General features: G+C 32.2%; 54 protein-coding genes and 1 pseudogene (2 of these 55 cut by a window edge). 17 read left to right on the top strand and 38 right to left on the bottom strand.

Translation table 11 applies throughout. The annotated features are described in order from the left end of the window. From DY249_RS08080 to DY249_RS08050, 7 genes are all read right to left on the bottom strand, one after another. A protein-coding gene (locus DY249_RS08080) for a MurR/RpiR family transcriptional regulator (RefSeq protein WP_115595808.1) crosses the window boundary here: on the bottom strand, window positions 1-262 show its 5' portion. 566 nt of this gene lie to the left of the window's left edge; only the first 262 of its 828 coding nucleotides appear in the window; its start codon is at window positions 260-262; its stop codon lies beyond the left edge, outside the window. 9 nt (window positions 263-271) lie between these two features. After that, complete coding sequence (locus tag DY249_RS08075) at window positions 272-1,162, bottom strand: ROK family protein (RefSeq protein ID WP_115595807.1); 891 nt, start codon at window positions 1,160-1,162, stop codon at window positions 272-274. A gap of 66 nt (window positions 1,163-1,228) precedes the next feature. Beyond that, window positions 1,229-1,678 carry a NanQ anomerase/TabA/YiaL family protein gene (locus DY249_RS08070; protein ID WP_115595806.1) on the bottom strand — a complete coding sequence of 150 codons (450 nt, stop codon included), beginning with the start codon at window positions 1,676-1,678 and terminating at the stop codon, window positions 1,229-1,231. A gap of 9 nt (window positions 1,679-1,687) precedes the next feature. Next, complete coding sequence (locus tag DY249_RS08065; RefSeq protein WP_115595805.1) at window positions 1,688-3,202, bottom strand: sodium:solute symporter family protein; 1,515 nt, start codon at window positions 3,200-3,202, stop codon at window positions 1,688-1,690. Between the two features lie 13 nt (window positions 3,203-3,215). Beyond that, window positions 3,216-4,136 carry a dihydrodipicolinate synthase family protein gene (locus DY249_RS08060; protein WP_115595804.1) on the bottom strand — a complete coding sequence of 307 codons (921 nt, stop codon included), beginning with the start codon at window positions 4,134-4,136 and terminating at the stop codon, window positions 3,216-3,218. 36 nt (window positions 4,137-4,172) lie between these two features. After that, window positions 4,173-4,868 carry an N-acetylmannosamine-6-phosphate 2-epimerase gene (locus DY249_RS08055; RefSeq protein ID WP_172540084.1) on the bottom strand — a complete coding sequence of 232 codons (696 nt, stop codon included), beginning with the start codon at window positions 4,866-4,868 and terminating at the stop codon, window positions 4,173-4,175. 209 nt (window positions 4,869-5,077) lie between these two features. Beyond that, on the bottom strand, window positions 5,078-6,076 hold the full coding sequence (locus DY249_RS08050; protein ID WP_172540083.1) for a DUF4236 domain-containing protein: 999 nt from the start codon (window positions 6,074-6,076) through the stop codon (window positions 5,078-5,080). 140 nt (window positions 6,077-6,216) lie between these two features. Here DY249_RS08050 and DY249_RS08045 point away from each other — a divergent pair, with 140 nt between their 5' ends. After that, window positions 6,217-6,501 carry a YkvA family protein gene (locus DY249_RS08045; protein ID WP_115595802.1) on the top strand — a complete coding sequence of 95 codons (285 nt, stop codon included), beginning with the start codon at window positions 6,217-6,219 and terminating at the stop codon, window positions 6,499-6,501. Between the two features lie 40 nt (window positions 6,502-6,541). Here the strand turns inward: DY249_RS08045 and DY249_RS08040 are convergent, their stop codons facing one another. The 11 genes from DY249_RS08040 to DY249_RS07990 all read right to left on the bottom strand — a co-directional run bounded on the left by DY249_RS08040 (window position 6,542) and on the right by DY249_RS07990 (window position 19,409). Beyond that, window positions 6,542-6,835, bottom strand: a complete 294-nt coding sequence (locus DY249_RS08040; protein WP_115595801.1) for a hypothetical protein — start codon at window positions 6,833-6,835, stop codon at window positions 6,542-6,544. A 335-nt stretch (window positions 6,836-7,170) separates the two neighbouring features. Then, on the bottom strand, window positions 7,171-7,428 hold the full coding sequence (locus DY249_RS08035; RefSeq protein ID WP_115595800.1) for a glutaredoxin family protein: 258 nt from the start codon (window positions 7,426-7,428) through the stop codon (window positions 7,171-7,173). Between the two features lie 164 nt (window positions 7,429-7,592). After that, complete coding sequence (locus DY249_RS08030) at window positions 7,593-7,805, bottom strand: hypothetical protein (RefSeq protein ID WP_115595799.1); 213 nt, start codon at window positions 7,803-7,805, stop codon at window positions 7,593-7,595. 41 nt (window positions 7,806-7,846) lie between these two features. Continuing rightward, a complete protein-coding gene (locus DY249_RS08025; protein ID WP_101539762.1) occupies window positions 7,847-8,608 on the bottom strand; it encodes an AIM24 family protein in 762 nt (253 codons plus the stop codon). 86 nt (window positions 8,609-8,694) lie between these two features. After that, window positions 8,695-8,883: a hypothetical protein gene (locus DY249_RS08020; protein ID WP_101539761.1), complete on the bottom strand. Its 189-nt coding sequence runs from the start codon at window positions 8,881-8,883 to the stop codon at window positions 8,695-8,697. Further along, complete coding sequence (locus DY249_RS08015) at window positions 8,880-10,502, bottom strand: oligopeptide/dipeptide ABC transporter ATP-binding protein (protein ID WP_115595798.1); 1,623 nt, start codon at window positions 10,500-10,502, stop codon at window positions 8,880-8,882. The genes DY249_RS08020 and DY249_RS08015 overlap by 4 nt, the downstream gene beginning before the upstream one ends. Beyond that, window positions 10,486-11,490 (bottom strand): ABC transporter ATP-binding protein, encoded by a 1,005-nt coding sequence (locus tag DY249_RS08010; RefSeq protein WP_115595797.1) that lies wholly within the window; start codon window positions 11,488-11,490, stop codon window positions 10,486-10,488. Before DY249_RS08010 ends, DY249_RS08015 begins: the two co-directional genes overlap by 17 nt. Window positions 11,491-11,499: 9 nt before the next feature. Then, on the bottom strand, window positions 11,500-13,479 hold the full coding sequence (locus tag DY249_RS08005) for an ABC transporter permease subunit (RefSeq protein WP_115595796.1): 1,980 nt from the start codon (window positions 13,477-13,479) through the stop codon (window positions 11,500-11,502). 10 nt (window positions 13,480-13,489) lie between these two features. Beyond that, window positions 13,490-14,452, bottom strand: coding sequence for an ABC transporter permease (locus tag DY249_RS08000; RefSeq protein ID WP_115595795.1), 963 nt, complete (start codon window positions 14,450-14,452; stop codon window positions 13,490-13,492). Window positions 14,453-14,810: 358 nt separating this feature from the next. Continuing rightward, window positions 14,811-17,012, bottom strand: a complete 2,202-nt coding sequence (locus DY249_RS07995; RefSeq protein ID WP_342767206.1) for an ABC transporter substrate-binding protein — start codon at window positions 17,010-17,012, stop codon at window positions 14,811-14,813. Window positions 17,013-17,378: 366 nt separating this feature from the next. Then, window positions 17,379-19,409 (bottom strand): peptidoglycan amidohydrolase family protein, encoded by a 2,031-nt coding sequence (locus tag DY249_RS07990; RefSeq protein ID WP_172540082.1) that lies wholly within the window; start codon window positions 19,407-19,409, stop codon window positions 17,379-17,381. A gap of 227 nt (window positions 19,410-19,636) precedes the next feature. Between DY249_RS07990 and DY249_RS07985 the strand changes: the two genes are divergently transcribed. Together DY249_RS07985 and DY249_RS07980 are read left to right on the top strand one after the other, a co-directional pair. Further along, complete coding sequence (locus DY249_RS07985; RefSeq protein ID WP_115595792.1) at window positions 19,637-20,608, top strand: hypothetical protein; 972 nt, start codon at window positions 19,637-19,639, stop codon at window positions 20,606-20,608. Between the two features lie 489 nt (window positions 20,609-21,097). Then, window positions 21,098-21,582: pseudogene (locus tag DY249_RS07980) on the top strand (deoxynucleoside kinase). A 253-nt stretch (window positions 21,583-21,835) separates the two neighbouring features. Here DY249_RS07980 and DY249_RS09380 read toward each other — a convergent pair. From DY249_RS09380 to dnaA, 20 genes are all read right to left on the bottom strand, one after another. After that, window positions 21,836-22,006, bottom strand: coding sequence for a hypothetical protein (locus DY249_RS09380; RefSeq protein ID WP_245943561.1), 171 nt, complete (start codon window positions 22,004-22,006; stop codon window positions 21,836-21,838). Window positions 22,007-22,187: 181 nt separating this feature from the next. Then, window positions 22,188-22,526, bottom strand: coding sequence for an MBL fold metallo-hydrolase (locus DY249_RS09375; RefSeq protein ID WP_245943560.1), 339 nt, complete (start codon window positions 22,524-22,526; stop codon window positions 22,188-22,190). Beyond that, window positions 22,517-22,720 carry a hypothetical protein gene (locus tag DY249_RS09370; protein WP_245943559.1) on the bottom strand — a complete coding sequence of 68 codons (204 nt, stop codon included), beginning with the start codon at window positions 22,718-22,720 and terminating at the stop codon, window positions 22,517-22,519. Before DY249_RS09370 ends, DY249_RS09375 begins: the two co-directional genes overlap by 10 nt. Window positions 22,721-22,735: 15 nt before the next feature. Continuing rightward, the gene (locus tag DY249_RS09365; protein WP_245943558.1) at window positions 22,736-22,891 is read right to left on the bottom strand and encodes a cytidine/deoxycytidylate deaminase family protein; all 156 of its coding nucleotides are present in this window, start codon (window positions 22,889-22,891) and stop codon (window positions 22,736-22,738) included. Window positions 22,892-23,104: 213 nt separating this feature from the next. Next, the gene (locus tag DY249_RS07965) at window positions 23,105-24,577 is read right to left on the bottom strand and encodes an aldehyde dehydrogenase family protein (RefSeq protein ID WP_115595791.1); all 1,473 of its coding nucleotides are present in this window, start codon (window positions 24,575-24,577) and stop codon (window positions 23,105-23,107) included. Window positions 24,578-24,746: 169 nt separating this feature from the next. Continuing rightward, window positions 24,747-25,712, bottom strand: a complete 966-nt coding sequence (locus tag DY249_RS07960) for a CAMP factor family pore-forming toxin (protein ID WP_115595790.1) — start codon at window positions 25,710-25,712, stop codon at window positions 24,747-24,749. Between the two features lie 11 nt (window positions 25,713-25,723). Further along, a complete protein-coding gene (locus tag DY249_RS07955; protein ID WP_115595789.1) occupies window positions 25,724-27,487 on the bottom strand; it encodes a CAMP factor family pore-forming toxin in 1,764 nt (587 codons plus the stop codon). Window positions 27,488-27,538: 51 nt separating this feature from the next. Further along, complete coding sequence (locus tag DY249_RS07950) at window positions 27,539-30,367, bottom strand: lectin like domain-containing protein (protein WP_115595788.1); 2,829 nt, start codon at window positions 30,365-30,367, stop codon at window positions 27,539-27,541. Window positions 30,368-30,423: 56 nt separating this feature from the next. Next, a complete protein-coding gene (locus DY249_RS07945; protein ID WP_115595787.1) occupies window positions 30,424-33,465 on the bottom strand; it encodes a lectin like domain-containing protein in 3,042 nt (1,013 codons plus the stop codon). Between the two features lie 164 nt (window positions 33,466-33,629). Then, window positions 33,630-33,842 (bottom strand): hypothetical protein, encoded by a 213-nt coding sequence (locus DY249_RS07940; protein ID WP_147291906.1) that lies wholly within the window; start codon window positions 33,840-33,842, stop codon window positions 33,630-33,632. A 67-nt stretch (window positions 33,843-33,909) separates the two neighbouring features. Continuing rightward, window positions 33,910-34,809, bottom strand: coding sequence for a helix-turn-helix domain-containing protein (locus DY249_RS07935; protein WP_115595785.1), 900 nt, complete (start codon window positions 34,807-34,809; stop codon window positions 33,910-33,912). A 264-nt stretch (window positions 34,810-35,073) separates the two neighbouring features. Continuing rightward, the gene (locus DY249_RS07930) at window positions 35,074-35,862 is read right to left on the bottom strand and encodes a SigB/SigF/SigG family RNA polymerase sigma factor (RefSeq protein ID WP_115595784.1); all 789 of its coding nucleotides are present in this window, start codon (window positions 35,860-35,862) and stop codon (window positions 35,074-35,076) included. Beyond that, on the bottom strand, window positions 35,862-36,197 hold the full coding sequence (locus tag DY249_RS07925) for an ATP-binding protein (RefSeq protein ID WP_115595783.1): 336 nt from the start codon (window positions 36,195-36,197) through the stop codon (window positions 35,862-35,864). Before DY249_RS07925 ends, DY249_RS07930 begins: the two co-directional genes overlap by 1 nt. 3 nt (window positions 36,198-36,200) lie before the next feature. After that, complete coding sequence (locus tag DY249_RS07920; RefSeq protein WP_115595782.1) at window positions 36,201-36,503, bottom strand: STAS domain-containing protein; 303 nt, start codon at window positions 36,501-36,503, stop codon at window positions 36,201-36,203. Then, window positions 36,496-38,958 carry a DNA gyrase subunit A gene (gene gyrA / locus DY249_RS07915; RefSeq protein ID WP_115595781.1) on the bottom strand — a complete coding sequence of 821 codons (2,463 nt, stop codon included), beginning with the start codon at window positions 38,956-38,958 and terminating at the stop codon, window positions 36,496-36,498. Before gyrA ends, DY249_RS07920 begins: the two co-directional genes overlap by 8 nt. An 8-nt stretch (window positions 38,959-38,966) precedes the next feature. Continuing rightward, a complete protein-coding gene (gene gyrB, locus DY249_RS07910; protein WP_101539742.1) occupies window positions 38,967-40,868 on the bottom strand; it encodes a DNA topoisomerase (ATP-hydrolyzing) subunit B in 1,902 nt (633 codons plus the stop codon). Window positions 40,869-40,883: 15 nt separating this feature from the next. After that, entirely contained in the window at window positions 40,884-41,963 is a 1,080-nt protein-coding gene (gene recF / locus DY249_RS07905) for a DNA replication/repair protein RecF (protein ID WP_115595780.1), read from the bottom strand. Then, a complete protein-coding gene (locus tag DY249_RS07900) occupies window positions 41,963-42,169 on the bottom strand; it encodes an RNA-binding S4 domain-containing protein (RefSeq protein ID WP_101539740.1) in 207 nt (68 codons plus the stop codon). Before DY249_RS07900 ends, recF begins: the two co-directional genes overlap by 1 nt. A gap of 15 nt (window positions 42,170-42,184) precedes the next feature. Continuing rightward, entirely contained in the window at window positions 42,185-43,297 is a 1,113-nt protein-coding gene (gene dnaN, locus DY249_RS07895) for a DNA polymerase III subunit beta (RefSeq protein ID WP_115595779.1), read from the bottom strand. 223 nt (window positions 43,298-43,520) lie between these two features. After that, on the bottom strand, window positions 43,521-44,921 hold the full coding sequence (dnaA, locus tag DY249_RS07890; protein ID WP_172540081.1) for a chromosomal replication initiator protein DnaA: 1,401 nt from the start codon (window positions 44,919-44,921) through the stop codon (window positions 43,521-43,523). 692 nt (window positions 44,922-45,613) lie between these two features. Here dnaA and rpmH point away from each other — a divergent pair. The 14 genes from rpmH to DY249_RS07815 all read left to right on the top strand — a co-directional run. Then, the gene (rpmH, locus tag DY249_RS07885; RefSeq protein WP_019191371.1) at window positions 45,614-45,748 is read left to right on the top strand and encodes a 50S ribosomal protein L34; all 135 of its coding nucleotides are present in this window, start codon (window positions 45,614-45,616) and stop codon (window positions 45,746-45,748) included. Between the two features lie 58 nt (window positions 45,749-45,806). Further along, a complete protein-coding gene (gene rnpA / locus DY249_RS07880; RefSeq protein WP_115595778.1) occupies window positions 45,807-46,157 on the top strand; it encodes a ribonuclease P protein component in 351 nt (116 codons plus the stop codon). Then, window positions 46,147-46,362, top strand: coding sequence for a membrane protein insertion efficiency factor YidD (yidD, locus tag DY249_RS07875; protein WP_101539737.1), 216 nt, complete (start codon window positions 46,147-46,149; stop codon window positions 46,360-46,362). The genes rnpA and yidD overlap by 11 nt, the downstream gene beginning before the upstream one ends. Before the next feature lie 47 nt (window positions 46,363-46,409). Continuing rightward, on the top strand, window positions 46,410-47,168 hold the full coding sequence (locus DY249_RS07870; RefSeq protein WP_101539736.1) for a YidC/Oxa1 family membrane protein insertase: 759 nt from the start codon (window positions 46,410-46,412) through the stop codon (window positions 47,166-47,168). Further along, a complete protein-coding gene (gene jag / locus DY249_RS09360) occupies window positions 47,134-48,438 on the top strand; it encodes an RNA-binding cell elongation regulator Jag/EloR (protein WP_245943557.1) in 1,305 nt (434 codons plus the stop codon). Before DY249_RS07870 ends, jag begins: the two co-directional genes overlap by 35 nt. 179 nt (window positions 48,439-48,617) lie before the next feature. Then, window positions 48,618-49,748 carry an acyl-CoA dehydrogenase family protein gene (locus DY249_RS07855; protein ID WP_115595777.1) on the top strand — a complete coding sequence of 377 codons (1,131 nt, stop codon included), beginning with the start codon at window positions 48,618-48,620 and terminating at the stop codon, window positions 49,746-49,748. Window positions 49,749-49,785: 37 nt separating this feature from the next. Next, entirely contained in the window at window positions 49,786-50,613 is an 828-nt protein-coding gene (locus DY249_RS07850) for a phosphate/phosphite/phosphonate ABC transporter substrate-binding protein (RefSeq protein ID WP_115595776.1), read from the top strand. Then, window positions 50,603-51,778: a cobalamin-independent methionine synthase II family protein gene (locus tag DY249_RS07845; protein WP_115595775.1), complete on the top strand. Its 1,176-nt coding sequence runs from the start codon at window positions 50,603-50,605 to the stop codon at window positions 51,776-51,778. The genes DY249_RS07850 and DY249_RS07845 overlap by 11 nt, the downstream gene beginning before the upstream one ends. Further along, entirely contained in the window at window positions 51,771-52,223 is a 453-nt protein-coding gene (locus DY249_RS07840) for an OsmC family protein (protein ID WP_115595774.1), read from the top strand. The genes DY249_RS07845 and DY249_RS07840 overlap by 8 nt, the downstream gene beginning before the upstream one ends. A 162-nt stretch (window positions 52,224-52,385) precedes the next feature. Then, the gene (gene mnmE / locus DY249_RS07835; RefSeq protein ID WP_115595773.1) at window positions 52,386-53,753 is read left to right on the top strand and encodes a tRNA uridine-5-carboxymethylaminomethyl(34) synthesis GTPase MnmE; all 1,368 of its coding nucleotides are present in this window, start codon (window positions 52,386-52,388) and stop codon (window positions 53,751-53,753) included. Beyond that, entirely contained in the window at window positions 53,743-55,641 is a 1,899-nt protein-coding gene (gene mnmG / locus DY249_RS07830; RefSeq protein WP_115595772.1) for a tRNA uridine-5-carboxymethylaminomethyl(34) synthesis enzyme MnmG, read from the top strand. The genes mnmE and mnmG overlap by 11 nt, the downstream gene beginning before the upstream one ends. Beyond that, window positions 55,634-56,146 carry a 16S rRNA (guanine(527)-N(7))-methyltransferase RsmG gene (gene rsmG / locus DY249_RS07825; protein WP_245943556.1) on the top strand — a complete coding sequence of 171 codons (513 nt, stop codon included), beginning with the start codon at window positions 55,634-55,636 and terminating at the stop codon, window positions 56,144-56,146. The genes mnmG and rsmG overlap by 8 nt, the downstream gene beginning before the upstream one ends. A gap of 223 nt (window positions 56,147-56,369) precedes the next feature. Next, on the top strand, window positions 56,370-57,200 hold the full coding sequence (locus tag DY249_RS07820) for a CPBP family intramembrane glutamic endopeptidase (RefSeq protein ID WP_115595771.1): 831 nt from the start codon (window positions 56,370-56,372) through the stop codon (window positions 57,198-57,200). 14 nt (window positions 57,201-57,214) lie between these two features. Next, window positions 57,215-57,671 carry the 5' portion of a CinA family nicotinamide mononucleotide deamidase-related protein gene (locus DY249_RS07815; RefSeq protein ID WP_115595770.1) on the top strand. 764 nt of this gene lie beyond the right edge of the window, so 457 of the gene's 1,221 nt are visible here — the first part of the coding sequence; it begins with the start codon at window positions 57,215-57,217; its stop codon lies beyond the right edge, outside the window.

Here is a 57,671-nt window from a genome sequence, read left to right as displayed (position 1 = left end):
TATCGGTTATTTCATCTTGTTTTTCTATAAAACTTTGGCTATATTCGTAGATAAATTCTCTATAACCTCTAAAGCCACATTTTTGTGCAAATCTAGATAGGGAAGCTTCTGATACGAAAAGTTTATCGGATAATTTTTTGGCAGAAAAATCTCCTTTTTTATCATTATGGATAAAAAAATCCGCTATACTTTTTTCTGTTGGTGTAAAATTATCATAGTTAGATTCTATAGTTTCGATAACTGACTTTACATAATAACCCATAACACTTCCTTAGATATTCTCTTCTTTATTTTGGAAATTATAAAAGGCTCCCAACATACCAGCTGCATTTTGATTGCTGGCAAATTTTAGGGAAATTTCATCATAAAGAGGTTTTTCTAAATATATTTTAAGTTTTCTATCAATTCTTTCGTATAGATATTCTTCTTGTGCCATAATTCCTCCACCGAGGATAACTGTGTCTGGATTTAGGACGTAAGAAATATTTGCAATGCCCATAGCTAAAATATCACACATTTCATCTATTGCTTTTATACAAATTTCATCACCACTTTTAGCAAGGGCAAATACTTTTTTGCCATCCCAATTATCCACATTATCATTTTTTAAATTAGCAACTTTTTCTACAAGTGCTTTTGCTGATCCCAAAGTTTCAAATGTACTATCTTTTACTTTCATATAGCCTACTTCCATAGCAGATCCAGAAACTCCATGGTAAACTTCATCATTAATTACTACACAACCTCCTATACCTGTTCCTATGGTAAGGATTAGTGCAATTTTGCTATCTTTTCCTGCTCCTGCTTTATATTCTGCCAGTCCTGCACAGTTTACGTCGTTTTCTACCTGGCAAGGTAAATCAAATTTTTCTTTGATTGGTTCTTTAAATTGTATTCCTGTGTACTTTGGTATAAGTTCTGAAGCATAGCGTATAGATCCTTTTTTTGCATCTACCATTCCTGCTGTAGATATGGCTACTCCCTCTACCTTTTCTTTTTGCTTATAAATTCCTACTATTTTTAAAACTTTTTCTAATATTTGCTCACCACCTAGGCTTGCCTGTGTTTCTACTTGATTTTTTTCTAAAATGTGACCATTTTCATTTATTAATCCATATTTTATAAAGGTACCACCTATATCTATGCTGATGTATTTTTTCATTTTTTCTCCTAATTTTATGTTTACAAAAAGGCATAAGTTTTTTGACTTATGCCTTTTTAGATTAAATTAAATTTTGATTTTAAATATAGCTTTTTTTGTATATACCGGATCATCAATTTGTAAGGCTGTCATATGGACATCATTTGGATAGCATATTAAAAAATCTCCTACTTTTAAATCTACTGATGAATTTTTTTCTCCATTTGCTGCTTGAAAATCAGCTTCTGGATCGTAATCTAAAACTTTCATTTCTTTTAGAAAGTTTAAGTTTATTTTTTCCTCTCCTAAAAGCATTAGGTGTAGATCTAAGTATTCTTTATGAGCTTCCCAAAATCTATTTTCAGGAGTTGTTGTATCATATTCCACTATATTTACAAATAAATCATCTCCATCAATTTTGTGGATACCTATTTCCATATTTTCCATATCATTTTCTTTGTAGAAATCAAAGCAAGCTTTGATTTTATCTTCTAAGAAAGCATACTCTTCTAAATTTGTTGTACTTCCAAATATCATAATGTTCTCCTATATTTGATTGTAAATAGTTGAGTTAACAACTGGTTCTTCTTTTATACCCTTAGCTTTATTATAAGCTTTTGATGCTATGACTCCAACTACTAGAGAAACTAGTATTGAAATAATTGAGTATGACCAGAAAGAAACTTTTGCTGCATCTACGAAATATTTTATATAAATCATTACACATGATGCAACTATAAATGCTAATGTAGCTCCAAATTTATTTGCTACTTTTGTAAAGGCTCCGAGTATAAATATTCCAACTAATATTCCTAGAACTAGTCCCATAAATCCGTTAAACCATTCGTAGGCTGATTTTACTCCTCCATGGGCAAGTGCCATAGAAACAAGAATAGCAAAAACACCTACAACTAGAGAAACTCTTTGGCCGATTTTAGTTTGTTTTTCAAAAGTTATTTCTTTTTTGTTTACAGTTGATTGAATATCTAAAGCCCAGCTTGATGCAACTGAGTTAAGCCCAGTTGACAAGGTTGATTGAGCTGCAGCATAAATTGCAGCTAATAATATACCTGTAACTCCTACTGGCAGTTCATAGGCTATCCATGAAGCAAAAATTTGGTCTTGTTGGGCATTTGGTGGTAGTGGATTACCTTGGACTTGGTAGAAAACATATAGTCCTGTACCTATTAGGTAAAACACAGTAGCTATAAATATTGATAAACATCCATTGCCTATCATCATTTTTCTTAATTGTTTAGAATCATTTGTAGTAGTAAATCTTTGTACTATGTCTTGGCTTGATACATAAGAACCAATTGTATTTATTCCTGCACCAAATATTAGTAAAAATACACTATCTCTTAGAATGTTTGCATCAAATATTGGTTGATCTACCGCTAAAAATTTGTTATTTGTAAATAATTCGTGGTTAATAGCTCCCATGCCGCCATTTATATGGCTTACAAGGTAAATTAATCCAAAAGTAACACCTATTAGTAAAACTGATCCTTGGATAAAGTCAGTCCACAAAACAGATTTTAATCCGCCAGAGTAGGAATAAATAATTGCTATTATCCCCATGATAGCTATAAGGATATCTACATTTATCCCCATAAGCCTAGATAAAACCATACAAGGCAAATACATAATAATGGACATTCTACCAATTTGGTAAATGATAAACATTATTGCCCCAAGAACTCTTAGGCCCTTAGATTTGTATCTTATTTCTAGGTATTCATAGGCTGTATCTATATCAAGTTTGGCATAGATTGGTAAAAAATATTTTATGGTAAATGGTATAGCTATTAGCATACCTAATTGGGCAAACCACATTATCCATGTTCCTGCATAGGAGTTTCCTGCTAGTGATAGGAAGGAAATAGGACTAAGTAGGGTTGCAAAGATAGAAACAGATGTTACCCACCAAGGGATAGACCCATCCCCTCTAAAGTATTCCTTACCTTCCATTTTCTTTTTAGAAAATCTAAGCCCTGCAAAAAGCACTGCCCCTAGGTAAACTATAAGTATTATTAAGTCAATTGTCGTAAAACCCTGCATACTTTCCTCCTACTTAGCCAAGATATTTTTCTTTTGCATCTCTTATCATAGATGCTGCTTCTTTTACTATTTTTTCATCTTCTTTGGCTAAGGCTGGTAGAGGTTTTCTAACAGATCCTAGGTCTAAGTTTTCATTTTCTTTTAAAATAGCTTTTATAACCGCATACATATTGCCATGACCTGATACCATTTTATAAATAATAGCATTGATGTCGTATTGGATTTGTTGGGCTAAATCTAGATTTTTATTTCTAAAATGTTCATCCATTTTTAAGAATAATTCTGGCATAACTCCATAGGTTCCACCGATTCCTGCTTCAGCACCAATTAGACGACCTGAAATAAATTGTTCGTCTGGACCATTAAAGATTATATAATCTTCTCCTGCATCTTGTTTAAAGATTTGGATATCTTGGACTGGCATGGATGAGTTTTTAACACCAATTACGCGAGGATTTTTTCTCATTTCTTTAAATAAGCTTGGTGTTAGGGCAACTCCAGCCAGTTGTGGGATATTATAGATTACAAAATCAGTATTTGGTGCAGCTGATGAAATATCATTCCAATATTCTGCAATAGCATATTCTGGTAGTCTAAAATAAATTGGTGGAATTGCTGCAATGGCATCTACTCCTAGGCTTTCTGCATGAGCTGCAAGTACCATAGAATCTTTAGTATTATTACAAGCAACGTGGGCAATTACCGTTAATTTGCCTTTTGCTTCTTTCATTACATTTTCTAAAACGATTTTTTTATCCTCAACGCTTTGATAGATACATTCTCCAGAAGATCCGTTTACATAAACCCCTTTTACTCCCTTTTCTATAAAGTATTTTGTAAGTTCTCTTACTCTTCCTGGACTTATATTTCCTTCTTCATCATAGCAAGCATAAAATGCTGGGATTACACCTTTGTATTTTTCCAAATTTCTCATAATTACGTTTTCCTCCTTATTAAAATTTTTATTTTTTTAGTTTTCTGCAAGTTTGTCAACAAAGTTTTTAGTAATCACTTGTGGTCTAGTTATTATTGATCCTACAACAACACTATAAGCACCAAGCTCTATAACTCTTTTTGCTTTTTCTGGGGTATTGATATTACCTTCAGCAATAACTTTTCCCTCTACATTTTTTATAATTTCTCTTAAGATTTCAAAATCATTTGCCTCGATTCTATTTCCCTTTGATTGGTCAGTGTAACCAACTAAGGTTGTGCCTATAAAATCAAAACCTAGTTGATCTGCATGGAGTGCCTCTTCTACTGTCGAGCAATCTGCCATTAGCAGCTGATTTGGATATTTTTCTTTGATTTGTTTATAAAAATCATCGATACTTTTGCCATTTGGTCTTAAATCTTTTGTAGCATCTAAAGCTATGATTTCTACCCCAGTTGCTACTAGCTCATCGATTTCATCCATGGTTGGGCTTATGTAGACTTTTGAATCATTATAATCTTTTTTTACAATGCCTATGATTGGCAAATCTACCTCTTTTTGGATTTCCCTTATATCTTCTGCTGTATTTGCTCTAATACCACTAGCACCACCTTCTTTGGCAGCTCTTGCCATTCTGCCCATAATAAATGAGGAATGTAGGGGTTCATCTGGCAAAGCCTGACAAGAAACTATCAAATTTCCTTGTATAGTATCTATCTTTTTGTTTTCCATTATCCTAACCTCCATCTTTAGAAAAAGTATATCCATAATTGAATTTAATTTCAATAATGTATCATTAATCAGAAATTACATTCAGTTAAGGAAAAGCTTTCCCGTTTTCCTTTTCAATTTTTCCGATTATACTGAAAGTATTTTCTGCTGATTGCAATTAAAAAAGCAGTAATTATCTACTGCTTTTACTTTTAAATATAAATTTAACTTTATTTTCCATCTAAAACCGTATCTGAAAATACTATTAAAATATCAAGTGAGCCTGCTTTTACGATTGAAAGCACTCCATATTCTACTAAATCAAGTTCTGGATTTTCCTTGTATCTTCTATCTGGTCCACCGTCTTTATTGGTGTGAAGGTAAGTTTTGCCCAAAACTGTCGCATCATTAGGAGTTTTTTCATCTTCTAAAAATAAATTTTTACTTAAGTTTATGTCCACTTCTTTAAAGCTTACTGCAGACATTTTTCCATTTTGCTTGATAAAAATAGAATCTGGTAAAAATATTAATTTTAAATTGTCACTAACTAGGGTATAAGTTTGCACGTTTGTTTCAATAGCTTCATCAGTTCCTTTATAAAAATTGATAGGGCTACGGTCAATTATTTTAAATCTACTTTCACCATTTACAAGAGATTCTTCACTTTCATTTACTAGCCACACCTTATCTGATTCCATAATTCCAGCTAATAAATTATTTGTTACTTCTAGTTCTTTTTTAGCATCATCACTCATTTCATAGTCTAGTTTTATAGTTTGATTATTTTTATTATAAATTTCAAAAATCACACCTACTACCGAAATTATAACAAAAAGTGGATTAATAATAGCAAGAATCATGCCAATTATAATTAATCCTATAGCAAAATATTTATTGGTGCGATTCTTATCAGATGCAGCCACAATTTCTGCCATTTCACTTGAATGGATATTTGCCAAATCGTTTTGGTATTTTGTAGTATTTCTGGATGTATTTTTACTGGCATTTGTCGTATTACTTTTCCCTTTTATTTTTTTATGAGGATTTCCAAAATCCTTTTGATAGCTTATGCCCGTACCTGGAATGTAAGCTGTTCCTCGGATATTACCATTGGCAGTTTTTGTAATGCGATATCCTTTGCCGCCCCAGGAAAATCCTGGTCCAGATTTGCTCATATTCACCCTAAATCCATTGCTAAGGTTTATACTTTTTCTATATCTAAATCCCATAATATTCTCCTTAAAAATATTATACCAAATAAGCATAGTTTTATTAAATCTTACAATAGTTAATTTGACTTTTAATATAATCAAGTATAATATAAGTGTAAATAAATTTTATTTAAACTCATTTTAAGAAAGGGGTTTCAATGACAAAATTTAACAGAATCAGAAGACAAGTTCCAGCTTTTTTTAAAGCTTTAAAAAATAAAAATACACCAATACCTGCAAAAATTGCAGTTTTAGTGGCTATTGCTTATGCAGTTATGCCAGCAGATCTAATTACAGATGCTATTCCTTTTTTAGGATGGTTCGATGATGCACTTGTAATGACAGTTTTATTTACAATTGCAAATAAAATGATCCCTGACTATGTAATGGAAAACGAAACAAAAGAAGTAATTGATGATATAAATTACCAAGTAATTGACTAAAATAAAATCCCAAGCAAATTAATGCTTGGGATTTTTTATTTTAAATTTCTATAAATAAGCTTACTAATATAGACAGTATAGCAGAAATTATAAATATTAATGGAATTACTGATTCTATAAACTTATTTGTATGTATCTTAGAATAGTTTTTATTTACTATATAATATGCAGAAAAATATGATATTGTAATTATAATAAAAAATGAAAATATAAATACCATATTATAATTTCTTATTAGAGTTCCTGCAATTAAAAAAATAAAAATAGGTATGTACACATAAGTCAAGCCGTTTAAAAAAGTCATATAATTTCTATTTGCATTTACTTTTTTCATAACTTTTCTCCTTATTTTAATAAATGCCTGTAATTTTTTAATACAAATAGGATTATTTATAAATATTTTTTAATAATAAAAAACCTAAGTTTGTGATAAAACTATCTTTAAACAAATAATTTAAAAATCGTCTGGTCTGTTACTCTTCTTTGCGATTTTAAAAAATTTATTTTAAAATAGTCTTAAAAACTTAGGTTTAGTGGTTAACTTAAAAGTAAATTTCTTTAATTACTCTTATTATCAGCAATTTTTGAAACTGGAGCGGTCGCTCTCTTTTTCTTTCAAAGTTTCAAAACGACTTGCCTTTATATTTATTTCAATATCTAATATTTTTATTAAAGAAGATTTTCCTTCGCATATTCAATTATATCGTCAGATTCATACATAGCTTTTCCATCTATAACCATACATGGTACTTGTACCTTGCCTCCGACTTCTTTTAATTTACGAGCATTTTCCTCGCCGCAGGTTTCATCTTCTATGTTATAAGATGGGAATTTGATGATGTTATTATCTCTAAAGAAGTCTAACACCTTCAAAGAATATGGACAATCTGGCTTGAAATAAAGTTCAAAATCGTGTTCTCTTTCCATTGGACTATCCTCCTATCTTTCTTGGTTGAAAATATATTTTCTTATTAATATAATACCCATCAATCTTTATTATAAACATCGTTTTCCTTTTTTTTATTATTTTTTTTACTTTTTTTCTAAATTATATAAAAAAAACTTAAAATTTACATATTTACATGTTTTTATTATTTACTTTCAAAAGTTCTAGAGAAGTCTGAAAACCATTTTAATTCTTCTTCTACTTGCTTGTCATCCCAACCATATTGGTAAATTAAAAACTCTTTAAAATTTTCAAGATTTGATAAATCAGCATCTAAGGGCTCACTTTTTAGTTTTCCCCAATGTTTGATTGCAAATTGACCATTTCTATCCCAGATATCCTTTAGTTTTAAATCCATATCATTCTCCTTTACTTATAAAATATAGATATCCAGTTTTTTTAAATATCTACTGGTGCCATCAATACTTTTCCACTTCCCCTATAGACATTTACTAGTCCTTCACCGCTGGCTGCAGATCCTATTAAGGATTTTGTAGTTCTTTCTACAGTAAATTTTAATGAAGATGACCAAGCTACAGCAAATGAACCATCTATCCTAAGTTCATCATCTTCTAATTCTACTTCTATGAGCTCATTTCTGGCTACTGGAGATTCTAAAGCTACTATGCCTTGTCCAAATAAGCCTAGATTAAATAATCCTTCTCCTCCTGCAACTGCTGATGAAACAGAAGATCTTGCTACTGTTTTATGGTCTAGACTTGATTCACACGCTAAAAAATATCCATCTTCTAAAACCAAGCCCCCATTCCATTTTTCCACATCTAATAAAATAATATATTTATATGTAGGTTCTAAAACAACCATACCAGTTCCATGATATTCTGGTTTTATGGCAGATTCATTGGTTACAGATGATCTTAAACTTTTGCTAAAAAAATCTCCTACACCTTTAATTCCTGTTCCAGCATTTACATCACCAACCATCCATTGCATGGCTCCTTGTTGAAGGGTAACTGGACTTTGAGATAGGTCGCAAATTAATTGTTTGAGTCTAACGCCCATCTGAGCTGCAAAGTATTCTTTTTGTGCAGTTTCTTTTGTAACTGATAGATCTCTTTTGTACTCAGCAACCTTCAAAGAACCCATCTGATCGGTAATAAGTATATCATCATTATCTAAAAAATTATTAATCTTAAACATTTTTCCTCCATTAGTTTAGCTATATATAATATATTATTATTTTAATTTTACGCAAAAAAAAGATGAGATTAAAATCTCATCTAAATTTATAATAATATTGCAAAAAGCAATAATGGAGCTATCACAATTAGTAATCCTGGCAAAAAAACTTTTATTGCTGCTAGAAACATGGCTAGTCTATCATCTTTTTCTAAATTATCATTTTCTAGCAAGTCTTCTTTTTCATAGATTTCTCCAGCACTTTTTCCGCTAAATTTATCTATAGGTTTTCTCATAGATAACTCATTTCTTCTAAATTATGTTCTACTTTTTCTTTTATAGCTTTATTTTCTTCAAAGGCTTTTTGTTTTTCTTCTTCACTTACTTCCATCAAGTGACAGGCTACATAGTGACAATTGCCGTAGTCTTTTAGCTGTGGTTGGTAAGTTTTACAAATATCCATTGCATATTGGCATCTGGTGTGGAAACGGCATCCTATTGGTGGATTTACTGCTGAAGGAATATCTCCCTCGATTGTTTGCAGTTCTTGGCCTTGGTCCACATCTGTTCTAGGAATTGCTTGCAATAAGGCTTTTGTATATGGGTGGGAAGGGTTGTCAAAAATTTGCTCTGTACTTGCAAGTTCTACCAAAACTCCTAAATACATTACCCCGATACGATCAGAAATGTATTTTACAACTGAAAGGTCATGGGTAATAAATAAGTAGGTTAGGTTATTTTGTTGATCTTTTAGGTCTTGCAATAAGTTTATAATTTGAGACTGGATTGATACGTCAAGGGCAGATACTGCCTCATCACAAACTATAAAACTTGGTTTTAGGGCAAGAGCTCTTGCAATACCGATTCTTTGCCTTTGTCCACCTGAGAATTGGTGAGGATACCTGTGCAAGAAATATGGAGCAAGGCCACATTTCTCCATAGTTTCTTGGATGTACTCATTGTAGCCCTTATCTTTTCTTGATTTGAATAAATCATGGCCAAGCACACCTTCACCGATGATATTTCCAACTGTCATTTTGCTATCTAGTGATCCATATGGGTCTTGGAATATCATTTGTAGGTCTTTTCTCATTTCACGCATTTCTTCATCATTTAATTCTGATAAATCAATACCATTATCTCTTTGGCTTTCTAATTCTTCAAAACCTTCTTTATCTTTTAGAGTATCTCTATAAGTTTCGATACTGTTATATTTTTCGCCTACTACTTTTGAAAGTTCATCTCTTTTTGCAATTAATTCTTTGTATCTTGGGTCATTATCACATTTTTGATAATATTCATCCCATTGTCTAGATCTCATTTGTAGTTTTTGCTCAAAAAACTCTATATCGTTTATAACTTTGGAATGCTCTTTTAAGCTTAAATAATACTCATTTAAAAGACTTTGTACTTTCGCTAGATCATCACTTACTAAAAGTCCTCCAGCAATTCTTATCATATTTAGATATTTTTCTTCTATCTCACGGCGTTTAAACATAGCTTTTTCATTGGCTGCTGCATGCGCTTCATCATCTGTAGCATTTTCTAGCTCATTATAGATAGCATTTAGCTCATCGTTTGCAGTTGCATAGCTTGGAAATTGGCTTGGGATATTTTTTATCATGGTTCCCATATATGCTGGAGCAACATCTTCTAAAGTTTTGCCGTAGTATAGGGTTGTTCCCTCTGTTTGGTCATAGATTTGTAAAAGTGTTCTACCAAATGTAGATTTACCACATCCAGATTCTCCTACTAGACCTAGTGTTTCACCTTCATAGATGTCAATAGAAATTGATTCGTTGGCATGAACATAGGAACTTGGTCCCTTATTAAAAAGTCCTTTTTTCTTAAGAGGGAAATATTTTTTAAGGTCTCTTATCTTAAATAAGACCTTTTTATCATTCGTATTTTCCATCTTCCCTTTCCTTTCTATTTGGATAGTGACATCTAATTCTTTGGTGCTCATTTACCGCAACTAGCTCAGGCATCTCGTTTACACATTTTTCTGTAGCAAATTTACACCTATCTGCAAATTTACATCCCTTTGGAAGGTTTAGTGGGTGTGGTACAGATCCTGGAATTATATCTAGTCTTTGGTTTTTATCACTAGTTATTGATGGAATGGAGTTTAAAAGTGCTACTGTATATGGGTGGTTGTAGTCAGTAATATCGTGTTTAAAGATAAACTCTACTGGTGATTGTTCTACAATTTGCCCAGAATACATAACCGCAACTTCATCTGCCATTTGGTTGATAACTCCAAGGTCGTGGGTGATAAATAAAATAGAAGTGTTTAGCCTATGTTTTAAATCATTCATCAACCTTAAAATTTGCGCTTGGATAGTTACATCAAGGGCTGTTGTTGGCTCATCTGCAATTAATAATTTTGGCTCGCAGGTAAGCGCCATTGCAATCATTACCCTTTGGTTCATCCCACCTGATAGTTCAAAGGGATACTGCTTGACAACTACATGAGGGTTTGGGATTTTTACAGAAGCTAGTAATTCTTCAGTTCTTTTTGCCGCTTCTTGCTTATTCATATTTCTATGAAGCATTAAAACTTCTGAGATTTGTCTTTCTACTGTAAATACCGGGTTTAGGGAGCTCATTGGCTCTTGGAAAATCATAGATATTTCATTGCCTCTAATTTTTTCCATTTGACTTCTTTTATATTTTACTAGGTCCTCACCCTTATATATGATTTCTCCGTTATATATTTTTTGGTTTGGCTCAAATAATTGCAAAATACTCATGGCAGTTTGGCTTTTACCTGAACCAGACTCTCCTACAAGACCTAGGGTTTTTCCCTCATCAACTGTAAAGGAAACTCCATTTACAGCTTTGATGAGGCCTTTTCTTGTGGAGAAATATGTGTGGAGATTATTTATTTCTAATAAGCTCATTATTTTCCTCTATCTCTCATTTGCTCTAGGGTCTATAGCATCTCTTATAGCATCCCCAATTAAGTTTACAGAAAATGATACTAAAAATACTGCAAGGGCTGGGAATACCCATCTCCACCAGTAGATATTTAACACTTCTGAACTTTGGGCAGCTGATAGCATATTACCCCATGATGGTGTTGGTTCTTGAACACCAAAACCTAAAAATGATAAACCTGATTCTGTTAGCAAGTTGCCTGCATAAGCTAAGGTTGCATTTACAATTACTATAGATAATATATTTGGCAATATGTGTTTTATCATTATTTGAGAATTTTTTACACCAAGGGCACGAGCTGCTGTGATATAATCTCGTTCTCGTTCTGCAAGGATTTGCCCACGTACAAGTCGTGCAAGTCCTGTCCAACCTAGTAAACCTAAAAGTACCATTACCATGGTAATTCTTTGAGTTTGGCTAGCTCCTGGTGGAAGTAGGGCAGAAAGTGAAATTAGCATTGGATAAAATGGGAATGATGAAATAATTTCTGATACTCTCATTAAAATATTATCCACACGTCCACCTGCAAATCCTGAAATCATACCAATTGCTACACCAAGCACTACTTGGATAATTGTAGAAATTAAAGAAATAATCATTGTCATACGACCACCGTGAATTAATCTTGTAAATATATCACGTCCTTGATCATCTGAACCAAATCTAAAACCATTTAGTCCCCAAGTTTTGATATTTCCTTCCTTATCTACTGCATATTGGTTAAAATAAGATGCATATATTTGTTCAAATTCTCCATCTGGGGTTTTTAATTCTCCGTAGTTATCCTTACCCCAAGAGTAAAGTTTGCCGTTTTCATCAAGGGCAGTAAAAGTTGTATCTGCTCCCTGGATATCTACAATTGGTGCTTCAAATTCTGGAACATTAGCTCCAGAAATTTGATCCCTGCTTGGTCCCCAAACATAAAGTTTTCCTTTATCATCAATGGCTGCTGCAGAAGAACTTGTAAGGGCAACTTTTTTTACAAAAACAGTCCCATCTGTAAGTTTTTTTGGCATAGTTGTCTGATTTTCTGCTCCAAGTACTCCTAAAAGTTGAACTGTACCGTCAGTTTTGGCAACTATCATATTGATTGGTGATGTATCAAAGTCTTCTACTTTTCCTTGTACTTCAGATGGTATCAAGTTTAGGCGGCTAGCCATGGTTGATCCCCATACTACAAGATTTTTTGCCTTGGTAAGGACAACTGAATACTGAACACCTGCTCCAAGTTTTTCTATACCTTCAGTTTTGATTTGGTTTTCTTGCATTGGAGGCATCTTTGTTTGTTCAAAGGAATTATTTCCCCAGCCAAAGATCTCATTATCCTCAGTCGCAACTAAGATATGCCTATCACCCGCTGCAACATCAATTACTTTTTTTCCTTGAAGGGCTTTTTTAACTTCACTAGGGACTGTTAGTACCTTATCTTCATTATCTGATCCCCAAATATAAACATTATCTTCATTTGTAAGACCTACAGCAAAAGTATTACCAATTGAAATTTTTTTGCTGCCTTCTTTTTCCATTTCTTTTGGAAAATTCATGTAAGCTCCACCAGGGGCAACATTTGTAAGGTTACCTTGGGAATAATATTGGTTAAATGGGAGAACGGCAGATCCTATAAAAACAAGCAAAATAATTGCAACAAACATTATAAGTCCAATAACTCCAAGTGGATTTCTAAAGAAGTTTTTAACTGCAACCTTTCCTGGAGAAAGAATTGCTTCTTCTTTTAAATCTTTATTTTCGCTAGTAGGATCAGGTCCTGCTCCAACATTTGAGTTTGGATTATTTAAATTTTTTCTAACATCTTTATCAAGTTTCTCATCTTCTGGTAACCTTCTACCATTGTCCATATTTGGCAGATCATTTGAAAAAGTAAAGCCTAAACGCAAGTATGATTTTAAAAATTTACCATATGATTTGATCGATTTATTAAAAGTTTTATTCATACTACACCTCTTAAGCTTCCAGTCTTACTCTTGGATCAACCAATGCATAGGCTATATCCATTATCAAGTTGCCTAAAAGTGTCAGTACGGCGTAAAACATTGATAAAGCTAAAATTATATTGTAATCTTGGGCAATAACTGCAATTATAAGTTCATTTCCTATGCCTCTGTATGAGAAAATACGTTCTGTAATTGCAGATCCTGAAAACATTCCTAAAATAGCCCAAGTTAGAGCTGTAACTACTGGTATAAGGGCATTTCTAAAAGCATGTGAATAAATAACTGTCTTTTCTTTTAGACCCTTACTTCTTGCAGTTCTAATATAATCTTGATTTAGAGCATCTAGCATAGAGTTTCTTACATATCTAGATAATGAAGCTAGAGAACCTATAGTTAGAGCAATGGTTGGTAAAGTTAAATATCTTACCCATTGACCAAAAGTATTTTGACGTGGCATACCATTTGCTGGCAGCCATTTTAACCTAAATGAAAAGAAATATATTAAAAGTAGGGCAATAAAAAATATAGGAATTGATATACCAATTAGGGTTAGTGTCTGGAAGATCTTATCAAAAGCTCCACCCCTGTGGGTAGCCGACCTTATACCTATTAGTATGGATAAGACAAATGATAAAATAGTAGAACCTATATTTAGGTAGATAGTATTTTTTAAAGGCTCTTTTAGATAATCTTTTACTGGTTTTCTTACTCTAAGAGATTCACCAAAATCTCCCTTTAGCATTCTACCAAGCCATCTTACATATTGTTCTGTATATGATTTATCAAGTCCATATCTTTCTGATAAGTTTTTGTATAATTGTTCTTCTTGGGTCTTGGTCATAGCTGTTCCTTGAGGCATCATTGCTTGGATAGGATCTCCTGGCATGGCTTTAGAAAAAGCAAAGAGAATTATAGAAATTATTAAAGCAGTAGGAATCATGCTTAATATTCTTTTTAATATATAACGAAACATAACTTTCCTTTCTACATTGTTATATAAAGAAATTTCTCAAATAATTAAAAATAAATTTATTAACCATGCCTTAAAAATATAAAATCCTAAGTGGTTAGTAAAAAGGGCTAAAAACTTCCAAAAATAACATTTTTTATAAATAATATATTAATATACCAAACTTTGTTTGTCAATAAAAAAGACCCAAACCGCCCCTAAAAATCGCCATTTTTAGAAAACCTCCTCTGGTAAAAATAAATCATTTCACTATATATTTATACAATTAAATTAATAATAATTTTGTTGCAAAATAGATATATAATTAAATACTAAAAAAGCTCACTAGATGTGAGCTCATTTAGTTTTAATTTTTATTTGACTATTTTAGTTTAATAGCATTGATTTGGTCTTCTATACCCCATGATGGTGTATTTACATCAAATCCTTCAACTCTTTTTGTATATCCTGTGTGATATAGGTTAGAGTAAAGTGGGATTTGTGGTAAGTAGTCATTATACCATTGTTGGAATTCTTCCCAATTATCTAGGTATTGTTCTTTATCATCTGGTGGTGTTTGACGAAGTTTAACTGTCAACTCATCAGCTTTTGGATCATTTACTCTAGTTTTGTTGTCGTTACCGTTTGAGTTAAATTGAGCCCAAGGATCATATGTCTCAGAGAAGCTTTGAGCCATTGAGAATGCTGTGTATTCTGCATCTTCTTCTGGGTAAACATAGTATTCTTGAATGGTTGGGAATGATCCAGCTGTTACGTTATATTCCATACCAGCTTGTTTTGCATTTACTGGTAATTGGCTGTTCATTAAACTTGTGATTGGTGATTCTTCTGAACCATATTGGTTTACTACAAGTTTTTCACCCTTATCATTGTATCTATAATAGTCAAAACCATCTGCATCCTTGTCAAATGCTTCTTCTGCCTTAGATCGATCCCAAGCAGTTTTCCCATTTTTTTCAAATTTGTATGGTGATTTATCAAGTAATTCGTTAGCTGTGTCTATATTTAGTTGGTAGTTTGTTAGTTTACCTTCTAGGTCAGCTCCACGTTCTTTATACATCCATTGGCTAAGACCATATTCCCCATTTGTAACTACACCGTAACCACCTGCATAGGATTGAACAAATGTGTTTCTATCCATCAAGTGAGCAATTGCTTGACGAACTTCTTTATATTGTGTTGTTCCTCTATCTGTTAAGAAGTTAAGTGATCCGTAACCGTTTCTTTCGAAAGTATTGATACCGATTTTACCAGCATCTTCAGCAGCTTTCATCTTATCGATTTTGCCACCTTCACTTTCTCCTTGCCATACATCGATATCGCCATTTTCTAGTAGGTCTACCGCTATATTATGATTTACATATTGGACAATAATATTTGGAATTGTAGCTTTTTGACCTTTAAAGTTTCCTTGATATTCTGGGTTTAAAGAAAGTTTGACCATATTATTGTTGTATTCGTCAAATTTATATGGTCCACCAACTACACTTGGATTTGATCTATAGTCGTTATATACATTTAGCATAGCCTGTTCGATAAGTTGTTCTGTTGGATCAACATCACCGTCAAGTTTTTCTTGAAGATCAGCGATTTTTTCATCATTAGCTTTCTTTTCTTCTTCATAAGCTTTCTTTTCATTATCTGATGCATCATCTGCTGGTTCTTCTATTTCTTTAAACTCTTCATTTGCTTTATCAATTTGTTCTTGGATAGAATCCTTATATGCTTTTACTTCTTCTTCACTAGGTTTATATCCATCTTTTGCTATAAGTTTTTTACCATCTTCACTTAATGCTAAGTTTTTAGTTACTACATGCATTGGGAAAGCTGAGATTGCAGCTAGAGCTTTTTCGTAGTAGTAAGGAAGTTGTTCACTATCGATTGTATATGTGAATGTGTGATCGTCAATTTTTTCCACCGCTTCAAAAGTATCAGATTCACCTGAGTGGTAGACTTCATAGCCTTTACCAAATAGGTCCCCTGGATTTATTGATCCTGTTAGAGGCATAAATTCTGGGTGAGTAAATAGTAAAGAATCAAAAATATAATCATCTGCTGTTAATTCTTCTCCATCAGACCATTTTAAACCTGGTTTGATTTTAAAAGTAAAGGTTCTTGAACCATCTTTGTTATCTGTTGTTTCTGGTTCACCTTCAAGTACAGCAGAGTTGGCAAGCCATTCACCATTTTCATCAACGATCATAGTATTAAAACCATTAGATCCTTCAATACCTAGTAATTTTCTAATTACTACATCATTGGCTGAGTTTTGCCATCCAGCTAGGAAGTCACCAGAAAATTCTGAACTACCGATTACAAGGGTATCATCACTTGTTTGTGCTTCGAAGTTTTCTAATTCTTCTGTATTTTTAGCATGTTCATCACCATCAGTGTTTTCAGCTGTTTTATCGTCTTCTTTTTTATCTTCTTTGTCATCAGTATTTTCTTCTGCTTTTTTATCTTCATTAGAATCTGTAGAAGTTGCTGAATCAGTGCTTCCTCCACAAGCTGTTAGGGTTGTTACAATACCTAAAGCCATTAGGGAAGAGAAAACTTTTTTCATTTTCACTTTGCATATCCTCCGTTGTTTTATTAAAAATCATTTTATGTCAAAAAATATACTTAATCAATAGCTATAATTATTTTTATAAATAATTACGAATTTTTATAAATATCAGTGATTTAAATATCAATATTTTTATATAGAGCATGTAAATATTTCCACTGTTCTTCACTATGGTAGAGTGAAATAAGATTTTGAAATTCCAGTCTTTGTTAGATAATATATAATTCTTATACCCCAAATTTTGACTACGTTTACAAAATGTATTTTACTCATTATACAATTTTTAAAAAAATAAGATAGCTAAAAAAATTTTAGTTATAGGCACAAAAAAACACCCTAAAAATAGGGTGTTAAATTAATATACTATTTTCTATTCAAATATGCACCATTAGAGTTAGCACCAACTAATCTATAATATCTTACAGGTAGTCCTCTGCTATCTCCCATGTAGCCTTTTCTTTGTGTTACTGCGACGCCATTTTTTCCATAAGTCATATGAATGATTGTATCTTCGTGTGGGTTTAGGATAAATCCTGTATGGCCTGCTGCTCCTATAGATCCTCCTGGTCTTCCCGCTACAAAAATATCTCCATATTGAAGCTCATTTTCTTTTACTTCATACATTACAGTGCCTTTTGCACCCATTTGGAATAATGTTTCTGTATTTCCAATCCAAGCATCTTTATTTAGGAACCCACCGTGAATTAGTGCTCTATAAACTGCTGATGAACAGTCTGCTTGTGTTGCAGAGTTTCTACCAGCTCCCATATTATATGTCATTCTTTTATCTCTTGCATTAAACATCCATTCCATTACTTTATCTATATTTTTTTCTCCTGGAATGTTGTTATCTTCTCTTGTAGCAATACCATTTGCATCAACTTTATAAACTACACCTTTTTGTGTAACAGTTTGATTTGGTGTTAGTCCATTTTGTGTGAAATAATAGTAATTGTTATCTATTTTCCAAACGCCTTCTTTTACATAACCTGCTGGATTTGTATGATATTTTCTGCCATCTAGTTCTACCCAAGAGTTTTTAATAACTGTCGCAAGACCTTTTGCATCTGATTTGTAAAATTTACCAGCAGAAATTGATGATTTATTTTGAGCTAACTTTCCATTTCCATCAAATACATATAGGTTATTGTTGATATTATGGGCACCTTTTACTACTTTACCATCATTGCCTGATCTATATGTATAACCACCAAGGCTAAACCATTTGTTAGCAAGGTTGTAAGCTTGACCATTTTTATCTACTACATAGTATTTACTTGCTGCTAATAGTTTTTTATTTGCTGTAAGCGCACCATTATTATCGAAGTAATATGATTTGTCACCAATTTTAGCAATACCTTTTAGTAGCTTGCCTTCATTGTCGTTATAGTATTTTTTGTTATTGATCTTAACCCAGCTATTTGTTGGAGCTGTCATTGCCCCATCATTACCTAATTCATAATGAGATTCATTAGTTACAATTCTTTTATTTCTTTGTAATTGACCATTTTCGTTAAAATAATATTTGTTATCTTTAATTTGGGCAATACCTTTTGTAAGATTGCCTTCTTCATTCATATAATAAATATTATCTCCAATACGTCCCCAAAGAGTTTTTGGGTTAGTTGCATTACCATCTTGGTCAATTTCGTAAAATTTATCTTTTACTATAACATTAGCACTTTTTACAAGCTTGTTATCCTCGTAATATCTTGTAGAATTACCTTCATTTACAAAATATCCTGTGCCTTTTGGTGCATAGTAATTTGTTTGTTCAATATCTGCTTCTTCTTGATCATTTTGATCGTGGTCTTTTTCTTCTTCTTGTGATTTATTATTTGTATTTTCTTCTACTGTTTGTGTATCATTTGCTTGATTAGTTTTATTTTCTTCTTCGTTTTCTTGCTTAAAAGTTTCTTCTTGTTGATTATAAGCTGGTTTGTAGTCTTCTTTTAAAGCATCATCTAGATTTGAGTTATCATAATAGATTACTTCATCAAGATTATCACTGGATGGAGTTTGAACTTCTTCTACTTTTTCTTCTTTTTTTGGATTTAATTCAACTTCAAAATCAGCTTCTACTTTTTGTGTAGAATCTGTGCTTTGTTGGTCTGTAGTATTTTCTTGTGGTGTAAGACTTTGGGATTTATCGATAGATTCGTCATTAGTTAAAGCTTGATTGTCATAGTTGATAGTATCATCAGAAGTAGCTTCAGAATTTTCTACGTTTGCTTCAGTTTCGTAGTTATCTAAATCAGTCGACTTGCTTGGTTCAACATTTAGGTCATACCCTTCATCAGCATATGATTTATCAGCTGTACTAACAGCAGTGGATACAAATAATGTTGAGGCAAGTAACAATGTTTTATTTATTTTATTGCTAATTTTTTTCATCATTCTTCCTCACTCTATATTACAATATTATTACAAATTTTCTGCCTGTTTTTTATCACTGACCTTATTATAATCTATTTTTCCAGTAATTGCAACAAAAAGGTTACAATTTTTGTAAATTCTTTTAGATTTTACCCTATTAATAGTTAAGAATTAGTTACAATTGTCCATTTATCTATTCAAAATAAGGGAAGTATAGTAAAATAGAAGCTATCAAGGAGGCCCTTATGAAAAACAAAAAAATTATACTTACACTTGGACTTGTCCTTACACTAAGTGCATGCGCTCAAGATGCAAATAAAGATAATGCTGTTACAGAAGAAACTATTTCTCAAGCCCTAGATGGTCCAGTAGAAAAAGATGTGGTAGCAGATAAAAACGAAAAGAAAGATTCAAAAGAAAAAGAAGAAAAAGATGATGATGCCAATGATTTAAATAAATGGCGTGATATGATATTAAATATAGGAGATTTTTCACCAACTTTAGTAAAAAATCTAACCGATAAAGACCTAGAAGAATTAATCCAAAAAGCAAACGACTTAAGTGAAGAAACAGGATATTGGGATGCCAAAGACTTTGTTTTCCAAGAACTAGCAAAAATGTACCCAGAATTATCCAATAAATTTCCACTAGACTCCATAGAAAACAGATACAATCAAACTGCAGCCGAAAAAGGCGATTATAAGGGAATGTTTGATCATGAAAGACAATTAATGATAGATTTAGGTTATCCAGCAGATAAAGTTTGGGCAGTAGATGATAAAACAGTACAAGATGCCTTTCACAAAGCTTACGAAGACAATATAGACCTATATTACGATGACTACATTAAAAATGCCGGTGAAATATTATTTGGCGATAATAAACAAGAAGAACAAAGCCAAGAGCAGGATGATGAAGAAACAAAAAATGATGAACAAAGTTCAGAAACTTCAGATAATACAAATAAATTTAAAAAATTTGGATCAAGCCAAACAGACTACGATGCGATAAAATCTGCCCTAGTCCAATACTACGAATTTAGTCCAGCAACAGTAAATCAAATGAAAAATGAAGATATAGATATAGCTTATACCAGAGCCATGTCTAAACTTGAAGAAACAGGAGAAGGTGACCTAGGACTAATAATAGAAGAACTAGGAAATATGTACCCTGGAGCATCTACAATGTATCCTGGCGAACAAGCAGATGAAAATTAGGAAAAATCTCCAATCTCCTCTATTATATAATAGAGGAGATTTTTTTGTGGGTGTTAATGAGTAGTTGTAATGGAGGTAATAAAAAATATTGCCCATTTCCAAATCCTATAGCCTTTTCCAGCTAAAATGAAAATCTAAAGAATCAAAATTCTGCTAAATAGTTAAAATATAAAGATATAGTAAAAAGCAAAGCGATTCCTAGCAAAAACGCACCCCGGCAGGGGCCGTTTAGGGGTGAAGTTTGCGGGATGGCTTGAAACTAGTCCGTCCGGCTAATGGAGGACCCTCCATGGAATGGTCTTGCAAAGCAAGATACTTTGGAGGGGGGATAGCCTGTCCGACTGAGTGAGGACGCCCCCCCTTAAAGAAGCCCTCCAAAATTCGAAGTAGCACATTAAATAATCATAGTTAATTAAGCTACCATGAAAAAATCAATTATAACAAAATTTTAATCTAAAATATTTAGCAAATATTTAAAGCAAAAAGACCATGCCAGTGATAGTTTTAGCTGGAATGATTGCAGCAGGCAAGTCCACAGTATCAGCAAGGCTTGCAGATAAGCTTAATACAGATTTTATGATAGAACCAGTAGATGATAATCCAATCCTACCTATGTATTATAATAATAAAGAAAATACGCATTTTTGCTTCAAATATATTTTTTAAACGAGAAATTCAAATTAATTAAACAAGCTCTTAAAAACAACAAAAACGTCCTAGATCGCAGCATCTACGAGGATGAACTTTTTACCAGAATAAATCTCATGGAAAGTAACATCACCCAAGTAGAATACGACGTTTACAAGGACCTATTAGACAATATACTAGAAGAAATAGAAAATATGCCAAAAAAAGCACCAGACCTTTTAGTATATCTTGATATAACATTCGATAAGTTTTTAGAAAACTTAGGTAAACGCGGAAGAGCCTTTGAGCAAATAGATGAAAATACTAAAAAAGGCAAAAAGACCTAGCCTACTTCAAACTTCTCCACAAAAAATATCAAAAATGATATGAAGATTATAACTACAGTCCAAAAATAGCTATAGATATGAATAATACGATGTAAATAAGAAAGAAGATTGTGGTGAAGTTTATCAGATGATAATGAATGCTTTTGATGAGAGTTTGAAAAAACAGAAGTTAAATAATCAATAAAAAATGGACCCATAGGATTTTATGGTTTTATTTTAATTTTATCAAAAATTAAATAATTTTTTAAATAGATTATAAAAGTGATTCTAAATAATCAAGTAAATCATTTTTATTTAAGGGTTCAGCGTGACCTAAAATACATGTTTTACATTCTATCTTTCCTATAGTTTCTATTAGTGATTTCAATTTATTTATATCCATATAATTGTTATTAAAGAAATCTTCACTTGTAGAATCTCCCAAAAATAAAACTTTTTCTTCAGGTATGTAGATTAAAACTGTATCTTCACTATGAGGTGCTTGTGTATGAAATATTTCTGCACTAATATCTCCAAGATTAATTACTAGTTCTTTATCAAATTCAATATCTGATAAAGTGACAATAATATCCTCATTATTTGAATATTCTCTAGCAATATATTTATTATCTCTTTTTTAAGATATCTAAATAAGAAGTGTCCTTAAATTTATCCTGCTCTGCTTTTAAAAATTCATTAGTTTTTTTATGAGCAATGGATAATCCATTTATATTGTGCATACCAAAAGTATGATCCCAATGCCAATGGGTAATAATTGTCACTTCTGGTTTTTTTAAATTTTCTGCTTCTAAAGATTTGTAGAATTTATCAACATGGTCAGCAGAATTTCCTGCGTCTATGGCAAGAGAAAACTTCTCACCTTTTACATAAGCTAATAGGGGTCTGTCTGTCTGAGTTTCATGAGGTAGATAAAATATTCTATCATTAAATTTCACTAATCCCATTTGTAATCCCAACTTTCTGGCAATAAGTCTTTAAGTAGTAGCTCTTCTAGTTCTGGAAGCACTATTATAGTTTCTATATTTTTATTATCTATTTGCGAAATAAATTCTCTGCATCTTCCACAAGGAGGTAAAATACTTCCATCTTCATACACGGCAATTATTTTATTAATTACAGTTTCATTATTTTTTATCATTTCAGCAATAGCTGATTATTCTGCACAAAGACCAATTGAACATGGTAAATCAATGCAAATACCAGTAAATATATTTCCTTCTTTACTTTCTAGGGCACATGCAACATGGCCTGCAGTTCCAAACTGCTTTAAATCAATATGATTTATATGATTATATGCAATTATATGCAATTTTATACAATTCTTTATTAGTCATATTTTTCCTTTTTAAATTATAATTATTAATATATAGATATATTGATCTTTACGTCAATCATAAAATATCTAGTTTTCCTATACAATTATAAAAATAATTATGTAAAATTAGATCAAAATTTATAAATGGTTAATAGTTTTAAAAAATCAGACCTCAAATGAAGTCTGATTTTTTATTACCTATTTTTATCAAAACATACCAAGTTTATCTTGTGATGCGTCTATTATAATATTTTTAACTTGTGTGTATGCTTCGTAAGCAAGTTTGTCTGTTTCACGACCGATTCCCGATTCTTTGTAGCCACCAAATGATGATCCTGCTGGGAATTGGTTGTAGGTGTTTACCCAAACTCTTCCTGTTCTTACACCGTTTGCTACTTTCATGATTCTGTAGATATCATTTGAGTAGATACCGCCTGCTAGACCGTATTTACTGTCGTTTGCTTTTTTGATTACGTCTTCTTCGTCTTTGAATTTTTCTACAACTACTACTGGTCCAAAGATTTCTTCTTGGACTGCGTCATTGTCTGCTGGAAGATTTGCAAGGATTGTTGGTGCGAAGAATGCTCCTTTGTCTAGGCCATTTTCTGTTAATGGATGGCCACCTGTTAGGACTTCTCCACCGCCTGCTTTTGCTTTTTCGATAAATTCTTCAAGTACTTCAAATCTTTGTTTATCTCTTAAAGCTCCCATTTGTGTTTCTGGGTCTAATGGATCACCTACTTTTACATTTTCAAAGGCTTTTACTAATTTTTCTACATATTCATCATAGATTGTTTCTTGAACAAATAATCTAGAACCTGCTGAGCATACTTCCCCTTGGTTAAATAGGATACCTAATTGAGCTCCTTCAATTGCTTTTTCCATATCGCAATCATCAAAGATTACGTGAGCTGATTTACCACCTAGTTCTAGAGTAGCTGGGATTAGAGATTCTGCTGCAGATACTGCTATGTGACGACCAACTGATGTTGATCCTGTAAAGGCAAGTTTGTCAAATCCTGGGTGATGTTGTAGGTATTCACCTGTTACAGAACCTTTACCTGTTACTAGGTTTATTACTCCTTTAGGTAGGATATCTTCAATAAGTCTCATTAGTTCTAAAATAGAAAGTGAAGTATGGCTTGATGGAGAAATAACTATAGTATTTCCACCTGCTAAAGCTGGTGCTAGTTTCCATGCTGCCATTAGTAGTGGGAAGTTCCATGGAATCATTTGTCCAACTACACCTATTGGTTCACGTTTTCTAACTGAAACAAATCTACCATCTAGTTTTGTTATTTCGTCTTCATCAGCTCTTAGAACTGCTGCAAAGTATTTAAAGTGGTCAGCCACTAGAGGGATATCTCCATTTAATGTTTCACGGATTGGTTTACCGTTATCCATTGACTCTAGTTTTGCTAAGTGTTCTGCGTTTGCATCAATTTTTGCTGCTATATCTAAAAGTAGTTGTACTCTTTTTTCTTTGCTCCAAGAACCGTATTCACCTTCAAAAGCTTCTCTTGCTGCTGCTACAGCTTTGTCTACGTCTTTATCATTTGCCGCTGCAAATTCCCCAAGTTTTTCACCTGTTGATGGACTTATAATATCTATATATTGGCTACTTTCTGGTTTTACCCATTCTCCTCCAATAAATAATTCGTATCTATCTAAAGTATTCATCTTTCCTCCTAAAGTATAAAATATAGTCTACTAGTTTGATATTCATTATCAATTTTACCCTTTATATATATTTAATAAATGATAGTTAAATATTTGATAAGAAAATGAGTATAAAAAAAATCCACAGCTAGGCTATGGATTTTAAAATTATCTTAGAAGGATATTTTAATTAATATCTTAGGGCTTCCATTGTTTGGATTAGACCGTTTACATTCATTTTTGATGGACGAATGTAGCCTAGCTCTTCTTTTGCTCTGTCGATTGCTTCTGCAACTTCTCTTCTGCTATCGCCACGTCTTTTTGCTTTTTTAAGGTCAGCTAAAAGTGCTTTTAATTGGTCAATTTCATATGGCATAGCTTTTTCATCTTCATTGCTTAGGGCTATTGCTACTGCTTGGTCTAATCTATCTGATAGTTGATAGATTTCTAAAACTGTAGCTTGTGGACGTAGTCTGCCGTTTGTAATTTCAGCTACTTCTTTGTCTAATGCTTTAATTACGTAGGTTGGTTTATTTTTTAATTCATTGTATTTCATGAATCTTGCTTTGTTTAATTTAACATCTAAATCAGCTCTTACATACATGTTTGCTGTATCATTTAGTCCCATTTCTGGGTATGATAAAAGTTTTGCTTTTAATACTTCAAATTTTGCCATGTATGCTTTCATATCATCTACTGTGTGGAATGGTGAAGCTGCTATTACTAGACCTTCAAATACGTATTCTGCGATTTCTGCGTGAGCGTCATCTACCTTGTATCTTAGTTGTGTTGTTGCAAATCTAATTGTTCTACCAACTCTACCTAAAACTAAAAGTCTTTGTGGAATAGATGATAAATCGTATACATCTGCTACTCCAAAGCCTTGGGAAGATTTGTCAATATTTTCTTCTATTTCTAGGGAAGATTTGTTAAATTCATCTACCATTTCTTGGTCTTGGTCATCTGTGATGTTTAATGAGTTAACATCATCTCTCATAGATCTGATTTGTTGTTTGTAAACTTCTGCCTCATCCATGCTTAGGCTGGTTGTTTCTTCTGGTGTATCAATTTCAATGCTTGTAGCAAAAGTTGGAGCTACGTGGCCAAATGTTAATGTTACAGCTAGGGCTGATGCGAAAATTTTATTAAGTTTCATTTATTTCTCCTTTAATTAAATGCTATTTCGATTTCTTGGCTAATATCTTTTATGTTTACTGTTGCTAATACTTCATCTTGCCAGGTTGGGATATCAAAACCTGTATATTTTTTGCTTGCCTTACCATTTTTAAGGTAAATTCTGTGGTTGATAGCTTTATCTCCATAGACAAGTTTGATATCACATGGACCATTGTAGGTCTTGCCATCTTCTGTAGCCTCTACTCCAATAGTAAATACTCCTGCTTTTCTTGGTGAAATTTCTATGTTGGTAATTTCGTAAGTTTTTTCTACTGGCTTATCAGCTACATTTACTTTTATAGTTTTTTTGATGCCATTGGCACTTGTTACACTTACTTCAGTTGTTCCAGGATTTAGGGCTGTAATATTTCCGTTTTCATCAATATTTGCGATTTCTGGATTAGCTACTTGGTAAGTAAGACTTTTATCCACAGCTCTTTCTGGGAATACTAAAACTTTTTGTCCTAGTTGGTAACTTTCATCTAATTTCATTTCTACTGATTTAACTGTAAAAGCTATATCTTTGACTTGATCAGAATCATTATTTACTGGTTTTTCTGGTTTTGTTGGACTTTCTTTGCTAGTTAGATACTGGTCATTTGCTCCAGTTGGTTCAAGCATTGGTAGGCTAGATGATTCACCTGGATTTAGGATTTGTAATTCAAAATCTTTTGTAATCCCATTATCTAAGGCCATAACAGTAATGATTACATTACCAGTTTTTAGAGGAATTATTTCATTTCCTATAACGCGGGCAACATATGGGTTTGATGAGTAAATTAAATAGTCTTTGTTTTTTACTTCTGCTGGCATGATTACAGGTCTAATTTTTGTTTTATTGTCAATGTTGATAGCCCCTGCTTCACCTTCCATAAATTCGATTTTTTCTGCTCTTATTTTTGGACCTGCTACTTTTTCTATAGCAGCTATTAGTTTTTCCTCCTCAGCATCTAGCTCTCCACAAGTAACTGTGATTCTCCACCATAGGCTTGCTGCTTTTGAGATTTCCTTATCTAATACTTTTGCTTGGAATTTTCTACCAGTTCTGTTTGCTTCATTTCTTACTTTACGAGCCTCTCTTATTGTCCTGTGATAAGCAGCCTTTTTGTAAATGGTTGCTATATCTTCTGGTGATAGGTCTGGATAAGCTAAAAGTTCTTGTTCTAGGGCTTCAAATCTATCGATGTAGTCCATAATTTGGCCTTCATTTGCAAATGGGTTTGCAGCGTATAAGATACCTGTTAAAATATATTCGGTTAATTTTGTATGAGCTGCTACAACCTTATTTGATAACTCAGTACTACCAAATCTTATGGCTCTACCTATCCTTACTAAAAGTTGGACTCTAACTGGAATTGTTGTTAAATCATAAATGCTACCTCCAGCTACTCCCTTTTGTTGAGATAAGGATCCATTTTGTACACTTTGCTCGTAATCATCTATTTCTAGACTTACTGTTCTTACTGCCTCATCAAATTGTTTTAAGCATTCTTCATACTTTTCATCGGCAGCTTCTACATCTTCAACTGACTTTTGTGCCTTGGTTAGTTCTCCTCTAACTTCTGCAATTTCTAGTTTTTGTTGGTCAGAGCTGACGTTTTTATCTATTTCGATATCTGGTTTTCTTTCTTTTATCAATGTATCTTCATTGATCTCAAGACCACTAGCATGTGCAATAGAATTTACGCCTGGAGCTACAGCCAAACTTGCCATCAAAATTGCAAGACTTAGGGCAACACTTTTGCTTTTTTTCATATTTCCCCCTTGAAATTTATTTATATTTAGTTTTACCAAATACCACACTTATTATTTGCTCATACCATAGGCCACACTTGCCTCAGTGTTTACGACCTTTAGGGTAGTCACAAAATCTTTTTTCCAGACTCCGAAATTTGCTCCAGAGTATCTGATGCTTGCTTGACCATCTGTGAAATTAACTGTATTTATTCTTGTTGTTCCTTCAGAAGTAGTTTCTACAATACCCATGCCAGTGTAAGGATTGCCATCTTCAAAGGCTTCAAAGGAAAGGGTAAAATATCCACCTTCTCTTTTGCCTACTCTTATGTCACCTAGGTCATATTGTTTTGGTTTTAGGTCTTTTACATGGCTTGGATATTTTTTTATAAAGGCTTCTGACTTACTATCTTTAGAAAATTCGTAGGATATGCTATCTTCTATGTCACGGAGTTTAAGGTTAGTTTCAAAGTTTGTTCTCCAAACAGCAAATTGTCCACCATGATAGGTGATACTTGCCTCCCCATTTTTAAAGTAAATGGTTGATTTTTTTTCAACTACTCCATTTTCTTCATTGCCCGCTTTAGTTGTAAGGGTTGCTGGCCCATTGTAGCCTACTCCGTTTTGGCTGGCTTTTAGATTTATAGTGAAATATCCACTTTCTCTTTGAGATACATCAAAGCCATCTAGCTCTACTGGATAATTTTCAAAATTTGGTAAGACTCTTATGTCGATAGATTTTTTTATATCGTTAGATGTTTTTACTATTAAAGTTGTTTTTCCTACAGCATTGGCTGTTACGATTCCTTTTTCGTCTATATTTGCTATTTCAGGATTTTTTGACTCAAAGGTAAATTCTCTTTTGGCTGTATCTGGATAAACACTTATTTTTTCATCTAAGTTTAAAGTCTCTCCCTCTTTTAGACTTGCTTGAGGGATTTTTATGGCTATATTTCTAATTACAAATGGATCTTCATAAGGTTTTGGAGGGTCTGGGAATTTTTCTCCTTCATCAGTTTCTCCATTTTCATATAATTCGTTATCCCCTACTACTGGTATTTCTTTTGATTTTTCATAACGTAAATCTGCTGGGATTATATCAAGGTTAAATCTTGCCCTTAAAATGCCTCGTGAAACTCTTGTTTCTACTAAGATATTAGCTGTTCCAGTTTTTTTAGGGGTGATTATTCCATCAGATGAAACATCAACTACATCAGTATCTAGGGTGTAGATTTTAATAGCTACATCTTTTATATCTGCTGGCTCTATTACTGGAGTTAGTTTTCCTTTTTTATTTATTCTTAAGTGTCCACCAGCCCCTTCAGCTACAGAAATATTTTTTACTTCTTTAACTGGTTCTGGGAGATTTGGATCTACTGGCATTTCATCATCAGATAAAACTTCACCTGTTGTTGTGATTGCCTTTAAGCAGACATTGGCTCCCTTTAATTCACTTGATAAATCAGACCATTTTTTACCATCACTTGATACAAAAGATTGGCCAGGCTCAGAATCTGCCTTGGATGAGAAATTATTTATTTTTGCTTCAACTGCTAGAGGATACCTATAATTTGCCTTTGATGAGTCCAAATAGGCCATAACTGCAAATTGCTCGCCCTCTTCTAAGTCTATATGTGAAATATCAATTGTATAATATCCTGGGTATTGCAAAGTACCTGAAGCTACTTCTACTTTTTCGGTATCTAATTGGCTGGTTCTTTCTATATTTCTTACAACATACAGTTTGTAGTCAGTAAACATACTTACATTGAAAATTCCAATTTCATGGAGGGTTTCTTTGCCCTCAGCCTTAAAGATGTTTGTCATATAACCTTGTTTGTTATAACCTACAGATCTGGTTGCTCCAAGTGGGTCGTATTGGTAGATACGACCATTTGGATCCTTTTTCTTAGGTATAAAGCAAGCATTGGATTTACCTGCATAAACATCTTCATAGGATACATAGTAATATCCATTTTCCATATAGGAAGGTCCCCAAGAGTTTTTACAAATCCATGCCCCATCTGCCTTTGGTTTTATAGAAAATAATTCTTTTGGGAAAGTATCATCCCAGCCGACTATGGTAACAGCATGGTCATCTGTTCCCCCACCTGGGTTGTAGTAGGATTTATTCTTTTCATTTTCATAGTATTTTGAGCTATTTATAGTTGTATAAACACCACCATATTTCATAACCGCTTGTTTGATGTCTGTTGTATCTACAAAGTTATAAACATCTGGTAAATACAAAACTTTATCAATATCTAAAACCCTATCTACATCTGTTGGTGAAACAGATATTACAGGGTCATACATATCATCTCTTTCATCGACAGGACCTGACCATCTTGCCATATATGCTGCGGCAATGTCTCTATTTCCCCCATCATTTGGACCCCAATCAAAGCCATGGGTATTTCTAAGGTGTTTTTCAGAAAAATCAAATTTACCGTATTTGCTTAAAACTGATTCCATAGACCCATAGGTTGCAAAGGCCCAGCATGACCCATTTTTACCTTGATTTTTAACAGGTGATACTCTGTTATATTCTCTTAGGTCATATTGTTTAGGTAAATTTTGAGATTTTGATCTAGTTCTAGTTTTTATATAATCAAAATTGATATCTAAGGGAGATACCTTGTTACCAGATTTTTGTGCTGACTTAAAGTCTTTTGATAAAGGACTTATCTCTAGGTTTTGATTTTCACTAGCTGAGTCTTCATAAATATCGGTAGGGTCTGGGGCTATTTCTAATTGTGGAATTAGCTCTGCTTCTTGAGTTTCTTCGGCTGATGAGATATTTGTATCATTTCGCTTGCTAGCTAAAGCTAAATCTCCCGGAAAAATCATAGACCCGGTTATAATTAGGGCTAATAAATTTTTAACGTATTTCTTTTTCAAATTTTCCTTCTTTCAATTAACTGTTAGGGGCTGCTAGGAGACGCAGCCCACTCGCATTATTTACTTACTTTAAAGGTGTATTCCTCGTTTATGGACTTATAGGAATTTCTACTTACACTTACTTTTAGTTTATAATCGCCTTCATTCAAGAATGGTCCAGTAAAAGTTAATTTTCCTGTATAGGTTGTGGTAGATGAACCCCTGCTTAAAACTTTTCCCTTACTATCTTCTAAGCTAAATGTAACCTTGGCATATCTTAGATTTAAATTTTTCTCATCCTTGATATGGACCGTAAAGACTGGCCTAGTACGTGGTTTGAAATTATCTTTTAAATCTATAATTTCAAGGCTAAGTGGCCTATTATTGGGATCTATGAAGTCAATATCAAATTTAACATCAAGTTTGCCTAATGATTCATCCTTGGCCTTCACTTCCACAGTGTAAATACCTGGCTTCATTGTAGAATCTGGTTGTATATACATGCTGGCATTACCCTTATAATCAGTGATTTTTTCTATATCATAGACAAAATCATTTGGTCCAGTCACTCTTATAGCAAGTTTTTGATTGCCCATTAGGAGGTAATTAGCATCTTTTAAGGTAAATCTTATACTTGCCCTATCGCCATAGTAGTAAACTTGCCTATCAGGTGTATAGGATAGCTTTAGGCTATCGTCTTTTTCCTTAACTACAAAGCTAGTTTCTTCGCTAGCTTTGTAATTACCATTGCTAGCGCTAACTTTTACCTTGTACTCCCCTGCTGGTGCCTTGGCATCTGGTGAATAATTGTAGGTGGTAATACCGTTATATTTGGTCGTTCCAGAGTTTTTATGAATTATTCCATCTGGTGTAGTAATTTCTACATCAACCCTACTATTGCCAATAGGTTCTTTATCTAGGCTAGTGATGATTTTTATAGGAATTTTCTCCCCTATTTCGTATTCTTCCTTTTTAAGGATAAGTCTTAGGGTAAAATCACCTTTATCGTTTTTAACATCTTCACCTGTAATTTCTACATCATAGGAACTAGTAAAATCTTCAAAGCTATCGCCTGTAACTTTTACATTTAGCTTATAGCTTCCTGGGCCTTTTATATGACTTGTTGATAGATTAACTTTGAAATTACCATTTTGATCTGTGTAGGCTTCTTTGCTTGCTCCACCTGCTAGATCTACCTTTACTAAGGCATTTTTAAGATTTCTTTGGTACTTATCTCGTACATTAACTGTTAGTGGCAGATTTTGAGCAAGTTTTATATTTTCTTTTGGTAAACTTACATTTACATTGAAAATATTGCCTGCAATATTGTCCGCCTTAGTCACTTTTACATTGACATTAGCAGTCACTCCCGACCCATCTGTTGCTGAAATGGTAATGGTGGCTGTTCCTTCTCTTAGGGCCCTTACTTCACCATTTGGACTTACACTTGCTACATAGCTATTAGATGAAGCGTAAGTTAAGTTTTTATTTGTGGCATCCTTTGGTAAAACATTGGCTTTGATATATTCTTTGCCGCCAATATTTAGATTTATATAATCTTGGCTAGTTATACTTTGGACTTTTTTATCATTATTAATTGGTTTTTCATCTATATATGATGAGCCACTTGGTTTTGTAAAGGCCTTTACACAGACATTGGTGTTATACATTTGATTGGTAATATCTGACCAGTTGTAGCCATCATAGGAAATATAAGACTGGCCACCTGATGCGCTTGCCCTTGAAGAATAACCCCAAATTGGTTTTTCTACCGGGATTGGATAAGGATAACCAGTTGTTGTAAATTTAATAATCGGTGCAAAATATGCTCCCATTGGTATTTGCTGAGGCCTAAATTTTATGGTTTGATAGCCTGCAAAGTCTAAAGTTCCACTAGCAACTTTTACTCTATTATTAAAACCACTATTGCCTCCGATATTTGTATTTACATAGACTTCATAGGAAACATTGTTAGTTGGCACAAAAACTCCAACTTCTGAAATTTCTAAATTTTGATTGGCTGGACCAAAAACATTTGAAAACCATCCTATATTTCCTCGACCAATATTTGAAGTCATTCCTAGGTAATCGTGGTACCAAATAGATTTATTAGATTCCTTATTTTTTAGGACAAAGATACAGTTATTTTTTCCTATATGGGCATCATAGTAGGATACATAATAATATCCTCCTTGGCTTCCCCAGTAAGATCCCCATGAGTTTTTTACTATCCAAGCTCCATTACCAGGTGCTCCCCATTTAAAATTTGATGCGCTATAATTATCATCCCAACCTACTATGGTAACAGCATGGTTAGCCCAGCCATCTCCAGGATTATAATGTCCCATGGTGTACATATTTGTATAATATTCGCTACCATTGACACTAGTATAGGCAGCACCATAATCCATGATTGCTTCTTTTAGAACTCTCTGGTCATTTATGTTTCTTACATCTGGTATGTACATTGCCTTTTCAAGTTCTTTTACTGGTCTTAGACCGCTTGGTGAATAAAAATCATAGGGATGATATGGCTCATCTCTTTCAGCTATAGGACCAGACCATCTGGATAAATAAGCCGCTGATACTTGGAAAGTTCCTCCATCCTTTGGACCCCAATCATAGCCGTGGGTATTTCTTAAATTTTTCTCAGAAAAATCTGTATTCTCACGTGGTAATAAGACTGATTCGGCAGAACCATAACTGGCAAAGGCCCAACAAGACCCATTTGGTCCCTGGTCTCTCATAGGAGTTACTCTTCCTTCATTTCGCAAGTCGTAATAAGCTGGTATAAATGAGGCTTTTTGTCTATTTGGTACCTCAGCATTTAAAGACCCATAGTCAGTATAAATTTTTAAAGGGTCTACATTTAAACCAAATTTTTCTGCTTCTTCTTTAGCTTCTTGCCTGTTAAATTCTGGATTAACTGGTGCTTGGTCAATTTCTAAATTATCTACAAGCTGGTCACTATCTAGGGAAAATGCACTAGGAGAGATTTCAAGATTACTCTGCTCACTACCAGCATCATTTTTAATAGCAAAGGCTGGAGGACCTAAATTTACAGTCACCAGGCTAATGGCTAGGGTAAGGGATAAGATGTATTTTTTTAAATTTTTCATAGTTTCCTCATCTTTAGATATATAAAAGCCTATTTATTAGAAAGAATGATATAAAAATAATTTTGAAATAAGGGAAGCAATCCATAGTAAAATAGTCTGGTATTTTTCAAAAAAGAGATAAAGACCAAAGTCTTTATCATATAATGGCTAATTTTGTTATAAAGTTAATAAATAGAAATAGGTTCGATTTGAGGAGCTTTGCCGTAAACTGCATTTGATCCATGTTTTGGAGCCTTACTATAAATTGATATAGGCTCAATTGGCGGTTTGTTTGCAAAGACACCTACATTAGCTTGGTTTGGAAATCTTACCTTTGAAAAAACAGTGATACCCAAAACTAATAAGATACAAATTTTTCTAATATTCTTTCTTTTCATATCTATCTTCCTTTCAGCTACATTATATAAAAGATTCATATAAAAGTAACCCCACAGTTTTGTGGGGTTAATCTTCTGCTAGGATACTACTTACACTTTGATTAATAATTATTTTTAAATCTGGTTTTTTTAATAAATCACAGAGGATAAGAGATTTTTCTATGTCTTCTTTGTAGGATTTTTTATTAAATTTAAATTTGCTGATACCTAGTAAATAGTAAAGTAAAATTATTCTCTTGTAGTTGTTGGTCTTTGAGCTTAGGTCTATAGCCTTGTGGCAGGTTTTAATAGCTTCAGTGTAAGACATTTGCATGTAATTATATTTGGCAAGGTTGTATAAGATATCTATATAGTTATTATCATTTACATCTACATTTTCTAGTAGACAGGTTAAGATAACCTTAGAATTTTCCTTGGCATTGTTGTAGTAATAGAATTCTGTTAATTTTATTAAGATACGTTTTTCTATATCACAATAAGTATTATTAAAGCCTTCCTTAGGAGACTTGCCATTTATCCCTAGGGCCTTTAGCATACAATTTTTAAATTTTAGGTAGTCTTTATTAACATCTTTTTCATAGATGCCTTGGTAGTAGAGGATATATTGCATGAGTTTGGTTTGATAAGATGCTGGGATAAAGTCTTTTAGACTTTCAAGCCTTTTTATATTAGTATGTAAATTGTTTAAGGATAAGTTTTCTAAATCATTGTCTATGGCTTTTATTTGTTCATTGACTAGATGCCAAGAAGAGCCACAATCATTCATTAAGATAATTTCAAAATCTATACCCAAAACTTCTAGAATCTCTAAAAAATTATCCATCCTAGGGTTATTATGATTATTTTCTATCCTACGCAGGCTCTCCTCAGATATACCCACCATATTGGCCAAATCTTTTTGAGAAATTTTCCTATTTTTTCTTATCCTTCTTATCTCACTACCTATAAAACTATAGTCATAAGACATGGGTCATCCTCCTAATTTTATAATGCAATATCTTATATTATCTTTCTTGCAGTATATAAATTATATTACTTATAATATATCAAACTTTTTAATCATTTGCAATCCTTCGTTAAAATTTTTCAATTAGAACTATTGTCTTTAAATTATCAAACAGAAGTAATATTTATCTTTGTCTAGCTATTGTTTCACGTGAAACATTTTATTTGAAAAGTAACTTATAAGATTTCTATACAAATAAAAACCACACCGTAGTGTTGTGTGGTCTTACATTGTTTCCATCTTTTCTAATTCTAAGGTGAATTTTTGGAGTATTTTCTTTTCTATTCTAGATACTGTCATTTGACTAATATCTAAGGTTTCTGCAATATCTATTTGGGTACGGCCCTCATAATATCTTAGTTGTAAAATCTCTTTTTCTAGTTCATTTAGCCTTGCTGTTGACTTATCTATAAGGTCTGATAGCTCTACTGAATCAAAGTTTCTATCTTCTTCGCCTATCATATCAGCTAGATCTATAGAATTTTCTCCTTTTTGAACTTGGTATTTCATATCCAAGCTTTGTGGAGAATAAACTTTGCTTGCTTCCATGGTTTCCAGTATTGTTTCTTCATCTTCTCCCAAATAATCTGCTATATCTTTTACAGTTGGTGTCCTTTGAAGTTCTTGGGGCAATACTTTTTTGGCATTATTTATCTTTTTATAAAGGTTTTGGATGCGTCTAGGGACTCTTATTACCCAACCTTTATCTCTAAAGTAACGTTTTAACTCTCCCATAATTGTTGGAGTTGCAAAGGAAGAAAATTCGTAGCCTTTATTTGGATCAAATCTTTCTACTGCAAAGATAAGACCAAGACTTGCTACTTGATAAAGATCTTCTTTTTCTATACCCTTTCCTACATATTTATTGGAAAGGATATCTACTATATACATATGCTCTTCTATTAGCTCATCACGGAGATTTTTATCGCGAGTTTCGTAGTACTCTTCAAATTTTCTTTTTATTTCTTCCTTGTATTCTTTATCATTTTTGTCTGGCTTTTTATTAGTTGTCATTATCTAGCCCTTTTTATGATTTTAATTGCTCCATCACTTATATCAACTTCATCTGCTAGTTCTTTTAAAATCAAGTCACGCATATTAAGCGCACGTTCATCTAGACTTTTGTCCTTACCTAAGACTTTGATTTCTAAGTTTTTTTCTTCTGGGAGAAACTCTATAGTTACGTCTGTATCAGATAATTTATAGTTGATAGCTTCACTTAAAACTACTCTTAAATCTTCTACTTCTTCTATATTAAAACCTAGGTCACTGGCAAGGGATGCAGTAAAAAGTCTGATTGATTTTATATAAAGTTTTTTGGGTGGAATTGTTATGCTGATTTTCTCCATCTTCTACTCCATATCAAATAGATCTGTTAAATCAGTTATTCTAAATAGTTTTTTAATATTATCTTTAGCATTTATGATTTTGATTTCTTTATTATTGTCATTTAGCATTTTGTAAATGTTCATAAACATACCAAGTCCTGTTGAATCTATATAGTCCAAATCTTTTAAATCTATTGTAATATTTTTATTTGGATCAATTTCTTCATTTATAAAAGTTTTAAATTCATCTTCTGAGTATACATCTAAATCGCCAATAAGGTTAATGGTTTGAAGATTATCTTCATTTACTATTTTTTTATCAAACATTTTCTTCCTCTACTTCTACGCCAAGGCTGGCATCATATTTTGCTACTGATACGATTTTGTCTGACTCATCCTTAAGATTTTTAAGGGTGACTCCCATAGTATTTCTACCTGTGGTTGATATATCTTTTGCCGTTATCCTAATCATATCACCATTTAGGGATACCATCAATACATCATCGTCTAAGTCTACTGGTAGAGTATCTACTACGCAACCTGTTTTTTCTGTAACTTTGTGGCATCTGATTCCTTTTCCACCCCTATTTTGGTTATTAAAGTTGTTAAAGGATGTTTTCTTACCAAAGCCATTTTCTGTTACAACTAGCAGGTAAGTTTCATCTCCCTTAATATTCATTGCTACTACTTCATCATCTTTATTTAATTTTATTGCACGAACACCTCTAGCTTGACGACCCATACTTCTTACATCAGCTGTATTAAATTGAATTGTCATACCATCTTTGGTTGAAATTATTAGTTCTTCTTCTTTGTCTATGTGGCGGGCAGATATTAATTTATCTCCATCTTCTAGACCAATTGCAATAATTCCATTTCTTTGAATAGAAGTGAAGTTATTTGCATCAGTTTTCTTAATTTTACCATTTTTTGTTTGAAGTACTATCTGATCATCTTCACTTAAAACAGAAAGCGGCATTATTTCTGTAATTTTTTCACCTGAATTTAGGGACAATATATTTATTATAGCTTGTCCGCGGCTAGTTCTAGATCCTTCTGGAATTTCATATCCTTTTAGGGCATACACCCTACCAAATGAAGTGAAGAACAATAGGTCTTCGTGGGTATTTGTTGTCATTATGCGTTTGATAAAATCATCTTCTTTGGTATTTGCAGCTGAAATTCCCTTGCCTCCACGATTTTGAACTTTATAAGTATCTACTGGCAATCGTTTAATGTAGCCATCGTTTGTTAGAGTGATTAAAATATCTTCCTGTTCTATAAGTTCTTCGATATCTATATCTCCCTCATCAGCTACAATTTGTGTACGACGGTCATCACCATATTTTTCTTTTATTTCAAGCAGTTCTTCTTCTATTAGGTCTATTAGTTTTTCTTCTGAATCAAGTATACCTTGTAGGTAAGCAATTGTTTCAGCAAGTTCTTTATTTTCTGCATTTAATTTTTCAATTTCTAGTCCCGATAGACGTTTTAATCTCATATCAAGAATTGCTTGAGATTGTAGATCTGTTAGACCAAATCTTTCTAAGAATATGCCTTTAATTTGATCGTCATCATAAGAAGAACGTATAATTTTAATAATTTCATCTATATTATCTATAGCAATTATTAAACCTTCTACTATATGTTTACGAGCTTTAGCACGATCTAGGTCAAATTGAGTTCTACGAGTTACAACTTCTTTTTGGTGGTCTATATAGTATTTAATTAATTCTTTTAAAGTTAAAATTTTAGGTATACCATCTACCAAAGCCAGATTTATAATACCAAAAGTTGTTTCAAGTTGAGTGTATTTATAAAGGTTATTTAAAACAATATTTGCATTTGAATCGCGCTTTATTTCTATAACGATTCTCATACCTTTTCTATCTGATTCATCTCTTATATCAGAAATGCCATCTAGTTTTTTATCCTTTACAAGGTCAGCAATTTTTTCTATCAATCTTGCCTTGTTTACTTGGTAAGGTATTTCAGTTACAATTATTCTTTCACGGTTTTTCTTAAATGGTTCTATTTCTGCAATACCACGTAATTTTACCTTGCCACGACCTGTTTGGTAAGCTTCTTTTATACCTTTTCTACCAAGAATTTTTGCACCAGTTGGAAAATCTGGTCCCTTTATAATTTCATTTAATTCATCAATAGATATTTCAGGATTTTTCATATAGGCAATGGATGCATCTATGGCCTCATTTAGATTATGAGGAGCCATATTTGTTGCCATACCTACGGCAATACCAGAAGATCCATTTACCAAAAGATTTGGAAATCTTGATGGTAAAACTATTGGTTCTTTTTCTTCTTCATCGAAGTTTGGCATAAAATCTACGGTATTTTTATTAATATCACGTAGCATTTCTTTAGCGATTTTTGACATGCGTACTTCTGTATAACGCATAGCAGCAGGATCGTCGCCATCTATAGAACCAAAATTACCTTGACCTTGGGCTAGGGGATATCTAGTTGAGAAATCTTGGGCAAGCCTTACTAAGGCATCATAAATTGCAGAGTCACCGTGTGGGTGATATTTACCCATTACTTCCCCAACAACTCTAGCTGATTTTCTTGTTGGCTTATTTGGATCAAGACCTAGACCTTCCATACCATATAGGATTCTTCTATGAACTGGTTTTAGTCCATCTCGTACATCTGGCAACGCACGAGAAACTATAACTGACATAGAATAATCTAGGTAGGCATCCTTCATTTTGTCTTCTAGGTCTACATTTATAATATTATGGTCATTATTTATTTCTATCATCTTGCCTCCTATACGTCAATGTTTGTTACGTATTTGGCGTTTTCTTCTATGAATTCACGTCTTGGTTCTACTTTTTCACCCATTAAAAGTGCAAAAGTATCATCAATAGTTGTGGATTCTTCATCTTCTTTTACTCGAAGCAAAATCCTATTATCAGGATTCATAGTTGTATCCCAAAGTTGTTCTGCATTCATCTCACCAAGACCCTTATAGCGATTAATTTTATAATTTGCTCCATCAAGGTCTTTTAAGACTTTATCACGTTCTTGGTCTGTATATACATAGCGTTCAGTTTTCCCGTGACTTATTTTATATAAGGGTGGTTGGGCAACATATACGTGTCCTTCATCTATTAGATCTTTCATATACCTATAAAAGAAAGTTAAAAGTAGGGTACGAATGTGAGCACCATCAACATCGGCATCGGTCATGATAATAATTTTTCCATATCTTAATTTTGAAATATCAAAATCTTTGCCAATTCCTGTACCAAAGGCTGTTATCATTGCTTTGATCTCTTCGGAATTTAAAATCCTATCTAGTTTTGCTTTTTCTACATTTAAGATTTTTCCTCTTAATGGCAAGATAGCTTGGATTTTATTATCTCGTCCACCTTTTGCAGAACCACCAGCTGAGTTACCTTCGACTATGAAGATTTCATTTTCATTTATATCTGTTGATTGACAATCTGCAAGTTTTCCTGGAAGAGTTGCAGAATCTAGGATAGATCTTTTACGAGTTAGATCTCTTGCTTTTCTAGCTGCTTCTCTTGCTCTTCTTGAAGATAAGGCCTTATCTAGGATAGCTGCTGCAACTTTTGGATTTTCTTCTAAAAATGCTTCTAGTTTATTAGAGAAAAATGTATCTACAGCTCCTCTTACTTCTGAGTTTCCAAGTTTTGCCTTAGTTTGTCCTTCAAATTGGGGTTCTGAAATTTTTACAGAAACTATAGCTGTCATTCCTTCACGGACGTCTTCCCCTTGGAGATTATCTTCATTTTCTTTTATGAAATTGTATTTGCGGGCATAATCATTTACTCCACGGGTAAGAGCTGATCTAAAACCTGAAAGGTGAGTACCACCTTCTGGAGTCAAAATATTATTTGCAAAAGTTAGAATGTTTTCGCTATAGGAATCTGTATATTGGAAAGCTATTTCTATTTCTGTGTCTTCTTGGTTACCAATAAAATGAGGTACTGTTTGCATTATTGGATCTTTTGTACGGTTTAAGTACTCAACAAATTCTCTAACACCACCATCATATTTAAAGGTTTGCTTGTAATCATCGCGTTCATCTTCAAAAATAATTTGAACACCAGAATTTAAAAATGCCATTTCACGGAATCTACGCTCTAAAGTTTTTTTATCAAACTCGGTTGTTTCAAAGATTTCGCTATCTGGCTTAAAGGTAATGGTTGTTCCTGTTTCTTTTGTTTCTCCTATTATTTCAAGATCGCTTGTAGCGACTCCTCGTTCAAAGGTCATTCTGTGGATGTGACCTTCTCTTTTTACTTCTGCTATTAAGTACTCTGAAAGAGCATTTACTACTGAAACACCTACACCGTGTAGACCTCCTGAAAATTGGTAGGCAGATGAGTCAAATTTACCACCAGCGTGTAAAACTGTTAAAACAGTTTCAAGAGTTGATTTTCCAGTTTGTGGATGTTCTTTTACTGGTATGCCTGATCCATCGTCTTCTACTGTTATGATATTATTTTTTGATACAGTTACTTTTATGTAATCACAACGACCTGCAAGAGCTTCATCTACTGAGTTATCTACAACTTCGTAAACTAAGTGATGGAGTCCCTTTTCACTTGTCGAACCGATATACATACCAGGTCTTAGGCGAACTGGTTCAAGTCCTTCCAAAACCCTAATATTACCGGCATCATAATTAGATTCTGTCATATTTTTCCTTTCTGATCAAAGATTTGAAATTTTACCATTAGTAATTTTTCTAATATTTGATTTATCTACCATATCAAGACTTTTGGTATTGGTAGCTGTAATAATTGTCTGAAATCCCGCTAGATTTTCTAAAAGAAAGTGAGATCTTTTTTCATCTAGTTCTGAGAAAACATCATCAAACAAAATGACAGATTTTTCACCTGTCACTTCCATAATTAGTTTTACTTGGGCAAGTTTTATATTTAAGATAGCTGATCTCTGTTGGCCTTGAGATCCAAAATTTTTGATGAGTCTATCATTTATAGATATATCTATATCATCTTTGTGAACTCCCCTTTGTGTAGTCATATATCTTAGATCATCATTTCTTGCACTTATAAATTTTTTGTAATAATCTTCCAAGCTTTTAGCAGATATGTCTGGATTATAGGTTAAAGTTAAATCCTCTTTGCCTGCTGATAATTTACTATGGTATTGCTTGGAAAATTCATCTATTATTTTTATAAATCTAGCCCTACGCTTATAAATTTTATAGCCAAACTTAGTTAATTCCTTATCAAAGGCGTCAAGCTGTTCTTTAAAATAAGGAGATTTTTGATTTTTTAAAAGCTTATTTCTTTGATAAATCAGCTTATCATACTCTTTTTTGCTGCTTTTATAAGAAAAATCAGTACTTGTTATGATTTCATCTATTAAATCACGCCTAAGATTTGGACCTTCTTTTGTAATTAATAAATCTTCTGGAGTAAATAAGACCAAAGAAAAAAGTGCTTTTAAATCTTTGTTCCTCTCATATTTTACTCCATTTACACAAATTTTCTTTTCACTATCCTCTATATCTATGGAAACCTTCTTAAAATATCTATCTTTTCTAATAAGTCCTTTAAGATTCATTTCATCTTTGCCAAAGCTTATAATATCTTTATCACGGATTTTTTTAAAGCTTGTAGCATTGGCAAGATAATATAAGGATTCTAATAAATTTGTCTTGCCTTGGGCATTATCTCCCAAAAATATATTTATGCCATCAATAAAATTTACAAATTCACTTTGATAATTTCTAAAGTTTTTTAGTTCTATTTCATTTATCCACATTATATAATTGTTATACTGATATCATCAAAGATAACCCTATCTCCCTTGTATAATTTTTTGCCAGGGATATAACAAGGCTCATCGTTTAATAAAACGCCTTCTTCTTTGATAATAAGTTTTGCAAGTCCTCCTGAGCCAACTATTTGAGTTGCCTTTAAAAGGTCTTTTAAAGTTATCATTTCTGCTTCAAATTCTAAATTTTCCATAAAAATCTCTTCTTTTTAGTTTGCAAGTCTAACTGGTAAAACTAAGTAGGTAAACTCTTCATCTTCGTATTTGCTATCTACTGGATAAATTAAGCATGGGTTTAAGGAAGATTTGAAGGTTAGTTTTATCTTATCACTTTCATTTGCCTTTACACCTTCTTGCATATATCTAGCATTAAATGCAATATCTAGGTCTTCACCACTTTGTTCAGTTTCTATAACTTCTTTTACATCCCCTACTTCTGAGTTAGATTTTATAACCATATGATTTTCTGCTACTTCTATCCTAATTAGATTTGCTTTTCCTGGATCTGATAGAACTTGTGCACGGTCTAAGGCACGCACTAGGCTATTTCTATCTAAAATTACAGATGTATCTGAAATATCATTTATAATATTTCTATAATCAATAAAGTTTTTATCTATTACTCTGCAATACATTGTAGTAGATTCACTTTTAAATACTATATCATTTTCATTTTTATATATATAAGTAGTATTATCATCAGAAATTATTCTTGACCATTCCATAAGTGATCTTTTTGGTATGATAAATTCACTATCTTCAAAAACTGAAGGATAGTCGATTTTATTTTTCTTTAAGGATACTCTATAACCATCAAGAGCTACCATATTTAGATAATTTTCTTTTAATTCAAATAAAATTCCTGTTAGAGCAAGCTTAGTTTCATCTATACTTGTTGCAAATTCTGTTTGAAGTATGGATCTTTTTAACTTATCATTGGCTATTTCTATAGCTTCTGTTTCTGGCAAGCTTAAATCTTGTTTTTCAAAATATTCAAAAGCAATTAGGTTAAAGTTTGAATTTTGGCTTTTGATGTTTATCTTTCCATCTTTTATTTCTATTTTTACAGTATCATTTGGTAGTTTTCTAATAATACCAGAAAATAGATTTGCTTTTACAGCCATTTCTCCTTCTTCTTTAACTAAGGCTGGAATGGAAGTTAGAATTGTGATCTCTCCATCAAAAGCGGTCAGTAAGAGTCTATCATCTTTTGCTTCAAAGTATATTAATTCATGAATTTGAATATTGGTATTTTTGCTTACAGCTTTATTTGCTACATTGATAGCGTTCATTAGCTCATTTTGTTTTACTTCGATTTTCATAGGTGCTCCTCATATAATTATATATATTTAGTAGTATTAGTAGTAGGTTATGTATAAATGTGGATAAGTCAAGATAATATTTAAAATTAGCTATAACTTTTCCAAAATCACTATAGTATAAGTCTTGGATAAGTTTAGTGTTTATCCACATATCCTTTTTGAAATATTTTTTAAATCAAAAAATCGACTTAACCACAATGATTTCCCCAAAGATATACACATTTTACTCTGTAATTGATTTTCTTAAACTTTCTATTTCTTCCTTAAAATCAGGATTGAGGCTCATTTCTTCTTTTATTTTATCTATGCCATGCATAACTGTCGTATGGTCACGCTCAAAGGCATTTGATATTGTAACTAAGCTATCATCTAATATATCACGGGCAAGATACATTGATATATGCCTTGGAAGAACTATATCTTTTTTTCTTGATTTGCCCTTAAGATCTGTTACTTTTATATTGTATTTTTCAGCTACAAATTGTTGAATATCATCTATATTTACATGCTTATGCTTATTTAGGCTACGAGTATTTACACCTTTTTTAGCATCTTCCATATTTACAATATTTCTATTATCTCCCTTAGCATAGGCAATAGCTGTGGATAAGGCTCCTTCAAGATCCCTTATATTTGTATCAATATTTTCTGCTATATAGGTTAGTATTTCATTATCTATATAGGCACCTAATTCATCTGATTTTTTTTGTAAAATTGCCACACGAGTTTCAAAATCAGGTTTGCCAATATCTACAGTAATGCCCCAAGAAAATCTTGATAATAACCTATCTTCTAGGTCTTTTATTTCAAGAGGTGGTCTATCTGATGATAGAACTATTTGTTTATCTGCATAATATAAGTCATTAAAGGTGTGGAAAAGTTCTGTTTGCGTACCTTCTTTATTAGATAAAAACTGAATATCATCTATTAGTAAAATATCTGCAGACCTATATTTATTTCTAAATTCTTGGTTTAAATTTTGGTTTTTATTTTTACTAGTAGGTTGAATACTTGCTATTAGCTCATTTGTAAAGCGTTCACTAGATATATACATAACATATAGATCATCACGTTCTTCTAAAATTTTGTGAGCTATAGCCTGCATCAAGTGAGTTTTTCCAAGTCCTGATTCCCCATATATAAAGAGAGGATTATAATTTTTACTAGGATTATCATTTATAATATCTTGGGTAACTGCGCTTGCTATAGCGTGAGCATATTGGTTTGATTTACCCTGCACAAAATTTTCAAAAGTATAATTACGATCTAGAATTGGCTTTGGATACTTATTTACTTCCTTAAGTCTCATTTGACCATTGGATTCATAATTTTTGCCCATAGCTAAAACTCTATTGTAACTATCACTATCCTTAGCTATAATTACTACCTTTAAATCATAATCATTATCCTTATTTATCTTATCTAGAGCTTCTTGAAGAGCTGGTGTCCATATTTTTTCGTATACAAACATCATATCTGACTTTGGAATTTCTAGATAAAGGGTATTTTCAAATAGATTTAAGGGTTTTAGTATATCTATCCATGTATCATATTGCGATTGGTCGGCAATATTCATTTTCATTTCATTTTTTAATTCATCTGTAATGTATTCTAAACTAATCATTAGCATGCCTTTCGTAAGAAAATATATCCACATTAGCAAAAGCCTATATATCATAGCTTGAGAAAGTTTTTCACATTTATCCACATCTGTGGATTAGATTGTGGATAACTTATTGTTTATAAAAATATTATTATAAATTCAAGGGTTTACAAGTAAAATTTCTTATAAAATTATGAAATCTCTATAGTTTTCCACAGAATTTATCTTTATGTAAAAGAAAATTTATCTTTTCCCCTAGCTTTTACACCTGCAATTATACTACAATTTGAATGTTTTTACAACTTATCCACAATATGTTAATAAGTTTTGGGAAAACTTTAGCAGCAAATTAAAAACATTTAGGAAAATTTGTTGATATGTGGATAAGTCTGTGTATTTATTAAATTTATTAATATTTTCTTAAGCTATTTGCTTATATTATAAGATAAGAAACTATTTGTAATCATTTTTGCTCATAATTATCCATAGAAAAATCATGTTTAAAAGCTGTGTATAAAATTTTGTATAAAAAACTTATGCACATTGGAAATTTATAAGATATTTTAGCTTGTTTTAGTATATTTATAAATATTTTTATGCAAAGTATATACATAAGCGTAGTTTAATATCTAAAAATCCTAAATAATCTTGACAGAATAGACCTTTGTTCATATAATAGTATAAGTCTAAAATTATAAGTAGGAGGTGTAACTATGAAAAGAACCTATCAACCAAATAGAAGAAAAAGAGCAAAAGATCATGGTTTTAGAAAAAGAATGTCTTCTCCAGGTGGAAGAAGAGTACTAAAAGCTAGACGCAAAAAAAATAGAAAAAGATTATCTGCTTAATATAGTAGGCTTTTGCCTTGCTTTTTAAGCATACGTTATTTAGAAATATAGGACGTAGATGGAAAAGCGACTTAGTTTAAGAAAAGATACTGACTTTCAAAGAGTTTACAAAAAAAGCAATGCTTTTTATAATAGGGACTTTACTATATTAGTAAAAAATAATGGTCTCGATCATCCTAGATTTGGATTTTCTATTAGTAAAAAAATTGGTAAGGCTAATCAGCGCAATGCTTTAAAAAGAAAATTGCGTGATATAGTAAGGAAAAATTATAAAAACTTAAACGGAGTTGATATTGTAGTTATCCCTAAAAAACATGTTACTGATTATGACTACCTAGCCTTAAAAAAGACCTTTGGTCATGTGATGAGTATTGCTTTTAAAAAGAATAAGATTTTTTATGTTAAATAAAATATTTATAAAAATTATAAATTTTTACAAAACTTACATTTCTCCACAATTAGGATTTGGAAAATGCAAATACTATCCTACCTGCTCATCTTATGCGATTGAGTGTTTTAAAAGGTATGGATTTTTTAAAGCATTTTTTATGTCCTTGTGGAGAATTTTAAGATGTAATCCTTTTTCCAAGGGTGGTTATGACCCTGTAAAATAATCCTATTAGTCCTACACACTAGAATTTATTAGAAAAATGGAGAGATTATGATAAATTTTTTAGCTTCCTTATTAGGCCAACTAATGAGGTGGATATATGATTCGCTTAGTGCAAATCAAGTAGAACCGAGTGATATAAGCTTTTATGCTATATCAATTATTCTAATGACTCTGCTTGTTAACTTAATTATTATCCCAGTTACCATTTCCCAACAAAAACAAGCGGAAAATACCAGAAAAATAAAACCTAAAATGGATGAAATTCAAAAGAAATATTCCTATGACCCTCAAATCATGCAAAAAAAGATGCAAGAGCTTTACAAAGAGGAAAATGTTAATCCTGGTATTTCATCTTGTATAATGATGGTTTTACAATTATTAATTATTGTTGCCTTATTTAGGGTAATGCAAGATACAACTAAATATGTATTCCCTGAAGGAATAGAGGGCATTAGAAAAGATTTTTATTGGATAAGTGACCTTACCAAAAAAGATCCATATTGGTTTGGATTACCACTTGCGACAAGTGTATCTCAATTTATAGTGCAATTATTTTCTATGAAAACCAACCCTCAAATGTCAGAAGGCCCAATGGCAAGTATGAATAAAACATTCTTAATGATGCCAATTCTTTATTTCTTTATGTTTAGAAGCTTACCAGCTGGTCTTCCACTTTACTATACAATGAGTTCTTTAATTAGACTTATAATTATGGTTATCATGCACTTTACAATAAGAAAACCTAAACAAAAACAAGCATATGAGGTAAAAAATGAGAAAGTCAATAATAAAACAAGCAAAAAGTAAGGAAGAGGCCATCAGAAAAGGCCTTGCAGAAATCGGAAAAACTAGGTCAGAGGTAGATGTTGAAGTTATAGAAGAAGGATCTTCTGGATTTTTGGGTCTAGGTGCAAAGGATGCAGTAGTTCGTATAAGCTTTGATGAAGATATCAATGAAGCTATGGTTGATTTAGAAAATGAAATCAAATACGATTCATTAAAATCTGGAGATTTTGATAGAGAGTACAATATCAAAGATCGTAGCAAATACTACGAAGATGAAGCCCGTGCCAACTATGAAAGTGAAGATGATATACAAGAAGATGATTCTTATGATGAATATGAAAAAGAAGGCATAGACTTTGAAAAAAGTATCCATGATATAAAACAAGAAGATAAAGAAAACTATGGGGATTATGAAAGACTTCAAAAAATTAATTCCTATGAAGAAAATTCTAGGAATTACCATAGTAAAAGTATAGATTTATCCAAGGATTTAGACCAAAAAATTAGCCTAATAGACCATAATGAAAAGCTAAATACTAAAGTTGATGATCCATGGCAAGGTCAAAAAAATTCAGAAGAAAAAGCTAGCAAAAGATTTGAAAATATAGATTTTAAAGATGAAGAAGAAAATGAATCTTACAAGGTTAGTGAAAATAAAAAATCAGACAATGGATACAAAGTCATAGATCAATCATCAAAATTAACTTTCGAATCCAATCCATCAAAAGAAACTTCAAGTGATGATAACGATGAACCAAATAATCAAGCTAGTGATTTTAAAGTAGGAACAAAACCAAATCTTGCCCAAGAAAAACAACAAACAGATATAGAAAAGTTCTACAAAGCTAAAGAATTTTTAGAAAATATCCTAAAAGAAATGCACTTTGAAAATGTAAGTGTAATAGGAAATCTTGAAGGATCTATTATAAAATTAGATGCCAAAGTAACAGAAGAAGATACTGGAATAGCTATTGGTAAAGGCGGAGCCACACTTGATGCTATAGAACTTTTAGTAAGAAAATCTATAGATTCTAGAGCTAACAATCTAAGAGTAAATATAGATATAAATAATTATAAAAAACGCAGAGACGAAAAAATTGTAGAGCTTGCAGCAGATACAGCAAAAAAAGTTCAAAGAAGCAAAAAATCTTGGAATTTAAAATATATGAATTCCTATGAAAGAAGATTAGCCCACGAAGAAATTAGCAAGTATCAAAACGTAGCTAGCCACTCAGAAGGAGTAGAACCAAAACGTTATGTAGTTGTAGAATATATCAGTGAAGCTGAATAGAAATTTAAGCAGCCTTATGGCTGCTATTTTTTTGCCTAGATATAATTTGCTCATATATTTTGTTTTATACCTTAGTTATTAGTTACTAATAATTTACAAAAAAATTTATAAAAATTTGTAGACATATTAATAGTAACTTGATATTATATAAATGTAAACGATATTTTTAGGAGGTTAAAATGGATTTTTACCAAGAAGCAAAACAATTTGCAAAAGAACACATCGAACCATACACACGTAGTAGTGACGAGGAAAGCAGATTCCCTGTAGAATCTTTTGAAGAAATGGGAAAAGCAGGATACTTTAAGCTCTTAATCCCAGAAGAAATGGGTGGCCTTGGGAAAACAGCTGTTGAACATCAACAAGCTGTAATGGCTTTTGCTGAAAGTAACCCAACAGCAGGTTTATGCTATATGATGCATAATGTTGCACTTATGACAGTTTTAAATGAAGGAAATGAAGAACTTAAAAAACGTGTTGTAAATGATATTATTGAAAATAACGTTTTTATGGCACTTGCTTATTCTGAATTTGGAACAGGAACTCACTTTTATATTCCAGAAGTAAAAGTAGAAAAGAAAGATAATGGCGAATATGTATTTAATGGTGTCAAATCCATGGTAACTAGCGCAACACACGCAAGTTACTATTTGATTTTAACCCCATCAACTGAACAAGAAGGAGCTATTAATAACTGGCTAATACCAATTGATAGTGATGGTTTAGAATTTAAAATGGAACATTGGAAAGGCATTGGCATGAGGGGAAATGTTTCTTGCCCAATGCAAATAAACGGTGTAACTCTTCCAGAAGAAGATCGTATTGGTGAAGAAGGATCTGGAGAAGCTCAAGTATTTAATATAGTAGCTCCATACTTTATTTTAGGTTTAGCTAGTGTTTATACAGGACTAAACTTAAGATTATCTCAAGTAACAAATGACTATGCTATGAATAGAAAATATCCAGATGGCTCAAACTTATCAAATATAGAAACAGTACAATTACATTTAGCAAAAATATATGCCAATGGACTAAGTTCAAAAGCACTTACAGAACTTGCAGCAAGATCTCTTGTAGCTGGTGAAGAAGATGCAGTTGCAAAAATAATTGCAGCAAGAGTTGGTGCAATAGAAAGATCTATCGAATCATCAAATCTTGCAATGAGAGTAGGCGGCGGTAAAACTTATAATAAAATGTCAGAAATTGAAAGACTAATGAGAGATGCCTATGCCGGACAAATCATGGCTCCATCTCTTGATGTATTAAATGTTTGGCTAGGAAGAGCTATTACAGGCCAACCATTACTTTAATTTTGATTGCTGCATTTTAATATAAGGGAGGTTTCAAATGAATAAATTAAAAGTTGGAGCTGTAATTTACGCTCCACGTGTTACTGTAATTTGGGAAATGATTGATAAATTTTATAAGGAAAATGGTGCAGAAATAGAAGCTGTTTTCTTTAAAGATTACAAACTCCAAGTAGATGCTCTAGTAAATGGAGATATAGATGTAGCTTGGAATTCACCTCTTGCTCAACTTGATGCTAGACTTAGAACTGACGGAAAAGAAAAAATCGGCTGCATGAGAGATACAGATAGGGATCGTCAAACTTATCTAGTAGTTAAAAAAGATAGTTTTAATGAAATTACTGATTTAAAAGGCAAAACTATTGGTTTTGGAGCGATAGATTCTCCACAAGCAAGACTAATACCAATTTACCATCTACACAAAAATGGCCTAGAATTTGAAAAAGACTATGAAGAAAAAAGATTTGATATAGGCGTTGGGCTTCACGGGGACCACGTTGGTGGAGAACTTGATAGCATGAAAGCTTTATTAAATGATGAAGTAGATGCTTCTTTCTGCCTAGATTTAAACTATGATGCATGGGTAGCTGATGGTACTATTGATAAAAACGAAGTAGAAGTATTATCTAGGACAGATTACTTTGACCACTGCGTATTTACCTTTAATCCACAAGTAGCAGATGAAGACATCAAAGAATTTGATGAAATCATGTTTAAAATGGATTATAACAATAAAGAAGATAAGGAAATCATGGATCTAGAAGGTCTTACTGAATGGGTAGAAGGTAGACGTGACGGTTTTGAACAAATTACAAATGCAAATGAATATCTAGGAAACTTTATAGAAGGCTATAATAGTGAAAACTAGTTTATTTAACACTGCACTTATTGGATCAATGCCTAGGGGCAAAGAAATCTTAATGGCTCGTAGGAAACTTAGTGCTGGATTAATCGACAATGCAAGTTATGAAAAATTAATCGATGAAAAAACTAAAGAAGTTGTAAGACTTCAAGAAGACTTAGATGTAGATATAATAACTAGTGGCGAAATTGACCGCGATAACTATGTTTCATTTATATCAGAAAAACTTGGCGGGGTTTCCCAAATGTCTATGGCAGAAATGCTTGATTATGTGGATGATAAAAGAGAATTTGAAAATATTTTAAATACCCTAGATGTTCCAGCATCTTCCATAAAAAATGCTATTTGTACCGGCAAATTAGAATATAAGGGAGATATAGTAGCAAGTGAGCTACAAAAACTAAAATCTTTTACAAATAGACCAGTAAAAATAACTATGCCTGGCCCATACCTTGTAACCAGAAGTATGTGGCTAGCAAATGTTAGCTCAAATTACTATGATAGTAAGGAAGATTTGGGAGAAGATGTAATAGAAATCTTTAAAAAAGAGATAACAAAACTACAAGAAATAGGTGTAGATGTCATCCAATTTGATGAGCCAGTTTTAACAGAGATAGTTTTTACAGAAGGTAGACCAAGGACCTTTATGTGTGCTTCCCTATCCCAAAGAAAAGATCCGACAGAAGAATTAGAATTTGCAACACATCTTATAAAAAGTGTTATGGAATGCATAGATAAAGATAAATCTATCGCCTCCATGCATGTTTGTAGGGGTAATTGGAGTAAGGATGAAAGTATTTTACTAACGGGAGCTTATACTCCACTCATAGATTTGTTTGCAAATATAAATGCGGATTTACTATCCTTAGAATTTTCAACACCTAGAGCTGGTGAAATAAAATCTTTACTAGCAGATGAAAGATTAAGAAATAAGATTATTTTAGGTCTTGGAGTATTAAATCCTAGATTTGATGAAAAAGAAGATGTTGATGTAATTTATAATAGAGCCAAAGAAGCCTTAGCATTTATAGATAAAGAAAATCTATGGCTAAATCCAGATTGTGGTTTTGCAACATTTTCTAATAGACCAGTTAATGAATATGAAAATATAAGGGCAAAAGTTGGTGCTATGATAAAAGCAAGGGATAGATTGAGAGCAGAATATGAATGATGACATAAATTATTTTTCTAAATCATTTAGGGCGGTAGTTTTTGATAATGATGTTAAAGTTTATAATGAAAAAACTTCGGTAAGTATTGATCAATCCATATCATTTGATTCAGAAAAAGATAAATTTACATCAATAGATTTATTTGTATCATCAATTGTTTCAGAAATTTTGCTAACCATGATAAATCTTGCAAAAAAACGTGGAGAAATTCTTCAAGATATAGAAGCCAAAGCAGATTTAGAAATTTTAAATCCCATGTATTTATTAAATGTAATTGGATATGAAGATCCAGGTATTATAGAAAAACTAGAAATAGATATTTACTTTTTCTCATTTTTAGGAGATAAAGAATTAGATGATTTTTTAGATGAAGTTTTAAAAAGAACTTTAATTTATAATACTTTTCAAGATAAGATTAAGGTTAATTTCAAAACCGTTTTGTAAAATATATAAAAGCAGTCGATTTTTCGGCTGTTTTTTTATATAATATTATGTCTTACCTTAATCAAATGTTGACTTTTACCGATTTTCCACTATAATCTTTATGTTAATAACCACTAGTCAAAGTAGTGGATACAATCAATCGTACTATGAAAGGAAAATATTATGAGTGAAGCTACAATTGCAGCTATTTCTACTCCAACAGGTACTGGTGGTATATCCATTGTTAGGATGAGTGGAGATAAAAGCAAGGAAATAATCGATCAAATTTTTGAGCCTATAAATGGTGGTTCAATTGATCGCAAAAAAGATAACCGTAGGATGCGTTATGGAAATATCGTTGATAATGATGAAATTATAGATGAAGTTATGGTTAACTTTATGGCTGGTCCTGGGACTTATACCCGTGAAGATATTGCAGAGATAAATTGCCATGGCTCTTTTATATCTGTAAAAAAGATTTTAAATTTACTTTTAGATAAGGGTGCAGTTTTGGCTGAGCCTGGAGAATTTACTAAACGTGCTTTTTTAAATGGTCGTATAGATTTATCCCAAGCAGAAGCAGTTTTAGATATAATAAATTCTACAAATGATTTGTCCCAAGCCCAAGGTATCAATCAACTAAATGGGTCATTAAGAAATGAAATAGAAAAAATTCGTCAATCTCTCTTAGAGGCTCTTTCACGTTTGGAATACTCTATTAATTTTACAGAAGACGGTGAAGATCTTTCTCCTGATGAAATTATTGCCTATATGGATGAGGCAAAAAATCGTATTGATAAGCTTTTAAATACTTCTAATAAAGGGAAAATTATTAGAGAAGGAATCAATACTACCATTCTTGGGAAACCAAATGTGGGTAAGTCATCTTTACTTAATGCACTTTTAAAGGAAAATCGTGCCATTGTAACCGATATTCCTGGAACAACTCGTGATTTGATAAGTGAATATATAAATCTAGGGTCATTTACTCTAAAAATAAATGATACTGCAGGTATTCGTGACACAGATGATATAGTGGAGAAAATTGGTGTTGATAAGTCTATAGAGATCTCTAAAGCCTCTGATTTAATTATGGCTCTTTTTGATACATCTCGTAAGTTTGATAAGGAAGATCAAAAAATCCTAGACCTTATCGAAGGCAAAAATTCTATCATTATTTTAAATAAAACAGATCTAGACCAACAATTTGATAGGACAATTTTTGACGGAGTTGATCTTCCGATTATAGAAACTTCTATGACAGAAAATATAGGTATAGATAAGCTAGAAGAAACTATTACAGAAATTTTTGATACCAGTGAAATTAACAGGGAATCTATTTTAATTACTAATACCCGCCACGAAAGATTATTAAATGAAGCAAACAAAAAATTAAATGAATCATTGGCTGATATTAAAAGAGGGATACCTCTTGATGCAGTTGAGGTAGACTTGCGTGGGTCCTATGACGATTTAGGATTAATAATTGGAGAATCAGTTTCAGATGAAATAATGGATAAGGTCTTTAAGGAGTTTTGCGTTGGAAAGTAAAAATAAATATATACAAGATACTTATGATGTAGTGGTTGTTGGGGCAGGGCATGCTGGTTGTGAAGCTGGACTTGCAGCAGCAAGACTTGGCATGAAAACTTTAATACTAACTACCAGCCTAGAATCAATAGCAGATATGCCTTGCAACCCCAATATCGGTGGTACAGGTAAGGGACACTTGGTTCGCGAATTAGATGCTCTTGGTGGAGAAATGGCAAAAGTAATTGATAAAACTTTTATTCAATCTCGTATGCTAAATACATCAAAGGGTCCAGCCGTTCATTCACTTCGTGTTCAAGCTGATAAAAGAAGATACCACGAAGAAATGAAAAAGCTTTTAGAAAATGAAGCGAATCTAGACATTTTTGAACAAGAAGTAGATAAGATAAATTATGAAAAAGGAAGAATTGTTTCATGTGAAACAGTTCAAGGAGCAATTTTTCCTTGCAAGGCTTTAATACTTTGTACAGGAACTTACCTTAACGGAAAAATACTAATTGGAGAATTTGAAAAAGTTTCAGGTCCTCATGGTTTATCTGCTGCAACATATTTATCAGATACTTTGGAAGAAATGGGTTTTCATCTACGTCGTTTTAAAACTGGTACTCCTGCTAGAATCGATCGTAAAACAATAGATTTTTCTAAAACACAAGTACAAGCTGGAGATAGTGAGATTATTCCATTTTCTTTTGAAAATGAAGGAGAGGATTTTTCTGACCACAAGCAATATGACTGCTATTTGACATATACTAGTCCAGAAACAAAGCAAATTATTATGGATAATATTGATCGCTCTCCTATATATGGTGGAGCTGTAAAAGGAATTGGTCCTCGTTACTGTCCTTCTATAGAAGATAAAATGATTCGCTTTCCAGACCGTGATGTTCACCAAGTTTTCTTAGAACCTGAAAGTTTATCAACAGATGAAATTTATGTCCAAGGTGTTTCCTCATCAATGCCTCAGGAAATCCAAATGGACTTTTATAAAACTATCCTTGGACTTGAAGAGGCAAAAATTATGCGTCCAGCCTATGCAATAGAATACGATATGATTGATACTCGTGAATTAAACCTTACCTTAGAATCAAAAGCTTATTCTGGTCTTTATTTTGCAGGTCAAATAAATGGTTCTTCTGGATATGAAGAAGCAGCAGGCCAAGGATTAATCGCAGGTATAAATGCAGCACTGAAAATAAAAGGTCAAAACCCGCTTGTTTTGGATAGGTCTGATGCCTACATTGGAGTATTAATTGATGATTTGGTTACAAAAGGAACTAACGAACCATATAGAATGATGACTAGTCGCTGTGAATATCGTTTAACTATGCGCCAAGATAATGCAGACCAAAGATTAACTAAAAAAGCTTATGATATTGGACTAGCTAGCGAAGAGCGTTATCAAAAAATGATTAGTAAATATGAAAATATTGAAAATGAAAAAGAAAGACTTAAAAAAATAATATTAACTCCAACTAAAGAAACTAATGAAGAATTAGAACAATTAGGATCAACTCCATTGGTTACTGGTGTTAGCCTATATGATTTATTAAAACGTCCAGAGTTAGATTATTTTAAAGTTGAGGTATTTGACAAAGACAGAACAAAGCTACCAAAGTTCCAACAAATACAAGTGCAAACAGAAATAAAATACGAAGGCTATATAGCTAAACAAATGGCAGATATAGATAAATTTAAAAAATTAGAGGAAAAGAAATTACCAGCTGATTTTGACTACTCTAAAGTAGAAGGTCTTAAAAAAGAAGCTGCATCAAAGCTTAATGAAATAAAACCTTCTTCAGTTGGTCAAGCTAGTAGGATATCTGGAGTCAGCCCTGCAGATATTAATGTGCTCTTGATAAGATTAAAGACAGGAGAAGTAAGTGGATAAAAATAAAATGTATGAGGTCTATACAGACTATCTAATAGAGGTGAACTCTCACACTAATCTTACAACAATTACAAATCCAGAAGAAATTAAAATAAAACACTTTGAAGATTCACTTTCGGTTATATCTTATATTAATGAAGGTGATAAAGTTTTAGATATAGGAGCTGGTGCGGGATTTCCTGGCATACCTCTTCGTATAGAAAAAAACTTTGATTTGACCTTAATAGATAGTGTAAATAAAAAAGTTAAGTTTATGAACGAAGTTATCAAAAAATTAGACTTAAAGGATACTTGTGCTGTCCATACTAGAGCTGAAGATTTTGCTAAAGAAAACAGAGAGAGTTACGATGTTGTTGTAAGCCGTGCGGTAGCAAATATGTCTACTCTATCAGAACTTTGCATACCTTTTTTAAAAACAGGAGGCATCTTTATAGCTTTAAAAGGACCTAAGGCAGATAAAGAATTGGAAGATGCTCAAAATGCTATAAATATTTTAGGGGGGTAAAGTAAAAAAGATTGACCGTTTTGAAATAGATGATAATGATAGGGTAAATATAATTGTAGAAAAAGTACATCCAAGCAAAAAGATCTATCCAAGATCTAAGAATCAACCCAAAAAGAATCCTTTATAGGATTCTTTTTTATATTAAATCTATAAAAATACTATGATTTATGTTAAAATAACTTTATAAATACTTGTTTCACATGAAACATAGGAAGGTAAATTAATGGATAAATTTTTGAAGTTTCTAGGTATATCAGTTCTTACTATGACTTTTGTATTGGTTACAGAAGCTCTATCTTCTACAATTTTATTTGCGATATTTGGAAATGCTATGGTGGGAAATAGTGATACTGGTATATTAAATCAAGTAGTTAAATATCAAGTTATAGCTGGACAATTATTAAGGCTGATTTTAATTTGTACATTTTTTGCTATCAAAAAAAAGCGAGAGCCTAATAAAACTAATAATATAATTAAAAATAGAAGGTTTTTAGCTGATTCTTGGAAGATGCTTATTATTGGAGTAGGAGTAGCTGGCTTTGGCAATTTGATTATAAGCTTTTTGCTTACTATCTTTGGCAATTCCCCCTTAGTTACAGATACTTTAGATCAATTTAGCGAAGCTTTTCAGATCAATGGACCAATGGATTTTTTTGTTATGATAATCGGTATGGTGATTTTAGCACCAATCGTAGAGGAAATTTTATTTAGAGGTATTGTTTTTGAAAGATTTACCAAAATTTACAAATTATCTACTGCGATTATATTAGATGGATTACTTTTTGGTATTTATCATATGAATATACTTCAAGGAATAAATACATTTTTTATGGGTATGGTTTTAGCTTTTGTATATTATTATAGAAGAAATATAACTGATGTTATAATCATACACATGGTGAATAATTTTTTTGCACTGACAGCAGGATTTGATGAAAGCTACACAATAGTATTGACGGTAGTAAGTGTAATATGTATTTTATTAACAATAAAGGTTTTAAATCAATTTAAAAATAATGGTCAAAAGAGTAACGAAAATGAAGAGTATATATAATAGAAGGAAATAATATGAATGCACAAATTTTTTCTATAGGAACAGAAATTTTATTAGGAAATATAGTTGACACCAATTCACAATTTATAGCACAAAAATTAGTAGAATATGGCATAGATTTATTTAAAATGGAAACCATTGGTGACAATGCTGATAGACTATACAGAGCTTTTAAAGAATGTGATGGGAAAGTTGATTATGTAATTACTAGTGGAGGACTTGGACCAACTCCAGATGATATATCAAAGGAAGTAGCAATAAAAGTCTGTGATTTGCAAGATGAATTAGAGCTTGATAAAAAATCTTACCAAGCTTTAATAGATTATTTTAATGGTAATGAGGAAAGTGCTATGTCTAATATAAAACAAGCGAAATTTCCGAAATCAGCTATTATTTTAGAAAATACTTTAGGCACAGCTCCTGGATGTATATTAACTAGTAAAAAAGGAACGAAGTACATATTGATGCCAG

The sequence above is a fragment of the Anaerococcus octavius genome, assembly GCF_900445265.1.
Lineage (GTDB): Bacteria > Bacillota > Clostridia > Tissierellales > Peptoniphilaceae > Anaerococcus > Anaerococcus octavius.
Note: the sequence above shows the minus strand (reverse complement) of the source record. Positions and strands in the feature narration are given on the sequence as shown.

Bases quoted from the DNA above. Each gene is read 5' to 3' on its own strand.
- DY249_RS08075 (WP_115595807.1), bottom strand. From the start codon at position 1,162: ATGAAAAAATACATCAGCATAGATATAGGTGGTACCTTTATAAAATAT.
- DY249_RS08070 (WP_115595806.1), bottom strand. From the start codon at position 1,678: ATGATATTTGGAAGTACAACAAATTTAGAAGAGTATGCTTTCTTAGAA.
- DY249_RS08065 (WP_115595805.1), bottom strand. From the start codon at position 3,202: ATGCAGGGTTTTACGACAATTGACTTAATAATACTTATAGTTTACCTA.
- DY249_RS08060 (WP_115595804.1), bottom strand. From the start codon at position 4,136: ATGAGAAATTTGGAAAAATACAAAGGTGTAATCCCAGCATTTTATGCT.
- DY249_RS08055 (WP_172540084.1), bottom strand. From the start codon at position 4,868: ATGGAAAACAAAAAGATAGATACTATACAAGGAAATTTGATAGTTTCT.
- DY249_RS08050 (WP_172540083.1), bottom strand. From the start codon at position 6,076: ATGGGATTTAGATATAGAAAAAGTATAAACCTTAGCAATGGATTTAGG.
- DY249_RS08045 (WP_115595802.1), top strand. From the start codon at position 6,217: ATGACAAAATTTAACAGAATCAGAAGACAAGTTCCAGCTTTTTTTAAA.
- DY249_RS08040 (WP_115595801.1), bottom strand. From the start codon at position 6,835: ATGAAAAAAGTAAATGCAAATAGAAATTATATGACTTTTTTAAACGGC.
- DY249_RS08035 (WP_115595800.1), bottom strand. From the start codon at position 7,428: ATGGAAAGAGAACACGATTTTGAACTTTATTTCAAGCCAGATTGTCCA.
- DY249_RS08030 (WP_115595799.1), bottom strand. From the start codon at position 7,805: ATGGATTTAAAACTAAAGGATATCTGGGATAGAAATGGTCAATTTGCA.
- DY249_RS08025 (WP_101539762.1), bottom strand. From the start codon at position 8,608: ATGTTTAAGATTAATAATTTTTTAGATAATGATGATATACTTATTACC.
- DY249_RS08020 (WP_101539761.1), bottom strand. From the start codon at position 8,883: ATGAGAAAACCTATAGATAAATTTAGCGGAAAAAGTGCTGGAGAAATC.
- DY249_RS08015 (WP_115595798.1), bottom strand. From the start codon at position 10,502: ATGGAAAATACGAATGATAAAAAGGTCTTATTTAAGATAAGAGACCTT.
- DY249_RS08010 (WP_115595797.1), bottom strand. From the start codon at position 11,490: ATGAGCTTATTAGAAATAAATAATCTCCACACATATTTCTCCACAAGA.
- DY249_RS08005 (WP_115595796.1), bottom strand. From the start codon at position 13,479: ATGAATAAAACTTTTAATAAATCGATCAAATCATATGGTAAATTTTTA.
- DY249_RS08000 (WP_115595795.1), bottom strand. From the start codon at position 14,452: ATGTTTCGTTATATATTAAAAAGAATATTAAGCATGATTCCTACTGCT.
- DY249_RS07995 (WP_342767206.1), bottom strand. From the start codon at position 17,012: ATGAAAAAAGTTTTCTCTTCCCTAATGGCTTTAGGTATTGTAACAACC.
- DY249_RS07990 (WP_172540082.1), bottom strand. From the start codon at position 19,409: ATGAAAAAAATTAGCAATAAAATAAATAAAACATTGTTACTTGCCTCA.
- DY249_RS07985 (WP_115595792.1), top strand. From the start codon at position 19,637: ATGAAAAACAAAAAAATTATACTTACACTTGGACTTGTCCTTACACTA.
- DY249_RS09375 (WP_245943560.1), bottom strand. From the start codon at position 22,526: ATGGGATTAGTGAAATTTAATGATAGAATATTTTATCTACCTCATGAA.
- DY249_RS09370 (WP_245943559.1), bottom strand. From the start codon at position 22,720: ATGATAAAAAATAATGAAACTGTAATTAATAAAATAATTGCCGTGTAT.
- DY249_RS07965 (WP_115595791.1), bottom strand. From the start codon at position 24,577: ATGAATACTTTAGATAGATACGAATTATTTATTGGAGGAGAATGGGTA.
- DY249_RS07960 (WP_115595790.1), bottom strand. From the start codon at position 25,712: ATGAAACTTAATAAAATTTTCGCATCAGCCCTAGCTGTAACATTAACA.
- DY249_RS07955 (WP_115595789.1), bottom strand. From the start codon at position 27,487: ATGAAAAAAAGCAAAAGTGTTGCCCTAAGTCTTGCAATTTTGATGGCA.
- DY249_RS07945 (WP_115595787.1), bottom strand. From the start codon at position 33,465: ATGAAAAATTTAAAAAAATACATCTTATCCCTTACCCTAGCCATTAGC.
- DY249_RS07940 (WP_147291906.1), bottom strand. From the start codon at position 33,842: ATGAAAAGAAAGAATATTAGAAAAATTTGTATCTTATTAGTTTTGGGT.
- DY249_RS07935 (WP_115595785.1), bottom strand. From the start codon at position 34,809: ATGTCTTATGACTATAGTTTTATAGGTAGTGAGATAAGAAGGATAAGA.
- DY249_RS07930 (WP_115595784.1), bottom strand. From the start codon at position 35,862: ATGACAACTAATAAAAAGCCAGACAAAAATGATAAAGAATACAAGGAA.
- DY249_RS07925 (WP_115595783.1), bottom strand. From the start codon at position 36,197: ATGGAGAAAATCAGCATAACAATTCCACCCAAAAAACTTTATATAAAA.
- DY249_RS07920 (WP_115595782.1), bottom strand. From the start codon at position 36,503: ATGTTTGATAAAAAAATAGTAAATGAAGATAATCTTCAAACCATTAAC.
- gyrA (WP_115595781.1), bottom strand. From the start codon at position 38,958: ATGATAGAAATAAATAATGACCATAATATTATAAATGTAGACCTAGAA.
- gyrB (WP_101539742.1), bottom strand. From the start codon at position 40,868: ATGACAGAATCTAATTATGATGCCGGTAATATTAGGGTTTTGGAAGGA.
- recF (WP_115595780.1), bottom strand. From the start codon at position 41,963: ATGTGGATAAATGAAATAGAACTAAAAAACTTTAGAAATTATCAAAGT.
- DY249_RS07900 (WP_101539740.1), bottom strand. From the start codon at position 42,169: ATGGAAAATTTAGAATTTGAAGCAGAAATGATAACTTTAAAAGACCTT.
- dnaN (WP_115595779.1), bottom strand. From the start codon at position 43,297: ATGAAAATCGAAGTAAAACAAAATGAGCTAATGAACGCTATCAATGTA.
- dnaA (WP_172540081.1), bottom strand. From the start codon at position 44,921: ATGATTAGTTTAGAATACATTACAGATGAATTAAAAAATGAAATGAAA.
- rpmH (WP_019191371.1), top strand. From the start codon at position 45,614: ATGAAAAGAACCTATCAACCAAATAGAAGAAAAAGAGCAAAAGATCAT.
- rnpA (WP_115595778.1), top strand. From the start codon at position 45,807: ATGGAAAAGCGACTTAGTTTAAGAAAAGATACTGACTTTCAAAGAGTT.
- yidD (WP_101539737.1), top strand. From the start codon at position 46,147: ATGTTAAATAAAATATTTATAAAAATTATAAATTTTTACAAAACTTAC.
- DY249_RS07870 (WP_101539736.1), top strand. From the start codon at position 46,410: ATGATAAATTTTTTAGCTTCCTTATTAGGCCAACTAATGAGGTGGATA.
- jag (WP_245943557.1), top strand. From the start codon at position 47,134: ATGAGAAAGTCAATAATAAAACAAGCAAAAAGTAAGGAAGAGGCCATC.
- DY249_RS07855 (WP_115595777.1), top strand. From the start codon at position 48,618: ATGGATTTTTACCAAGAAGCAAAACAATTTGCAAAAGAACACATCGAA.
- DY249_RS07850 (WP_115595776.1), top strand. From the start codon at position 49,786: ATGAATAAATTAAAAGTTGGAGCTGTAATTTACGCTCCACGTGTTACT.
- DY249_RS07840 (WP_115595774.1), top strand. From the start codon at position 51,771: ATGAATGATGACATAAATTATTTTTCTAAATCATTTAGGGCGGTAGTT.
- mnmE (WP_115595773.1), top strand. From the start codon at position 52,386: ATGAGTGAAGCTACAATTGCAGCTATTTCTACTCCAACAGGTACTGGT.
- DY249_RS07820 (WP_115595771.1), top strand. From the start codon at position 56,370: ATGGATAAATTTTTGAAGTTTCTAGGTATATCAGTTCTTACTATGACT.